Here is a 57,671-nt window from a genome sequence, read left to right on the forward strand (position 1 = left end):
TCCTTGAAAGTTTGGTGTTTGAGAAGAAAAAATTCATTCGTACAGTAAAAATCAAAAATCAACGTCGGAAAAAGAACTAAATTGTGTATCAGGTCTTGTCATACAGCTAAAAACTTTGACCTGGATATAAAGTATCTGCTTTTGACACCTTTAGCTACCTAATTTTTGCATATTCTACGAAAAACTTTATTTTTTTAAAGATTTTGTAAAATCTTGCAATAAAGCTTACAGATTGCAGATATTTCTGTTATTTTGCTAATGGAAACCTAAAGATGTTTGTTAGTTTAACAATTGAAGTCTGAAGCGAAAAAATGCAAATATAGAAAAAAGCATTCAGGGGCAAATTGCTAGGTTTAACAAAACCTTCTGAATCCACACTGATAGTGTATTTTGGTTTTAAGGCTGGGTAGTCTGAATACAGACGCAATCGCAACTGCAAATATCTGTAAGCAACTGGGGAACTATGAGAATTTTGGTGACGGGCGGTGCTGGGTTTATTGGCTCCCATCTCATCGACCGACTAATAGCAAGTGGAGACGAGGTCCTATGTTTAGATAACTTTTACACAGGACACAAACGAAATATACTCAAATGGTCGGAGCATCCTTTATTTGAAATGATCCGCCATGACATCACTGAACCAATTCGTTTGGAAGTTGATCAAATTTATCATCTGGCTTGTCCAGCTTCCCCAGTACATTACCAGTACAACCCTGTGAAAACAGTTAAAACTAACGTCATGGGGACGCTTAATATGTTAGGCTTGGCAAAACGTGTGAAGGCACGAGTTTTGCTGGCTTCAACGAGTGAAGTCTACGGTGATCCAGAAGTTCATCCTCAAAGCGAGGAATACTGGGGTAACGTTAACCCGATTGGAATTCGCTCATGCTATGACGAAGGCAAAAGAATTGCTGAGACTTTAACATTTGATTATTATAGACAAAATAAAGTCGATGTTCGAGTAGCCCGCATATTTAACACTTATGGGCCTCGAATGCTGGAAAACGATGGTCGAGTTGTGAGCAACTTTATCGTTCAAGCATTGCGGGGTATTCCTTTAACCGTTTACGGAGAGGGTTCGCAAACCCGTAGTTTTTGTTACGTATCAGATTTGGTGGACGGACTGATACGACTGATGAATAACGAATATATTGGTCCAGTCAATTTGGGAAATCCTGATGAATATACGATTTTAGAATTGGCGAAGACAGTGCAAGATTTGGTGAACCCCGACGCACAAATCAAGTTTGAACCATTACCTTCTGATGATCCACGTCGCCGTCGTCCTGACATTACAAGGGCAAAAACTTGGTTAAACTGGGAACCTACTGTTCCTTTGCAACAGGGGTTAAAACTGACTATAGAAGATTTCCGCGATCGCCTCAAGAATGCTGAGTCTTGAGTTTTCGACTCAGGTTTTCAAAGCGAAAAATGTCTTCTGAAAAAAATTAACCCCGAAAAGTGAGGAACTACATAAAATGCGTGTTTGCGTCATCGGTACTGGTTATGTGGGTTTAGTAACAGGTGCATGCTTAGCTCATATAGGTCATGATGTTGTTTGCATAGATAACAACGAAGAGAAAGTCAAGATCATGAAGTCTGGACAGTCGCCGATATTTGAGCCGGGACTGTCAGACATTATGCAGTCTGCTATTCATAGTGGTAAAATAGAGTTCTCAACAGACTTGGCTGCAGGAGTCGCTCACGGAGAAATTTTATTTATTGCAGTCGGAACCCCACCTTTACCAACAGGGGAGAGCGATACCCGTTATGTTGAAGCAGTCGCCCGTGGTATTGGTACACATTTAGACGGTGGGTATAAGGTGATTGTCAATAAATCTACAGTGCCCATTGGTTCGGGAGACTGGGTGCGGATGATTGTTTTAGATGGCATAGCCGAACGTCAAAAAACACTCATCACTGCTGGTGGAGCGCCAACTTATGATAAGTTACCTGAGATTACAGCTGAGTTTGATGTCGTCAGTAATCCAGAGTTTTTGCGGGAAGGGTCAGCGGTTTATGATACCTTTAACCCTGACCGTATCGTCTTAGGAGGTAACAGTCCAAGGGCGATCGCCATGATGCAAGAACTATATGCTCCGATTGTAGAGCGCAAGTTTGCAACTGATCCATCTCTACCCCCAGTGTCAGTGCTCGTCACAGACTTGAGTTCAGCGGAGATGATTAAGTACGCTGCTAATGCCTTCTTAGCAACGAAGATTAGTTTTATTAACGAAGTTGCAAATATTTGCGATCGCGTTGGTGCTGATGTGACCCAAGTGGCAAAAGGTATCGGTTTAGACTCCCGTATTGGTAACAAATTCTTAAATGCTGGCATTGGTTGGGGTGGTTCTTGCTTCCCCAAAGATGTTTCTGCACTGATTCACACTGCAGATGACTACGGTTATGACACACAGTTACTCAAAGCAGCTGTCAGTGTCAACGAACGCCAGCGGTTGCTTGCGATTGAAAAACTCCAGCAAGCCTTGAAAATTCTTAAAGGTAAAACTGTGGGATTGCTGGGTTTAACCTTCAAGCCCGATACAGATGACATGCGGGATGCTCCAGCGCTTAATATTATTGAGCAGTTGAACAGATTAGGAGCTAGAGTTAAGGCATACGACCCAATTGTTTCTCAAACTGGTATGCGTCATGGTCTTTCTGGTGTGTTGGTAGAAACCGATGCCGAAAGACTTGCTGATGGTTGTGACGCTTTAGTGCTTGTGACGGAATGGCAACAGTTCAAAAACTTGGACTACGCTAAGATGGCACAGTTGATGAGTCACCCTGTCATGATTGACGGTCGTAATTTCCTAGATCCTGAGATGATGGTTAGAGCAGGTTTCCAATATGTAGGTATTGGTCGCTAACTTTGAACGCGATGAATTCAAATTACTAAATTTGGCGTTGCTGATTTGAAGTATCAATCCAAGTGTAGAAACGTGACGCCAGTCGCCTCTGTCGGGAAACCCTCCTGCGCCGCGCTGGCGAACCATGGTACGTCAAGACAAGGGTTTGGAATCACACGACATCTTTTTCATACATGGATTCAGCAACGCCCTAAATTTACTACAAAACTCAGGGAGAAAGTGGCAGCCGTCGGCTGCTACTTTCTCCCTGTCGCAATGATTATCATTATCTTCAATGGAGCGAATTACCTTCTACGAGGAAGCAGAGTTACTTCAGAAACTCTTGGATTGCAATATCAGTAGATCACAAAGTTTTTTAGAACTCCTGCCATATGGGCATTTCAGTCAAACACCCCGATATCAGGAAAGCGCTTTTTAATCAGCATTTCAGCCAATGGCGCTAGCTGTCATATCGCGATCGCTCTTAAGAGAGAACTATTTGGCTCGTGATTCGCTCAGGCTGAAACCCTTATTTTTCCGTCAGTTTCCAAAAGTTTGTCATCTACTGACAATACTATTTTTCCAAAAACTTTAGAAAAGTTGTTGCTCTGGATGAATGATAAGATAGGCTGATGAAAAAGCCGCTTCATTTTTCATAGACAAGAATGGACAACCCTATTACGGAGCCTGATCCTGAAAAATTGGGCAGGCTTTTTTGGTTGATTGTGTCGCCCCCTGATTTATTCGTGGCAAGATTAACAAATTGTTGAAAGCAAAATCTTACTCCCTTCCGGTGCTTAAAAATACCTGTTTTTTTAACCGCAGAGGAAGCAGCGAAAAGTATGAGCGGAGGTTTCCTCCGAAGCGCGTAAGCTTCTCAAAGGAGCGAGGCTCATACCTTTTCAAGAGAGAGGACACAGAGAGAGGAAAAAATGACCATCGGCGTTTGGATATTAGGCGACCAACTTTGGATAGAACAAGCAGCACTGCAAAGTTGTCAAGATAAAGTGCCTGTGATCATGATTGAGTCGCTGCATCATGTCCAAGAACGCCCTTACCATCGACAAAAGCTGGTGTTGGTTTGGTCAGCAATGCGACATTTTGCTGAAGAATTACGAGAATTTGGTTATCCAGTTACCTACAAATTAGCTGAGGATTTTGAAACACCACTCCAAGAGTGGGTTAAGGAAAATCAAATTACTGAGTTGCGGGTGATGACGCCAAATGATAAACCATTCACCCAAATGATTGAAAAGTTTGCTTCTTTACACTGCAAAATTACTCTTATTCCTAACAATCATTTTTTATGGAGTGTAGAAGAGTTCACAACTTGGGCAAAACGTCGTAAACGTCTGATCATGGAAGATTTTTATCGAGAAGGACGGCGACGTTTTCAAATTTTGATGGAGGGTGATAAACCAGTCGGGGGACAGTGGAATTTTGATAAACAGAACCGTCAACCGCCAAAAGGTAAATTAAATACGCCATCAACCAAGTGGTTTGAACCGGATGAAATCACTCAAGATGTGATTGTACACGTCAAATCTCTTTCTTTTCCGCTTTACGGAGACGTAGAACCGTTTCGCTGGGGAGTGACTCGTTCTCAAGCACTCCAGATATTAGACTGGTTTATAAAAAATCGTCTACCTGAGTTTGGTCCTTACCAGGATGCTATGGTGACAGGGGAAGAGACAATGTGGCATTCTATGCTATCTCCGTACCTGAATATTGGGTTACTCCAACCTCTGGAAGTTATTCAAGCAGCAGAGAAAGCTTACCACCAAAACCAACTATCTTTAAACAGCATAGAAGGTTTCATTCGTCAAGTGATGGGTTGGCGGGAATATATGCATGGGATTTACCATTTTGTGAGTGCAGATTATCCAGAAAAGAATTGGTTTAATCACACCCAACCTTTACCTGAGTTTTTCTGGACGGGTGAGACGAAGATGAATTGTCTGCACCAGGTACTCACTCAGTTGCTACGTACTGGTTATGCTCATCATATCCAGCGGCTGATGGTTTTGAGTAATTTTGCTTTGATTGCAGGTCTTTCGCCTCAAGCGGTGGAAAATTGGTTTCATGCCATGTTTATTGATGCTTATGACTGGGTGATGCAGACAAATGTGATTGGTATGGGGTTATTTGCTGATGGTGGAATATTGGCATCGAAACCTTATGCAGCATCTGGTAATTATGTCAATAAGATGAGCGATTATTGCAAGGGATGTGTTTATAACCCTAAAGAACGTGTCGGGAAAAATGCTTGTCCTTTCAATTTCTTCTATTGGGATTTTCTTGATCGTCACCGCAGTCAACTTCAGTTTCAAGGAAGAATGAGTTTTATTTTGGGACATCTTGAACGAATGTCTCAAGAAGAATTAGAAATTATCCGTCAACAAGCGCGAGATTGGCATGTGCAACGGTTAGGATAAGCTCACGAGTGTTTGAGACTTGACGACGAGTGTTTAAGACTCGCGGACGAGTGTTTGAGACTCGTGGACGAGTGTTTAAGACTCGCGGACGAGTGTTTAAGACTCGCGGACGAGTGTTTAAGACTCGCGGACGAGTGTTTAAGACTCGACGACGAGTGTTTGAGACTCGTGAACGAGTGTTTGAGACTCGCGGACGAGTGTTTGAGACTCGCGGACGAGTGTTTGAGACTCATCCACTTGCAATACGGTTCGGATACGCCCGCAGGCGATCGCCTCGTCTAAAGAAGAGTACTCTGTGCGATCGCCTATAATTGTGCAATCTCATCTCTCGTCAGCAAGTACGAGATTAGCATGTGCAACAGAGGGATGTGGGGTGAAGGGTGTTTACTTGATGTCGTCGCAGAGAGTGCGATCGCTCTTGTCAACCCGTCAGCTTTTTCTCATTTGGCATTAGCGGGAGGCTGGCTCAGTCGCCAATATTGATGGAAAGTTGGTTTTCCCCAGGTGTTGCTGGCGACCACCATCATGCCGTTGGCGTTGGAATCACGTCGTTCTTGGCTGGCAAAAAGACCAAGGGCAGAGTTGGGGAATGACTTCGGTTGAATGGCATAAGTGTTGGGATCACCGCTGACTGGAACCAATACCCAGGACTGCAACTCACTTTGACTGTGCTGTTGCAAAGTTATAGACCCATTAGCCGCAGGTTGGATTGGCGCTTGGATATACAACTGATTTACCTCCAAGGTCCGGATGCGGTAAGTTCCATCGGTCTGCTTCTCCAGAACCCACAGGTGTCCTTGTCTCCATGCCGTAGTATTAGGAGGATCTTGGTTCCAGGTCCAGATCAAGTCGTTGAGATTGGGAGAGCCATTCGCCGGTAGTAAATAACTAGCCGTCATTTGGTGAATCAACATCCAGGTACCGGAAACATCATCTGGGCGTGGGATCATAATATCCTCCTCGGGATAAAGTGGGGGTAGTGGTGGAAAAGAGATTGGTACTGTAATTTGGACTGTCTTGCCGCCAACGACTTCTCCATCGGCAATGACATCGAGAGAGCCGCTAAAGACCTGAACCTGGCTGGTGCCTTCCACAGTGCCAATCCAGTCAACGTTGAAGGTAAGTTCATGATCTTGGTCTCTGCTGAGTGGACCGTGACCAGCGGGAGGTGCGATCGCTTGCACAAACTGTGCCGTGGCACCGCTGGCTACCAGACTGATGTTCCCGAACGCGGTGATCTGTGCTGCTAATTCCGTGGTGATCGTCTCGATAATGGTATCCACACTCACACCTTGGACCAGTTTGCAACCCGTCGCCTTGGCAATCCTTGTCCCTTGTCCTTTGGTGCCGCCAGAATCGCCGCAGAATTCCTGATACCCGTTATATTGAGGTGCCAATTTCGGCTCGTCGTCCAGCCCCTCTGGGGAGTTAGGGTTGATGTTCAAGCTGAGGGCCAGCACTTTGATCTTCTCTGCGACTAGCTTAGCGGTGACCGATGCCTCGGTGATGTCGTAGGATAGGCCGGAGATTTTCTGGCAGACTGCGTCGTGTCCGGCGGCGTCACCAAACCAGACGATGATCCGCTTGGCATCGGCACGCCAACCGATCTTGCCACCTGGTGGTTCGGCCACCTGATCGAGTCCATAGAACTGAGCTTCTGGAATGTCCTTACCGGGAGTGGTTGTCCAGGTATCGACTGCCGCTTTGACGGCGGCGATATTGGCACTCAGGCTACATTGGTGGGCGAAGGCGTAGGGATGTTGCTCAGCAACCGGGGCCGGAAAGTCTTTGTAGTCACCAACCCCGAACCAGACATCGGACCCTAGCGCTTGGATTTGGGTTAGGACATCCATGATGCCACTCTTGACGGCGGCGATCGCTGGAGCCATGCTACCTGTCGTGTCGGCGAGAAAATAGACATCCACTTTGGGGACTACCCCAGATTTCGGGATGCTGACTTTCACCAGTTCGGCTAACGTCTGGTCTTTTGACAGGCTCAGATCGTTCGTTGGCGGTGAAACCTGAATTGGAATACTCATTAACTTGAATAACTCTTTCTTTGGATAATTTCTTTTTTGGAAGTCCCTGACATGTTTGTTATGCTTTCTCAGGGTTTATTTCCCAGATATTTTGTGATGGCTGTGGCAAGTTCATATTTTGGACAGTTTGCCTTGCTGCCGAAGAAAGCCCAATAGCCCATTTGTCGAAATGACTGGTCAGATCGTGCCCGGTTATGTCAGACATCAAGATATAGAACTTATCTCGTTTTGCCTGATCGTCCTTGAGCTGAGCCACTTCGTTAGCTGACAGTTCACGATAGCGCTTGTTAAGTTCCTTGTAGATATCCCATCCTTCTGGAAAAGCGTGTTTTATCTGCATCAGAAACACCAGCTTTCCCCAATCACCAGCCTTGTTAAATTTATCGGTAATGTTGGGGTCATTCAGCAGATTGATCGCTTTGATGTAATCTTTGCGCTTTATCAGTTCGTCTGGCTCTCCCAGCTTTTCCTGCACGTAAAGCGAATATAGATTTACCGTGCTTTCACCTCCAAAAGTGGACGCCCATAAAGGCTGTTGGTAGTTATGGCCAAGCTCATGCCAAACTCCCCAACCCGTGCGGCCGCTTTTGCTAATAGCATTTACATCAGCTAATTTATAGCCGGGGGAGAACATTATAGGAATGCCAGCATGTGCGCTTCCTGCCGAGATTTGCTTATCCATAACAAGCCACTGTTTGCCCTGCGGGGTTCGATGGGGCAAAGCTGGATTTTCAGAAAAGCCAGCTAGCTCACTTACCCACCCTACAATATTGTCCCACATGCTTCCCAGTGATTCTTGGTTATCAAGATTTCTCACATCGCTTGATGGCACGACGACCACGACCTTCGTGGTCTCTATCACTGCCCAAGGTGCCGGGTTGTTCCGAATAGTTCTCCATTGCTCTGGAGTTGTTACCCCGTGGATATAATGTGGAGCTTCCACCGCATCTTGAATCTCAATATCAAGTACCTTGTCAGCGCTGTCGGTAGATTCTAGAAAAATCAGACCACCGTATTGATTACGCACCTGATTCTGACCAGGTTCTAAGGGTAAACGTAGGGTCACAATTGGTGGTCTCTTAAACTTGCCATCTTGTTTAACATTCTTTGAATCGGGAGCAAGTTCATCGGTATGGGTATTCATCCGGACTTTAACGCCCTTGAGATCTTGCCGTGTTGCATTTTTCACATTAACGATTAGCTCCTCAGCAGGACGAGCGTATAAACCCGTGATTTTCCAGTTTTTGGGCGGTTGGCTCATCCTGAACTGTTCACGGTCATTAAACACACGATCAAATTCAATCGTTTTGTTGACAATTTCAGCGCCTGGCTCAATATTTCCCGGAAAATCACTCACATCGGGCGGCGAGATAATCTTAGTTGGTGGTTGAAACGTACCCTGACGAAACTGAGCCTTTTCCAATTCCTGTGTAAATGTATCGCTAAGTGCAATCGGGTAGCGAATCGGTAACTTGTCTAGATTGGCTTCTAAGAATTCGCGATCCTCTTTCCCCCAGCTCCAATGCTGCTGCCTGTAGCCATTGTAACCGTAAATAAGAATGTTGGCACCCAAATAACCACCATCGAGAACTCGCTGGTTATTAGACTTGCTTCTAAACACTCCGTTGTCATATTGCCATAACTGACCTGATGTGTCTTTGCATGAAGTTAACGTGGTTTTAGTACCACTACTCAGTGAACCGCCATCAAGACACTTTTCTTGCTGAACATCTGCAAGACTTTTTAAGTGTCCCTGATCGTCCATTGACCAGAGTTGCTGGACGAGATCCCCTCTACCGAGATCCCCTCTACAAATTCCAGCAATAACGCTGTTGCCATTAGCCTCCATACATAATAGCGCACCTGAATCTGTCCGCCCCGAAATGAGCATATCTCCTTGCTCAGACACTACGGTTATTCCCTGAGCTACTTGAGCTGCAATAGCTCTACTGGGAAAAATGAATAAGCACAAAAGCAGGAAGACGAGCAAACTTTTCAACACTTTGGCAAACATAGATTGGTTTCTCTGTTCTGAATAAACTCAAACCTTCCGATAGTTTCAACTTGGAAGAGTACAGCAGGATTTCTACTGTTAGTAACTATTTATTTGATGGATACATCTACAACAGTAGAATTAAGACAAGATGCAATGCTTTGTCAAGTATAAAAAATACATTTTATACTGATAAGTTGTTACACATCTAATTTCTGTAGATCACAAACTTTTCCCCCAAGAGCGATCATTGGCAAATTGTGTAGTCTGTAATACTTTTCCTCGGTCAGCGTTTAAGCAAGTAGGTTGGTCATCTATGATATTTGCTTATATCAGGTGACAGTTTAGTTTCTGAGAACTAAGCCGAGGGAAGATAAATGCCTTCAACGACTTCATGTATTTTTTCAACAGCTTGACGCAAGAAAGCCAACATCTGTTTGAGACTAAACAGTTCACGATAAATTAATCGTCCATCTTTCCTCGGTTGACCAATTTTTAACCAGAGAGGATTAACCCAGATATTTACTAAAATAAAAGAGATGCCAACAAACAATAATCTCAAGGTTGGCTTTTTATTAGTTGTTCTGATTCGGCAGATATTTTTGAGCGGAGGCGGAGACGCTCCGCCTCCGGTCTATAACTACTTTCTATTCCAAATCTTTTTCGATAGTCTTGGTGGATAATAGCCCCCCACTTTTAAAACATCCTCTAAGATACACATTCCGTCGAGGTTGAAATAGGGATGAGTTCCAAGCCAAAAGCTTGAGCTTTTTTCTTAACGGGACTTAGACAAAAATTAAGCCCAAATGAAGCCCCCGCGATTACTGCTAAAATTCCGATCATTAGGATATCAATCAACAAGTGGGCACGGGTACGTTCTACTCGTAGGTCTTCAATCTCCCTAAACTAGCTTTGCAGTTGCTCGGTCAACGTCGTTGCTTCGGCAACACTCACAAATGTTCGACGGTTGACTTGGGGGACGAGAACCAAAGCCTTTATACATGGGTAATAGCCTGACATCACAGAGTTATTGCTCACTACCCTACCCCATTACAGTACCATTTTTCACACGCAAATTAAAATGCGCTTACCCTGCTCCCTACCCAAATTGCGTATAGTACTTATGTACGATGCGTAAGTCCTAAAAAATATTGATACCGCATATTGCTATTTTAATAACCTTGTTATAGACTGCATGTGACAGCAAACATAGCGCTTACAAGATTGCTATTTGCTGCTTATGCACTTTACTATCCTTAACCCAACAGTAGAAAAAATTCACAGAAAATTTCAAGTTACACGAAGTTGCGATCAATATTATTATTTAGTGGGAGTAAAATCAGTGTGCAGTCATGCCTCGTACTCGAATCGATATCATTCCTCATCTGGATTATGCAGAGTTAACGATAGCGCTACCGTCGTTGTCGAGATGTGAAAGAACGCAGTCGATGAGAGCGTGATTCGTCTATTGAGCCGCCCAGAAAAACCAATGAAAGTAGAGCAAGTAGCGGAAATTACGGATTTTAGCCCTGATTGAGTACGTAAAATTGCTCGCCGTGACAACGCTCTTGGAGCAGAGGGGATTGTAGACGGACATAGAAAAAGCCCAGGAGGCAAACACAAAGCCCTAACATCCGAACAACTTAAAGAGCTTTTTGAAAAGTTACAGTCACCCCCAGAAGATGGTGGATTATGGAGTGGATCAAAAGTTGGGGAATTGATTAAACAACAGTTTGGCATCCGTGTACATCGAGTCACAGCATGGGACTAACTGTGTAAATTAAATCAATTAAACAGTTGAGGTAGCGATTACTCTATTTATCAGTGAGGATGAATACTGCAATTGGATCTGGGTAAGGAGTAACCACCGCGATCGCGCCTTGAATTTCACCCTCATCTGTATTGCCATGTGATAGGGCAATCTAGCAGTTTTTACAGCAAAAGGCGATCGTGTCATATCATGTCCAGTTGAACAATTGTCTGCAGCGAATGAAGTGAAGCAATCCCCGAACCGCAAATGAAAAACAAAAACAGCAACAAACCAACACAAACAAAGTAGTTATGTTTACAAATAAGCCATTCATAAGTTTAATCAAGATGATTAGTGTAATAGCTATCATTTTCATTAATCTGTCAGCAAGTGCCTTATCTCTCAACCTCGACTCAGAGATTAGCAGCGACCCAATCAGTCTTCAAGCCAATCAGACGCTCCTAGCTCAGCAGGCTTTAACTCAAGACGAAAAACAGGTCAGTGTAAATTCCCTGTTAAACGACCTAACAACTCTGGATGCTTATAAAAACGGGTCTTCTGACAATTACAAGACACGTGTGTTATACCCTTTTGGGAGCGAGGCTTTTGGAGTGCTGGCCGATAGCGGCGGCAAGATTGTAGCGGCTGGAGCCAAGTATGGAAAAGGGAGGATTGTTGTATATGCCAGAAAAAGCTATAAATCAAGCGATTCGGATTTTGCCCTGCCTAAATCCGACGATGGCAATCAGCTTCAATTTTTGTCTAACTCCTTGAATTGGCTATCAAAGGACGTTTACGCTGGTGCAACTTCGACCAATAAAATGAATCTGTTGACCAATCATGAAAAGCAGGCTAGTGACGCCCACTCTTCTTGGAACTTAAGTATTATCAAGACAACCGATTTTACAACCCTAAGTAAGGAGCTAGCTAATCCGGTAACTTACCCTGTAACCTACGTTGTGGAAAATTGGAGCAGTGTCAATCCTACTCCCACATTAAAGGATACAGAGGTTAAGGCACTTCTGGAATATGTCAATGGTGGAGGCAGTTTGCTGATAAAGGAGCCGTACACCAGAGCTGAGTCCACCTGGAATAGCGATATTCCAAAAGGCATAAATAAAATCCTGACAACAGCAGGTATTGCCATGACAACCGAGTTTGTGGAGCCGAACAACAATACTTTTCCCGTTAATTCTCCTGTCGCTGGCAACTATACGCTTCCTCAGGTAACCCCACTGGCCAATCATATCCAAATCTTGCAAGATAGGGAATATAAACAAGCTGGTACAGATGCGGCAGTGGAAGAGGCAATGATTAAGGTCAGAATTTTACTTGATACTGATAATGCAGAAGTATTAAACATGCTCGACCAGTGGCGTGGTAACTCTCCTAAGTATCCCAATGTTCTAACTCTAGAACAAAAATCTTTCCAAAAGCTTGCCAGTCCCATTTCCTACCTTGCAGTGCTCAGAGACTCTCTTGTCAAGGATATGAAACTAAACTACTGGATGTTGCCGACCATAACTGGCCAAACTCCGGTTACTGCCAACGTTACCTTCAATATTCAGGACGAGCCTAATTACCTAAGAGACTATGGGCAGCCGGAGCATGTTACGTCCGCCCGACTTTATGCAAACCCCAACAGCACTCTTACAGTTACTGTACCTGATATTCCATCTGCCCGAGATGGTAAACTTGGACTAAGGATTAATAATCATTCTGATGTAAAAGAGAAAGAGAAAAATGCAACAGTTGTCAGACCATTTCAGCTTAGGGAAAACTATCCTCTCAACGTAGGTGTCAATAGAATTAATTTGCATTTAGGGGGTCTGGTGTATCTTACTTCTACCTCCCTCGATGATGAGAACATAACAGTTTCAATTGAAGGTGCTTACAACTCACCTTATTTTAAGCTCAGCGAAACAACTCCAACTGGATGGGACACAGTACAATCTAAATATGGAGGAGGCTTCTTAGAGATTGAGTCCAAATATATGATTTTTACTATGGATACTGGCGAAAAAGACATAGTAACCGGAAAAGAAGTTGAGGCTTATGCCAAGGCAGCTGATCGCAGTTTTAAAGCCCATCTGAATTATAGAGGACTTGATGATAGCATACCTGCCCATAAACCGCCAAATCTTAAGTACAGAGTTACTTTGGAGTACGATACAATATGCTCTGGCTCTGATGGGTATGCCTGCTCAGGCACTAGTAGTGGACCAACTCAAGTCACGAAATTACCATTTTACTATAGTAGTCTTAAGGAAAACACGGCTGCACAGCTCAGAAGTGGGAACTACTTTGTTTGGCACGAGTTGGGGCATGTATTTGGTTCTTCAGAACTAGCAAGAGCCGAAGGAAATGACGGAATGGCTCTCTCGGAACCTCTAGCGGATTACAACAGGGTTGCTGTTACTATTCTTAGCGGAAATATTACTAAATATCTTGGAGGAAGGGAATATACCGATATCACAAATGGCACTGTAACAAAGCTAGACCAATATGTAGGAGAGCTGCTAGAACAGTTGTTTAGTTACTATAACCAGGAGTCTCAAGGCGGTATAGATCAGCTGGCAGTTCTAAGAAATATTCATAGGCAATGGCGGGAATTTCCGAAGACCGGAGGGGGAGCGTGCGATCCAAAGCAGTTTGGCGGAGGCCTTGATAATGCTGACTTCTTTGTTTACGCTGTTTCCAAAGGTATGGGAGTGGATCTGAGACCATGGTTCAAAGAATATGGACATACTGCTTCAGCTGAGGCTAACACATGTATAGGCCAGCTCAATCTTACCAAGGTAGTTAATCCTGCTGATGTGAAAAAATACATACCTCCACAGTATAAGATAAGCACCGACGAACCATCTAACCGAACTGCCAATAGCGTAGAGCTTAACTACACCTCTGAGATTGGAGGGACGCTATACTGGAGTGTTGATGAGGTTGTTGATGAGAAAGAGGAGACCGTTTCAGACATAGTTAATGGCAATAATTTTTACTTTGATCCTGTACTGCATGGCAATATGCCAGTTGTAGCTAAAACACCGACCGGACCAATTAAGGTACCCGGATTAAAGCCAAATACTAAGTATTTAGTTCAAGCCACTGTCTATCAAAGCGGCATACCCAAACTATACCCTAGCTACACTAAGATAGTTAAGAAAGAATTTACTACGCTGCCTGATTCTAACACCGGATTGTCAACGGCGAGGTAGCCCCGGCATTTATGGATGGGTGCGACCCGTTGCCAGAAATAAGTAGACATCTGAGGAAAAAGTCAAACTCCTACTATCACTACCTCTGCAGTAAGTGCGATCGCGCTTACTGCAGAGGTAGCGAATTAGTACGTAATAATCAGCATTAGAGATGCTGACTCTTGAAATTTAGCCAAAAAATAGTATCTCTTTAAGAGAATTCAGTTTCCGCTTTTTCCCAGTAGACCTCTCCAAAAATGATTTTTAGTGCAAGCGCGGTAAAGGTTTCATAGCCATTTTTGGAGAGGTCTAGTAGACATATCCGAAAAATCCCAATACTTGTCTAGAACTGGCTTTGATACCAAGTTGCACTCAAAGAGCGAATCTGTCCGCAGCGAGTGGAACGTAGTGGAGCGAAGCAATCTCCCGTAACCAGCTATAGCATTTTCTAGTAAGCGTGAGGTACAGTAACAACAATGAGTAAACCAACTACGGATATCATTTAGAGAGACTTTACTAAAGGCTTCTTCAATAGCTTTAGCTAAGTCTGGATAATTTCTGGCACCAATAGAGTCGCTGCGGATAGATTACGCGTAGTAGTTCAGGGTTGATGAGATTGCTTCCTTCGACTTTGTTCCAGTCGCTGCGGACAGATTACGCTTTGACAATGCAACTTGGTATGAGTACGCCCAGAACTCAAGTTCACCGGCTCATAACCCAAGTCCGTTCACAGATGACAAAATTAAAATCCTAAAAACCCTCAAAACAAGGTATAGTCCCAAAAATCTAGCTCTGAACCACCGTACCAAGGACGCAAAGAAATAAGAGAGACAGCGTAAGTCCCATCTAAATTTTCCAAAAATTACATAAAAAGTTAAGATTTATAACGACTATAATACAGAAAATAATAAAGTGTTTCCAGACAAAGGCTAGAAAATCAATTCTTGTATACTAGAGATATTTTGCTAAAAATGTCTGAATTCACAAAAACAAAACAACAGCAGAAAATATTACAAAAACTCAAATTGTACACAGGAATATTATTTGCTGTTTTAGCGTGCATCATCTTGCTTTCTACCCCAAAAGCCATACCGCAGCAACCAGTAGTCTTGAATATGTTGATTACTGCCCCTGATGCTCAACCTTGGAAGCAAGGCATTATCAAAGATTTTGAAGCAAAAAATCCGGGGATTCGTATTAATCTTGTAGAAGGTCCAAATTCGACAAATTTGCTAGAAGACTTGTATACTTCAGCATTTATTTTGGGAGATTCTCCTTATGACTTGGTAAATATGGATGTTATTTGGACATCGAAATTTGCTGCGGCTGGATGGTTATTAGATTTGAGCGATCGCCTCACAAAAGAAGAATTAGCAGCATTCTCACCCAAAGATGTAGAAGCAGGACGTTACGAAGGTAAACTCTACAGAATTCCCGTGCGTAGTGATGTCGGAGTCCTCTACTATCGCGAAGATTTGCTCAAAGGCGCAGGTTTTCAAGCACCAGAAACATTCGCAGATTTGCTCAAAATTTCTAAGTCCTTAAAAGAGCAAGGAAAAGTGAATTGGGGTTACATTTGGCAAGGTCGTCAGTATGAAGGACTAGCTGCTATGTTTGTGGAAGTCTTGCAAGGTTTTGGTGGATTTTGGGTGAAGCCTGATACTTTAGAAGTGGGGCTAGATAAACCGGAAACATTGAAGGCGATCGCCTTTCTCAAAGACACGATTCAAGAAGGAATTTCTCCGCCTGGAGTCACAACATATATTGAAGAAGATACCAGACGGATATTTCAAAGTGGTCAAACAGCATTTTTACGAAGTTGGCCTTATGTTTGGCCCTTAGCGAATGCTGAAGATTCTCCTCTCAAAGGTAAAATAGCTATCATACCAATGGTCGCTACTCCTGGTAATAGTGGAGGAGCATGTTTAGGTGGTTGGGGTTTAGGAATCGCCAAATCCTCTAAACATCCTCAAGAAGCTTGGAAAGCAATTCAATTCTTTACCAATGAAGAAGTACAGCGCCAATTTATTTTAAAAGCGGGTTTTGTACCAAGCCGACGTTCACTGTTTACAGACTCACAAATTGTTAGTAAATACCCTCATTATCCTCAGTTACTGAAAATAGCTAATCAAGCCGTATTACGTCCGCCCATTGCTCAATATGCTCAAGCATCAGATATTTTGCAACGTTACCTCAGTGCAGCACTCACAAATCGCATGACTCCTGAAAGCGCGATGCAAGCTGCTGCGAATGAAACCAAGCTATTACTAAACAATTCAAAATCGCGTAGCGTCCTTAGTGTTAGCGCAGGCCCCCAAAGGGGCTAGCGAAGGATCTAATTCAAAATTCAAAATGAAACAAATGGTACTGGTAACTATATTGGGTGTTTTGTGTATGCAAATTTCTGATGTAAAGATATTGAAGACAAAGTTTCTACGACAAATGACTCATGACCAATCTATTGTCAATTATCAATTCAAAGACACAACTTTGAAATTAAATTATCAGTTATCAATTATCGATTTGATACAGCAGCAATTCCTGAGTCAGGAGTCAGGAGCGGAGCAAGGAAAGCTCCGCCTCCGGTCAGAAGTAAAAAGGGCTTAGAGTCTGCGTTTTAGACTTCAGTACTGTACTTCATTTACTTGCAATCTGCTGTAATTGATAATTGTTCATTGCTCATTGTTCATTGATAACTGTTCATTGTTCATTGATGTTGACTAATATGCAAACAATCAGAAGTCGAGAACAACGAACAGCGTGGATTTTCTTGCTACCCGCCTTGCTGTTGCTGTTGTTGGTTTTCGGGTATCCAATCCTTCGCGCTTTTTGGTTAAGTTTCTTTACTCAAAATTTGGGAACAAAGCTGCAACCTATCTTTTCTGGTGTTAGCAATTATGGGCGGATGGTGGGAGATGGTCGTTTTTGGCAGAGTTTCGGGACGACAACAATATTCACGACCGCAACAGTATTGCTAGAACTCCTGCTAGGATTAGGTATTGCCTTGGTATTGAACAAGAAGTTTTTTGGTAGAGGTGCAGTACGTACAATTGCCATTTTACCTTGGGCTTTACCTACCGCCCTCATTGGTCTTGCTTGGGCTTGGATTTTTAACGACCAGTTTGGAGTTGTTAATGATATTCTGCTACGGTTAGGTTTGATTCAAACTGGAATTAACTGGTTGGGAGACCCGACATTGGCAATGATAGCTGTGATAATTGCAGATGTGTGGAAAACGACTCCGTTTATTAGTATTTTACTATTGGCTGGTTTGCAGTCGATTTCACCAGATTTATACGAAGCTCATGCAATTGATGGTGCCACATCTTGGCAAAGCTTTTATCAAATTACTCTGCCTTTGTTGATACCACAAATTCTCATCGCCACATTGTTTCGATTTGCTCAGGCTTTTGGAATTTATGACTTGATTGCTGTCATGACTGGAGGTGGTCCTGGTGGTGCAACAGAAGTGGTATCGTTGTATATTTACTCTACCATCATGCGCTACTTAGATTTTGGCTATGGAGCAGCTTTGGTTGTGGTTACGTTTCTTCTACTCATTGTGGCGGTTGCTATTGCTAGTTTTTTACTCAACAAATCTCGTATCAACACCTTTTAAATCAGTACACAATGAACAGTACACAGTACACAGTGAAGGAGTCAGGAGTCAGGAGCGGAGGCGGAGCCGCTCCGCCTCCGGTCAGAATAAAAGAGTTAATTGATTCTTCTATTCTGAATTCTGGATTCAGCAATACTGAATACTTCTTCAAACTGATAACTGATAACTGGTAACTGTTAAGAAGACTAACTGTAAAATCTCTAATTTCAAAGTTTATGACTGTGACTCAGGAAGCATCGACGACAAATCCTAAACCAAAAACAAGAATGAAAAATTCTTGGAAAAATATTTTATTTTGGGTAACTGTTGCTTTAGTCGTCATTTTCTGTTTAGCACCAGCAATGTGGCAATTACTAACTTCATTCAAAGTCAATCAAGATATTGCCAAAATTCCTACCGTTTATTTTCCCTCTCGACTGACTTTCAATCACTACATTGAAATATTCGCCCGTCGTCCGTTTTGGCGCTACATCTTAAATAGTGCTTTTGTGTCGATTCTTTCGACATTTTTCTCTTTGGTATTGGGTGCGCCTGCTGCTTATGCTTTAGCACGGTTGCGTCCTTGGGGTGGCAGAGTTATCCTTGCAGGTATTCTCATTGTGACTTTATTCCCTGGAATTTTATTGTTCTTGGGACTGTTGGAAATTATCCAAAGCTTACATTTAGGGAACAACTATTTAGCCCTGATTATTCCATACACTGCTATCAATTTACCTTTGACAATTTTGGTGTTACGCAGCTTTTTTCAGCAATTACCAAAAGACTTAGAAGATTCTGCCAGGGTAGATGGTTACAATACTGCGCAAATGTTAGTGCAAATCTTAATACCCATGACACTTCCTGCTTTGGTAACAACGGGAATTCTCACATTTATTTTTGCCTGGAATGAGTTTATTTTTGCTCTGACGTTTATTACTCGTGAACAGATGAAAACAATTCCCGTTGCTGCAGCACAATTAGGCGGTGCAACAGTTTTTGAAATTCCCTATGGTCCGATTGCTGCAGCAACTGTTGTTGGAACATTACCGTTAGTTTTACTTGTTTTGTTTTTCCAGCGTAAGATTATTCAAGGTCTAACTGCTGGCGCTGTTAAAGGTTAATCAACTTATATGTTGCACCAGGGGTCAAAAACCGGGTTTCTTGAGAATGACGACAGTTAAAAACCTTAATATTTCGTGCATCAACCCGGTTTTTTAGGTCTTGTTGAGAATGATGCCAGATATCAGTCAACAGATAATCAATAAATAAAAACTATGGCGAAACTGGAACTAAAAAACTTAAACAAAACCTATACTCCCAAAGTCATTCCAGTTAAAGACATTAGTATAACTGTAGATGACAATGAATTTCTCACTTTACTTGGTCCGAGTGGTTGTGGTAAGTCTACGACATTGCGAATGATTGCAGGGTTAGAGGAACCAACTCACGGTCGGATATTTCTTGGGGATGAGGATATCACGTTTGAACGACCAGGCGATCGCAATATGGCGATGGTGTTTCAAAGCTATGCACTTTATCCCCATATGTCTGTGTACGAAAACCTCGCCTCTGGACTGAAGTTGAAAAAAACTCCCCGCACTGAAATTCACCAACGAATCACGGAAGTTTCAAGACTTCTGGGATTAGAAGAATTACTACAGCGTAAACCTGGTCAATTATCGGGGGGACAAAGACAACGAGTCGCTGTTGGTCGGGCGTTAGTGCGTCGCGCCCAAGTTTACTTGCTTGATGAACCACTTAGTAACCTAGATGCGCTTCTACGCGAACGAGTCCGCGCAGATATCAAGCAAATATTTGCTGCCCAAAAAGCCCCAGTGGTCTACGTAACTCACGACCAAACAGAAGCAATGACGCTTTCAACAAAAGTGGCTGTCCTTAATGATGGTCTTGTCCAGCAACTCGACCCACCAGAACGCATTTACAACCAGCCAGCTAATTTATTTGTCGCTGGATTTGTTGGTAGTCCACAAATGAATTTGCTCACGCTACCCTGTAAGGAACGTCATGCAATCTTAGGTGATGCAAAAATGGTTTTGCCGAATATTCCAACATTACCACCAGAAATCATATTGGGTATCCGTCCAGAACACGTTCGCATTGCACAACCAGATGATACGCAACTCATCAAAGGACAAGTTTTTCTGGTGGAAAACTTAGGTATGCACAACTTAGTCAGTGTGCGGGTTGCAACTTCTGAGACTGAACCGTTGACTGTGCGTGCGTTGTTAGCACCAGACCAAAAATGGAATAATGAAGAAATCACATTAGCTTTACCGCCCCAGAATATCCACTGGTTTGATATTCAATCAGGTAATACTCTTTGCTTACTCTAAACCTCGAAGTCCTGTGACCTTTAACCTCGTTTACTGAGTCACTTAGATAACACACATTTAGAAAGAACTGGTAAGTGTTTTTATGCGAAAGAAGCAGAACGTAAAACTGAACGAGGTGTTAGCCGAAGACGGTGCCGGAGACTTAATGATGCGCATGAATTTTACGAGAGCCTACAAAGTAGTACCGTTCCTAGGCGCACCTAAGCTACAGTACGTCGTCGTACAGCACACTCTTGACGACACGTTCATGATACTCTCGGATTGGCTCGACGAAGACGACGAGGATAAAGCGCTGCCGCTTCGACCGAAGCATTTGGAAGTAATGCGCCACATAGGGGCTTACCGACTATACGACCCGGCAACGAATAACTACTTGGTGTTGAATGATGTAGGAGAGGAACTTCTACGAAGAGGTACGACTTTCCGGGTGGTACGTTCACGTGACGGTAAAAACTTCGCTATAACTGACATAGTGCGGAGGTACGATGACTAACGACTTCCCGAAACATTACGTACTAGAACTACTGAACACACTGAAAGTGACGACGGTGGCTGGTACTGTTTCTGCCTTGGTGTGTTTCTCTTGTGTCCCGAAAGCGCTGACCGAGCGAGCGGGTATAGGTAAGTTGCAGACACTCCTCGCTGGTGTGTTGACTGCGCACGCGACGAAAGAACTTCTAACAGAGTGGCTGCGAAGTTTACCTGAGCAGATACGTATACTCATCGAAGACTGGGAGGAAAGATGCAACACTACTAGCCCCAGGTTCGAGCAGGCGAAGGAACTCTTTGCTTGCGCTAAGCAGCCCATGAATTCATTTGGAGCTTGTATCCTTTTGACTATGCATCATTCTGACTACTGAGTTCTGAGTTCTGGAGCACGTAGCGAGGCGCAGCCCGTTCTTTATTCGCTCATGTACTTCAACTTATTTGCTGTACGCACAATTTGCCCGGCTAGTACTGCAGCACCAAAACCATTATCGATATTCACGACACCGACACCAGCAGCACAAGAGTTGAGCATTGTCAACAGTGGTGCTAAACCCCCAAAACTAGCACCATAACCAACGCTAGTGGGAACAGCAACAACAGGACAATCTGCTAAACCTGCAACCACGCTGGGCAAAGCGCCTTCCATCCCTGCTACAACAATCAACACGGATGCTGATTCAATCACATGGCGGTTATTTAACAAACGGTGAATTCCTGCAACTCCCACATCCCAAAGGCGTTGCACATGAAAACCTGAAAGTTCTGCAGTCACAGCAGCTTCCTCAGCCACAGGTAAATCAGCAGTACCAGCAGAAAGAATCGCAATTGTACCAGGATACTGGGGTTCAATGGTAGGCGGTGCAATTGCACAAATTCGCGCCAAGTTGTAGTAACGCAAACCTTGAACTTTTGTTTCCAGCGTGGCAAAAACATCTAGTTCTATGCGAGTCGCCATCACCACTCTCGTACGCTGGCGCATGACTTCCATAATTTGAGCAATTTGGTCAGGAGTTTTGCCTGGTCCCCAAATCACTTCTGGAAATCCAGTTCTCAAAGCGCGATGGTGGTCAACTTTGGCAAAATCGCCTACAGGTTCATAAGCCAAGTGTCTCAGTTTTTCCAGTGCTGTATCTGGGGTCACATTCCCATTGGCGACACCTTCTAAGAGCGATCGCAAAGATTTATCATTAGTCATTTGTCCGTTGTTGCCTGTTATATAGAGACTGCTATACAGAACTTTACTAAACTTGTTCAAGGCTAGTCATTCAACTAAAGTTTCCTTTAGAGGGTCTGCTTCTTGCTTCTACGCCAGTCGCCTCAACGGGACGCCACATGCGGGACTGTCGGGAAACCCGCCCAACGCAGTGGCTTGGGAACCCCCCGATAGCGCAGCGTGCCCGTAGGGCATAGCTTTGATGCCTGCGGCAAGCCGCAAAGCGTCTACGGAGGAAACCTCCGCTCAAACTTCTCTCCGCACGGCGCTGGCTCACCAAGGGAGTCGGCTCCTGCTTGTGAGGCAGTGCGTTGCGGGGGTTCCCCCCGTTGTAGCACCTGCCGTCCCACAAGCGTAAATTCGGGTGTAGCCCACCCTATTCTTAAAATTAAATATTTTTTGAAGCTTTTAGCCACTCGTCATCCGTTATTTTCAGCAAATTTAACAAATCGTGGACTCAGGATTGACCTTTTCACAGGCTTGCTAGTAATGACCGCGACTGTGGTTTACAAACCAGAAAATGTAGCCTTGGTTTTCGGCATTAATTTGAGTATACCAGATACCGCAAACACAATACATCTAATCATCAAAAAACTTATTGAATTTTCCCAATTTTAACTAAGTTTGATAAGGTTTATCGCTATTTAGTACAACTATTTAGTCAACCTTTGGTTAATAGCGATCTGGGCGCAGCAGCGTTTGCGCAGCGGCCCCAAAGGGGCTAGCGATCGCCCGTATCTGCCTCCATGCAAACTCACTTTGCATTGCCCCAAGCTCCGCTAGAAAATGCACCAGTGGCATTATCCCAAGATACCATACTCGGCTGCAATCTTTAAATACGTTTGCCCTAAACTTAGTTTGACTACTGACTCTATTATTTCAATCACAAATTGAGTGAATTCAACGAAAATAAAATACTCACAATCAGGTAATAATGTTAGTAGAAAAACACCTGCATCTCATGAAATAATTCGCAATCCGTAATTATCGATTTCATTACGAATTACGAACCGTCATTTATTAACTTTTATTAAACAGTTCTGCGAGCAAACGAATACCAAACGAAGATTGCAATCAGTGCGCCAAGAACAGCCAAAGCTAAACCAGGGAGACTAAATGTAGGAGCTGCTAGGGCTAATTTTCCCGTCGTTAAGAAAACTCCTAAAGTTCCGCCTACAAAGGCTCCGACGATTCCCAACAAGATGGTAGCAAGAATTCCGCCGCCTTGATAACCAGGATAGATAGCTTTAGCAATTGCACCGGCTAAAAGCCCTAAAACTACCCATGCAATGATGTTCATTTGTTAAATACCTTCCATTTTCATTGCCTATATTACTAAGTTTAACACTGCCATAGTTTTAGTCATCTTTCACAAGAGATAATTTGAAAAACTTTAAGAAATACAACCCCGGAAAAGTCATATAGAACTAGCTTGATTTATGTCTGTCAAAAAAAGTTATCGATTAACACATAAAATCATGACTTAATCGATAATTAATCAGGTTAGATGATTCTAAATTTGTCGTCAAAAGTATTTAATTTTACCCAAACTCACATCTTGCACCTCTGGGTACAAACCCGTAAAAGGCAAATAAGGAGTACAAAAATGTGGTGGTAAATGAAGGAGAAAATTAAAGATAAAGTAGTTAGAAATAAATCAATAGTTAGCGTAATTTTACGTAAATTGCTGGAAAAAACCTCAAGGTGCTGGGTGATGGTTGTACCTCATCCGGTACTGCGATCGCCGCTGGTAGCGGTGCCCCCTGGGCAGTCGCCAATTTTAATTCTAAAGTCTGAATTTGCTTTGATAGCAGGAAATATGAGAGAAAGGGCGTGAAATATCGAATCAAAATGAAGCAAGAACAATGCTTGCCCACGCCCAAAAGTTAGTTTACATCTTGAAAGAGTTGATGCCCACACAGTACCAACAAGATAACCTTCAAGCGATGTTAGGGTTATTCTTAGAAGCGCAAGGACATCCGTTACCTGAACACAGTCAAGCAAAATCTCCGAGTGCATTAAGCCGATTTTTAAATACCAATCCTTGGTCAACCAGGCAGATGATTCGTGTTGTTCGGCATCAGATATTGCAAACAGTTTTAAAGATGTTATCGTCATCTCACAAAGGTCGTAGACCATTTTTACAAGTAATTATTGACCTGACTACTTTAGAAAAGCGTGGGAAATTCAAAGCTTTTAACGATTTAATTAGAGTTTATAACGGTAAGCGTGGTCTACATTTAGTGGTAGTTTATTTGGTCGTAGGAAGATGGCGCATTCCTTGGAATTTTCGTGTTTGGAGAGGTAAAGGAACTCCTTCGCCAGCACAGCTAGGGCTGAAACTAGTGAAAGGTTTACCGAAATTCTTAACTGAACGCTTTGAGACAATTATTTTAGCTGATACAGCTTTTAGTAGTGTGGAATTTCTTGAAGGTATACGAAAGCTTAAATATCATGCTGTTACAGGTTTAGCTATTAACCGTAAGTTAATTGATGGCAGAATTTTACGACATTTACATAAGCAGGGACAACAAGTGCGTTTAGTTAGTTTAAAATTTCCTGTCACCGTGTGTTGGTATTACTTAAAGCGTGACAACGGCAAACTAGAAAAACGCTTTGTCTTATCTACCCGTCCTATTAAAGCTTCTACTCTCAAGTGGTGGGGTAAGCGTCGTTGGCAAATAGAAGGTTGGTTTAAAACTGCAAAGCACCGCTTTGGCTTACATCGTTTTGGGCAGAGTTCTCTGCTTGGTATGTTACGCTTGCTGATTCTTTCTCTAACTGCCTATCTCATTGCTCATTGGACTTATCTCGAAATTCAGTTTCCATCCCCGCCTGATTGGGGTCAGGCTGCAAAAACTGCTTTAGAATCTATTTTCCCTGAAATTGTACTGTCTCTTCTTTTACTTAATATTGAACGCTTAGTTCCCCTTGTACGTAGTTGTGGTTTTGACATTGATGTTTACAGGTGCAAGATGTGAGCAAAGACAATATGAGTCAGTCGGCAAAAAAATCAATGTATGTCATTGAACAAGAACCCAGGAGCCTTCCCCCTGGCTACTTTAAAACTCCAGGTCAAAATCCAGGAGCAAAGCTGACGGCGCGCTCCGCTAAGGAGTCAGAATGAATTGGATGGGGATTCAAAGCCCAGATTCTGTATTCTCAGATCTTGCACCTGAGTTAAAAACCGGGTTTCTTGACAATGCCTGCTCTTAAAAACCTTAATTTCTGGTTCATAAACCCTAGGTTTGGGTCTTGTTGAGAATGCTGCAAGATATCAGTATTCTGACTCAGCCAAAACTGAATTCTTTGAGGATAAATACTGCGATTCGTTTCTAGGTAAATCTATAACCTAGACTAAGAACGTCAAGGGTCGCTGTACAAGGAGTACAGCACGAGAAAGAACTACTAGAATAAAAAATATACAAATTTTTACAACATCCTGATTCCATCTTTTGGTAGATGGTTAATACTTCGTAAGAAGGTTTTTTCAGAAAAAATCCGGAACAGATGACTAAGGTCTAGCTCTAGTACAAGTATATAAAACTAAAAATAGCTAAAACAAAAAATAGTAAGTAGGCTGGATATGCAACTGGCTCCCTTATTTCCGATTTTCTATCGCATCCTCAAACCAACGTTTCCTAACTGTCTTTGGTGTGGGGATGCAAACTCCAAAATGATCGCACTGACCTTTGATGATGGTCCACATCCTCAATACACAAAACAGCTGCTGAAAGTTTTAGACCGTTACAACGTCACAGCTAGTTTCTTCTGGTTGGGTACCTGTGTCAACCGTTCACCAGATATAGCAAAACAGGTGTGCGATCGCGGACATTGGATTGGCTTGCATGGCTATGAGCATCAAAATTTTCCCATGCTGTCGCCAACAGCACTTAAGGACAGCTTAGAAAACACCCAAGCTGCTATCTATCATGCTTGTCATTTGACACCAGACAAAGTACGCGATGTCCGTCCACCCAATGGTTTGTTTACACCTACAACATTAAAATTACTGAGCCAGTGGAATTATCGCCCTGTTATGTGGAGTGTTGTACCAGAGGATTGGGTAAGACCAGGAATTACCACAGTCGTGCAGAGAATTTTCCAGCAGGTTTGTAACGGTTCATTGATTGTTTTGCATGACGGTGCATGCGGCGGACAAGATGTCACCGCAACAACACAAGCCCTAATTCCTCAACTTATGGAACAAGGCTATCAATTTGTGACGGTAGACACTCTTTGGAAACAAACTAGGGGAGGAAATGGGGGAAGTTGAGAAAGTTGGGGGTAGTGGGAAGAGTAGAGACAAATAAAAAACGATGACTTTTGACTTTTGAGTAATGACTAACTTACCGCTTTTGAGCAGCTTCAGATTTGAAGTTGGGAGTTAGGGAAAGTTCGTCAGTTCCCAAAAGATGATGTATTTCGCTGAGTGAACTAGGTTTTGCAGCAGGCTCATCGGGTGAATCGCTTGTGTATTGAATTAAATCTTCTACTTGGCAATTCAGAGCTTTGCAAAACCTAATGATTCTCTCAATGTGGTCTGTCCCAGTCCTCCCGCTTTCCCAGTTCTGAATGGTACTTTCGGTCACGCCCACGAGGCGTGAAAGCTCAAGCTGGGTCAGTCCTGCCTTTTCACGTAGAAAAGCTATTCGTGGTTTTGCCTTTTGTTTCACAGCTAAGCGCGTATTTATTTAACCTTTAGCCGTAGATCCTAGCACCAAAAAAAACTTGTGCCCAAAAATTTTCCCCAAAAACTTTTGTCCAGGCTCTTGACGCACTCAAATTCTTTAGTTAAAACTTTTAAGTATAGAGTTCACCTGTATCTCTAGTCATTTTTCGGGGGGAAGAGTAAACCAGAGGGCAAATAAACGGATCGCGCATTTTTCAAAAATCTTTCAGAGAAATACGAAATGACGGGATTCGATGATGTAGTTCTTAATAGCAAAACAAACAGAGAAACAAACACCACTAGGAACTCCTCAAGGTAAAAATACATCTAAAAGCCTACGGATGGAGATAAGGGTTTTCACTCTGAGAAAAACGACAAAACACAAAAACAACACACATCTAACAAGGTCAAATAAATTTATGTTGAACAAATCTATTGCTTTTGGTTTACTGGCTGCAGGTTTGATGATTGCTCCAACCGCTGCATTTGCAGGTCAATCCCAAAGCGTTGACCAGTACACAGAGCAAAACGGTGCTGCTGTCAATGGTAGTTCTACAGTTCAAACTTCCACAACCAACAGCCGCCAAGTGCAAGACGCAAGAAACAGTCGTCCTGTTTACCACAACCGTCGCGGTTATGTTCGCCCTGGTAACAATGTTAAGCAAGGTCAAGATGCTGTACAAACCACCAAGCAAAGTGGTGCAGCAACCGATGGTTCTACCACTGACCAATACAGCAACACCAACAACCGTCAGAACCAACGTGCTCGCTAATCATTGATTTGACACAAAGGCGTTGCACACTTTAAAGGTCAAGGCGCAACGCCATTCCCAAAGAACAACACATAACTTTTAACTTTGACAATACACACACAACTAACGAGGTCTATGAAAATGTTGAACAAATCTATTGCTTTTGGTTTACTAGCTGCAGGTTTGATGATTGCTCCAACCGCTGCATTTGCAGGTCAATCCCAAAGCGTTGACCAGTACACAGAGCAAAACGGTGCTGCTGTCAATGGTAGTTCTACAGTTCAAACTTCCACAACCAACAGCCGCCAAGTGCAAGACGCAAGAAACAGTCGTCCTGTTTACCACAACCGTCGCGGTTATGTTCGCCCTGGTAACAATGTTAAGCAAGGTCAAGATGCTGTACAAACCACCAAGCAAAGTGGTGCAGCAACCGATGGTTCTACCACTGACCAATACAGCAACACCAACAACCGTCAGAACCAACGTGTTCGCTAATCATTGATTTGACACAAAAGCGTTGCACACTTGAACTTCAAAGCGCAACGCCATCTGGTGACAACAACACATAACTTTCACAACACACACACAACTAACAGGGTCAAAAAATTATGTTGAACAAATCTATTGCTTTTGGTTTACTGGCTGCAGGTTTGATGATTGCTCCTACCGCAGCATTAGCAGATCAATCACAAAGCGTTGACCAGTATACTGAGCAAAACGGTGCTGCTGTTAACGGTAGTAGCGTGACTCAAACTTCCACAACCAACAGCAACCAAGTGCAAAATCGCGGTAGAGACTCTCGTTCTGGTTACTATGGTGGTTCCCGCAGAACTCGCCAAGACCAAGATGCTCGTCAAACCACTGTTCAAAATGGTTCGGCTATCGATGGTTCTACCACTGACCAATACAGCGAGACCAACAACGACCAGCGTCAAAATGCTCGTGGTCGTGGCGTCTACCGTCGCTAATATACTGTTGTCATCAAAAGGCGTTGCACAGTCTTTAGTATGAGTTAATTCTTTCCCAACTTCGGCAACGCAACGCCACTGCTTCAAGAATCCATTCATATATTTGGGACATAGTTAAAAATGGTGAAGAAAACCTTTACCCTGGGTCTAATAGCCGCTGCTGTCATGGTAATGCCAACTGTAGCTTTCGCTGGCGAAGGAGTGACTAAGCAGGAAATTAATCAAAATGCTAGTGTTGGTGGTGAAAATAGCCGAGTGAATCAAAAGGCTGACCAATACAGCACTCAGAAAAAAGCTGGTTACCCCAATTCTGGAAGACAAAACACTAATCAGCGCATCGACCAAAATGGTGCTGCGATCGATAACAGTGTTGTTGACCAGTATGCTTCTCAAAGAAGCGAGCAGCTGCAACGAAATAGACAACAATACAAAGGACCTCGTTATTCGCGCTAAGCTTCAAGTATCAGTCTGTATTTAGTTTGCCGTCTTAAACTGTTGTGAGTGTTAGGTTACGCATCTGCCAAACTCGTGATAAGTTCCACTTCTGAGATGTATGAGGGTTACGGCTAATCAGCTATTGGATGTTGCTGGCTCTACGTGAGAAAGCAATACCAAATGACTCACCAGCTTACAGAAAATTGCGAGTGTCTGTTGACAGTGCAGTGGTGTGTTATAGGTGAGGAGTTGATACAAGTTCTACCGATTTCTTAGCTTGCTATATATAAAGTCGGTTGTTTTTTACGAAGAGAGGAATTAAGCCATGCCTGCCAGACAAATAACTTCATTACTAGTAGTAATCTCTACACTGATTGTATTACCTGCTGGAATTGCTACTGCAGATAACATTGATGTCGAAGGTAGTACCAGTAGGATAACAATTGATGAAGACGGTGGTATCACAATTAGAGACAGAAGTAGAGACAGAAGACCTACTTACAGAACCGTTTATCCTTCTCGTCAGATACCAAGTTCTAGAAGAAATATTCGAGAATATAGCGTTGATCAGCGTCTGAGGAGTTTGAGATATCCTCGCACAACACAAAGCTACTGTAACGGCAGACGTTCAGTCCAAAGAAGCACCGTACGCACTGGCTCTAATCGCGGCAATAGCACTTACAGTTCCACAACTACAACAACTTGTCAATAATTCTCAATAATTCTAAGGTTACACACATGAAATCCAAACTACTTTCTTTCAGCCTGTTTTCTCTGACAGCGCTATCTCCCTTCTTTATTCCTTCTTTAACTCCTTCTGCATCAGCTGGATGTGTTGGTGTTAGTGCTGGCGCACAAGTCGCAATTTCCAAAAATCCTTCACAGCAAGGTACGACAGTCAACCGTGAATTTGGTAAAGATTGTAACGGTAACAGTGCTGTTAGCACAGGAAGCCAAGTTTGTTTCAATGATTCGGGTAGCTGCAACCAACGTCGCAATGTGAATCAAAGAATAGACGGTAGTGGCTATAATCGCACAGGTGTAAAAACTCCAAACATTAACGTTGATGTGAACCCCAGCGTGAAGGTTCGACTACCACACAACTATCCTTCTGGTAGGTAACATACTCCTACAGGCTGCTCTCAAAACTCTCAATTTTCCGAAGTCCCTAGCAGGCGGGAACTTCGGTTTCATGCTAGGGACCACTTTTATTCAACAAAATTTTTGTTGAGTTTACAACATCGACTGAAATTTTTCTTTTCGCCTAACTTCTGTCGTAAGCGTTCAGCAGGGCGCATGTCATTCTACAAACAATTGAATAACTCCGAAGCGCATCTGCTGTTATTTAAATCTGGTTATGTCATCATGAGTAGATTAGTGATTTTTGCAGGCTGCTTAGTTTTACTGACTGTAAGCACAGCTTTTGCACAAAGTTTCGTCCATAGCAGTCAGAAAACTTCCTCTGTTGTTGTCCAGACAGACAGCAATAGCAACCACAACCAACAGAAAACTTCCTCTGTTGTTGTTCAGACAGACAGCAGTGACGATGAAGATAGCCAAAATTCTTCTGTCATTGTTCCAACAGACGATAATGACGATGAAAATGACGACGAAAGCAGCCAAGATTATTCCGTTGTTGTTCCAACAGACAAAAGTAGTGATATGAACAGATCCACAACATTTACTCGCCAGCACTCTAGTTCTGGTGATTCCTTTGGATATCAAAAAAGCTCACTTCAGCTAAGTGCAGCTAATCTCAGTCAACCGCATATCTTAAGCATCAATACATCAGGTGCTCAAATGACAGGTGACATTACAATCAATGGTAAAGTTGTCAAGCAAATCAGCAACGACAAAAACACCAAAATAGATTTGTCACGTTATTTGTCTGTTGGTGAACACAAGGTGGAAGTGTCAGCTCGCTACAATCCTCCATCATCCTCTGTGAGCGTAGAAATGAGCGGTCCTGGCACCAATATCACGCAACAAAATAGTGGTAACGGTACTTTAAACTACACTATGGATGTCAGCGTACGCTAACACAATGCGGTTCTTAAAGGAGAGTTTCAAGCCACCCAGGCAACTGGATAACGCGAGTACATATCCGTGTCTCCATAACAAGAGCTAAGCTAACGGCACACGGCGTTAGCTTAGCACGCCGCACGCATAGGCTTAGGGCTTAGGACATATCCGTAAGCATAAGGTTTCCCGCAGGGTATTTTGAATTGCTATGAGATAGACCTAGTTGTACGCAGTTGGCTTTCTAAATTTGCACGCATCCACAATTCTGCAACTGACCAAATCCAAAATTTATTTGGTACTTGAGCAAAATCGTCATAGTTATGGGTAACAATCGCATCTAGTTCTTCATAACCAGCACAGACTAGCTCTACAGCAGATTCAAAATCCTGAAGAGGTGAAGAACGTGCTTGTTGAAGAATAGTCTGATCTACAGTACAGATTTGGATTTTGTCTTGCAACCAATTAATCACTAGCTCAGCAATCTTTGTATTTCGCAAACGGCTTGTATATGTGTGGATTTTTTGCCAACCAATATCTGTTATGTACATTTGAATCCACGGATGTACTCTATCAAGTAATTCACTGACTTCTCCTACAGAACCGTTACGATTCATCAAAGCCTCTAATATTAAATCGGCATCAACTAATATCTTGAACACTTTAAAACCCCATTATTAATCTATTAATATATTGTGGAGAAATGAGAGATTCAACTCATTTAGTCAGGAACACACTTGATATACAAATATACAAACTGAAAAGATAGTATTTCTGATTTACGCACAATAATTAAGAAAGATAGACCATCTTTGGCGTGACTCTATTGTCTGCATGAGACAAGCAGCATTTGATGGAGTAGCTGACACTCTTAGGTACGTAAGACGCTAGATGAATTTTGTAGTTCCAAACTGGAGTCAAAGTTATTTAGTTAGATCCAAAATTTCAGCAGATATGATATCATATCATTTTGGATTTCTTTCATGTTTAAAAACTTAACAACTAGTCATAACGTAGAGCTATGACGCTCACAAGCAGACTGTTATGATATCATCAATATGTCATAAATGATTAAATAAACTAATCTTTTTTTAGAAAAAGCTTTAAATTTTATAAGAAAAATTTATATACTTATCTTTTACGTGGTTTTGAGTTGTATCGTTCTGAAGCAGTGGATCATTTACAAGGTCTTTACAGAAACTTGATGCCACTGTATCCTCTGGTTGTAAAGTTTAGTTCCTATACTTGTTCAGGTTAAACACGACTCAAATGAAAAAACTTTTCTCACAGATGGCTGTTGCTATTGTTGGTTTGGTTTTATGCCTCACAACACTACTGGGCTTGGCGACTAGCGCTGATGCTGGCGTCAGTGCTGGTCAGCAGGCAGTAGTGATTAGGGACATTTTCTATAAAGGGTTGGTAAAACAGACGGAATCAGATGAATATGTTGAAATTACCAATCAGGGGTCAGCAATTGTAGATGTGTCAGGCTGGCGACTACATGGTGAGAATACTCCTCAAAACTTCTATTTTCCCAAAGGGACGCTATTGAGGCCAGGAAAAAGTTTGCGAGTGTATACCAATGAAATACATCCAGAAACCGGAGGTTTGAGTTTTGGCGTCAAGCGAGCAATTTGGAACAATAAAGGGAATGTGGGGCTACTGTACGATGCAAAAGGAAATCTAGTGGATAGCTTCAGCTATGGTAACAAGAAAACTAAGGAAGTAACTGCCGTTTCAAAGGATCCACAAACACCACAGAGTAATAATAACCTTCCTTCCTTTGCTAGTAATCGTCGAGTGGAACAAACAACAGGGCAGTTCAAAAAATGACCTTTATAAGGAAGGCTGGCTGAAAACCCTTGAGGAACAGGCACGTAGTGCCGTATTCCGTACTTTAGGCAAAGGATGAAAGCTGCTTGAAGGCGTTTACGCCTCGGTCAAAGATATAATGAATATGTCAGTACAAGACATTAAAACCTACTCCCGGACTGGGAGAAAGTCTACGCCCTTGGAGATATCAGCACGCCCTTTGGGCAAACGTGTTGAGCCGCTTAACCTGTGCAAACAGGATATTAAGGCAGTAATGTCTTAAGAATCCCCGTCCCTTTTAGGGCGGGGAGCGTCAAAATAGCATCGCAGTAAATAGCCTGGAGTGAACGACCCCACCAGGGCATTGCCTGAGGGTGGGGACTTCCGCGCCACGTTAACTACCCACACCGAACAAAAATTACGGTGTGGGATTCCTGGCGGGGTTCGCAGCACCAAGTTGACGAGATTTCAGCAACATATAATATAACTGCCCTAAACTTACGGTTACGCCAGCGCGATCGCCCGCCACTTTACCAGAACCAAGAAAATAATCTACTCGCCCTGCAGTTTTGATTGCCCCTCCTGTATCTTGGTCAAGAACATACCGACTGACAATCCGATGCTCGATTTGTCCGCTAAGATGATTAACAAAGGGGAAGGGAGCGCGAATTAACGCTAAAGCACCAGGAGGCATAAGAGATTTATCTGTTGCTATTGAGCGTTCTGCTGTCAGTGGTACTTTGATAGAACCTTCTGCTGGAGCACCGTGGTTTTCTTGAAAAAACACAAAGCTAGGATCGCGAGGAATATAAACGTTTAACTCTTGTGGATACTTCTGGAAATAGTTGAGGATCTTCGGCATGGTTACACCCTCAAGCGGTAACTTGCCATCGTTTGCCAGTTCTCGTCCGATACTCTTGTAATTGTAAGCGATGTTACCAGCATAACCAATGGTTGTCTCGGTTCCATCAGAAAGCTGAAGTTTCGCTGAACCTTGAATTTGTGCTAAGTATGGTTCTAGGCGATCGCGAAACCAAAACAACTCTAACCCCCGTAACCGACTTTTTGAGGCTTGCAAACCATCAGCACCTTCTAGTTCCAAGCGTGTAGGATGAGGTTTTTGCCATGAGACAAGATCAGGTGGTAAGCGATAAACTGGATAGCGATACTCTTGCGTGGGAACGCGACTCGCAGCATAAACTGGTTCATAATATGCTGTAAACAACACCGAGCCTTTGTTGTCTTTCCCGACTGACTGGTAAAAAACAAATTCTTTTGCTATTGCTGCATTCAGTTCTGCAGCAGATTTAGATTTTAAAACTAACTCTCGGAATCTTTGCAAACTTTTGATAACGTGAGCGCGTGTCACACCCTCCACCGGATACTGTTGATACGCTACACTCGCATTCCTAGAAAACAGATATTGCAAACTCCGATCTACAGATGTCAACAAAGCTTTTTTGTCTGCTGGCTGATTGTTTTCGCCCCATAATTGGTTATCGAAACAAGAAATATCGCCCTCACAACAAGGAAACGGTGACTTTTCAATGGGTACCAGTGGCGGTGGCGCTGTTTGCTGTTGAACAGTATCCTGTTGTTGAGTTTGAGAGGATACTGGTAGCTCCCATCTGCTCACTCTACACTGCAACGGACTCAGTGCTAAATGCCCTAGAGGTTGCATAGATAATAACACAATTATAGGTACTATGGGTAAACTGATGGCGATCGCCATCGCCTGTAAGGGCGTGATGCTTTTCGCCATCGCGACAAATGTCTTTTTCATCGTTTTTTATAAAGTGTGTGCCTTACAGGCATATTTTGAATTTTGTGCCTCCCAAGCTAGGAGTCACACGCTCCTTTGTAGCGTGTGCCCGTAGAGTATATATTTGAGTTGCCAGGCTCATCACTCGTTCATGTTGTGATATGTAGCAACAGCAGAAGGCGATATACGATTCAAATAACGGAAGATCCAGTATTTAAATATAGTATCTAAAATAACTGGGAATGTCGCAATAAATAGGAAGATGAAATCGTGATTTGCTGGTAATCCCCAATGGCGTGAAATACCGTCTAGGATCACTTCCCAACCATGAGGAGAGTGGAAACCTACAAATATATCTGTAAACAAAATGATGATAAATGCTTTTGCACTATCACTGAGACCGTAGACAACATGGTCGAAAAACTCTTTGAGTACCGCTATCTCTTGCTTACTAATCAGCAAGAGCCAGGTAAACGCAATGACAGATAATATATCAGCAAAAACGTTTTTAATAGCATTAGAACTGTGACCACGAAACTCCTTAGCAATTTCACGAGCTCTTTTTTGGACTGCAGTTTCTATCTGTTCTATAGATAACGGCTCATTATTGATCAGCAAATTATTAAACTTTATTTTTTCTTCAAAAAAGTTCAATTCTTTTAAAGCTTCTTCTTCCATTTCATAATTGAGGAAAATAGAACTTTCTTGTGAAAATTTTGCAAAATAACGGTCAACCATTGGTCCAACAACCAGTGCTTTTGACAATTGATGAGTCAAAATAGGAACTATAATGAGTAGAAGGAGGAATCGGACAGATATTATTGTTCTTCTTTGTGTCGTACGGAAGTTTCTAACAACATTTTGTTCGGCGTTGGGGTCTAATTCAACTTGTAGACGAGTAAAAGTATTGAATATTGAACGAGGTAAAAGTCCTGTTGTATTTGTCTTACTTTGGTCTGCTTTATTGTCGAATTTTTGAGTCGAGAAGTTTTGTTGTTTTAATTCATTAGTTGGAGGTTGTACCTTGGTTAAGCTATTTTGGTCTCTGTCTATGGACTTTTGGGAATATAATTCGTCAGTTCTAGTGTATTTTGTTGTGATGTCATCAATGCTTTTGAGTTTTTCTAAAATTAAAGAAGGGTGTGGAAGCTCTATGCCTAATTCCTTTGCTGTTTTTTGATTAGATTCACTCAGAAAAAAACGGCTTGCCTTAAATTCTGTTAGCCGCATTCGGATAATTTTTAACTGTTTTTTAAGGTCTGACTCAAAATAATCTATGACACTATAGCTGTACTGATTGGATTGCAAGTCTATTTTATTACCATTGAAGTGTTCATCTTCTATTGCCTTAATATGTAATGCCGCGTTGTAAGCCTTATCTAGAGAACGTTCTGGTGTCCTTAAGTACCATTGATAAGATGCTAGTAAAAAAGGATATATTTTTTGGCGAAAAACAGAACTAATCATTGTTGGCAATAATCCAGCATTGTTTTGTGACTATTAAACATAAGTTAACGCACGAAGTATCTTAACAAATCTCCAAGGAGATAGTTTGTGAATTCTAATTCCCTTTGGATAACAGGACCAACCCGCAGCGGTAAGACAACTCGTTTGATCAAACAGTTTTGTCGTTGGGTATTGAGTGAAGCTAGCACTAAAGAATTTTATTATACGAAAAATCAAGGGCGAAAAAATAGCGAGAATATGCCAAGACGGCTATATATTCATCAAACAGAACCAGGGGTCTTAGTTTTGGCTGCCAATAACGAAAACCGTCAGTATTTAGCAGATAAAATTGTCACAGCAACACAGGGAAAATATCCAGCACGTTGCAAGACGCCCTTAGGCTTTATTCAGGATGAAGTGATTTTATTTTGGCCTTTGCTTATTGAATTATTGAAGTTAAAGGCACAATTTCCAGTACGGCTGCGTCCAGAAACTGAGCAGGAACTAGCAACTAAACTTTGGCGTTCCCAATTGGATAAAGGAACGTTACGTCGGGCGGGAGAGAATGAATACCGCTTGGTACGTCGCATCTTGGATTTACTACAATTAGGAGCTTATAGTGGTGTAACTGGTGAAACATTTGACGATGTTTTGCTAAGTGCCATGACTGAGGAAGAAAATGGTACAAACTTACAACCCGAACTCGTAGCATCTTTGCTACGAAATTGGCGAAACTGGTGTTTGGAGAGAGGATTTCTCTCGTATGGCATTATGACCGAAGTCTACGGTCAATACCTCTTACCAAATCCAATTTATCAGCAACAGCTTACCAAACGCTATCAAGCGGTGCTAGCTGATGACATACAAGATTACCCTGCTTTATCGCGTCACCTGTTTGAGTTGCTTCTTGATAGCGGTGCAGTGGGAGCATTTAGTTACAATTATGATAGTGTGGTGCGGTTGGGACTCGGAGCTGACCCCAACTACTTGGAAGGATTGAAGCTACGTTGTCAGCAAGAAACTTTGACTCAGCCTTTGTTTCAAGATTCTGTAGAGAGCTTAGTCACACCGATGCTGGAACTCATGACAGAGCAGATGATTCCTTTAAGCTTACCAGAGGCAGTGCAATCGATTCAAACGACCTCCCGCGCCCAATTGTTGCGGCAAACCGCAGAGGTGATTGTTAAAGCTGTTAAACAGGAGAATATACAGCCAAATGAAATAGCAGTCATTGCACCAGGTTTGGATGCGATCGCCCGTTACACCCTGACAGAAATCCTCACTAAGCAAAATATCCCAGTACAAGCCCTCAACGACCAACGTCCCTTAATTAGTTCGCCTCTGGTCAGAGGACTGCTGACGGTCCTTGCTTTAGTTTATCCCGGCTTAGGACGCTTAGTTGATCGAGATGCTGTGGCAGAAATGTTGGTTGTGTTAAGTAAAGGAGTTGTTGGTGCAGGGGAACAAAGCAATTCAAAATCGCGTAGCGTTGCAAGCATTGCGACGCAATCTCAAGATGGACTGCGTCCCGCTGCGCTAACAAAATTAGAAATCTCTTCCTCATTTTCCTATATTGACCCTGTTCGAGCTGGTTTGATAGCAGACTACTGCTTTGTACCCCATCCAGAGCAACCCAAATTACTACCCATCACAGCGTTTGACCGTTGGGATAGACTGGGTTACGTAGCTACCAGGGCTTACAGTAAAATATCAGAGTGGATAGAAACGCAAAGAACCCAGCAGGAAATGCGCTTAATTCCTAGTCCTATTTCTCTTTTAGACAGAACAATTCAGCGTTTTTTGTGGAATGGCACTCATCTCACCTATGATCAATTGGCAGCACTGCGGGAACTACTGGAAACAGCCCAGCACTACTGGGAAATTGATACCAGATTGCACAGAACTTTCTCTGCTTCCCTCTCAGTAACGGAGGGTACGGGAAGAGAGGCTACTCCACCTCACTCGACGATAGCAGAGTTTATACAACTGCTGCGGCGTGGCACGATTACCGCCAACCCGTACCCGATTCGTCCTATAGGACCTCAATCAAACTCTGTCACATTGGCTACTATCTTTCAATATCGTTCTAACAGAACATTTCATCGGTGGCAGTTCTGGCTGGATGCTGGTTCGCCTTTGTGGGCAAAAGGTGGTGCAGCAACTTTATTCGGTGCATCATTCTTCCTTCAAGAAAGGCTGGGTACACCTTGGACAGTCGAAGATGAAAAAATAGCACAAGAACAAAGACTGCGAAGAATTTTGGCAGATTTACTTGCTCGTGTGTCTGAAAAAGTCTATCTATGTCATAGCGATTTAGCTGTGAATGGGCAAGATCAACAAGGTCCGTTGTTACCTTTAGTACATGCTTCTGTAGCAGTTGTTTCTGAGCAGACTGGAGTTTAGACTAGTTCTCAGTTGAAGCTATCCAAATGAAAAAGGAAACCATGAATGTATTCCTCTGTCCATTCTTCGCCGTAGAAGCGCCTGAACATTCCCCGTGCGGGGTCTTTCTCGGCCCTATACTGTAGATAGCGCAATTGTGCCTGCTTAATAGCAGCTAAGGCTTGAGGATCCATCACGGCTTCTGCCTGTTCTACAAAATTCAGGTATGCTTTGAGGTAGTCTTTAAACGCTTCAAACACGTGGGTTTCTACAGCAGTCGTTTCCTTGGGACGAGTCCACAAAAATGCTTTTGAGAAGAAAGGACGGGCTTCTTCCGGAAAGTCTCCACCCCACGGTAAGTGTTGCTGATAGGCTTCAAAGATGGGCAGAATTGGTGCGGTGTACTTTGCCTGATAGTCAGGATCATCTCGGAACAACGGTTGCATATCCAAGGCAATCAGGTGTCCTCCTGGCAATGTTACCAAGTCAGCCCCAAAGAATGGCAGATCGTAGTTGCATTGAGGAAAAATGACGAAATTGAGAACCTGGAGGGATTGACCACCTTGTACATGTGCTGCCCGAATCTGTCGAAGTTTTGCTGTACAAAAGCCGTGACTCGTCGTCACAACTTCTTCCTGATTCTTGCCTTTACCCATTATCGCACTTTTGTATTCAAACCCTTCAGGGATGGGATAGGGCATGAGTTCTAATCGCGATTGCAAATAGGCGATCGCATAATCTAAAAACGGTTGATAAAGAGTCATCTGAAAATCAAGTGAACAGTAATCAACTCAACAGTAATCAGTTATTTTCTGGTCTTTTATGAAATAAATTGATCACTGATAACTGGTAACGTAACTGAATAAAGCTTTTACTACTTTTTGGCAGTTGCGGCTAATGGAACTGCATCTTCAAACAAAAACTCGTAGAGGAAGCGTTCTGCCCACTCATGACCGAAGTAACTACTAAATAAACCTGATGCTGGATCGCGATCAGCACTGTATTGATCGTAGTCTTTTTGTGCTTTTACAATTCGCGCAATGTCTTCTGGATCTTGTAGAGGTTCTGCCTCATCAAGCATTTGCCAGTACAAATTCAAGTAGTCCTTAAACGCTGCAAATAAACGGGTTGCAACAGTTTCAGCATCTGTCTTGGCGAACAGCAGGTACTTAGAGAAATACTGATTGGCATCATAAAACTTCATCTCCAAATTTTGTGCCAAATCTGGATATTCAGCGTGTAGCGATTTCAGTGGTTCAATGTACTTGCACTGATATGCTTCATCTTGGAACAGAGGCTGAAAGTCAAGCACAACCAAATTTTTGACTTTGCCAAAGGAGAGAAAGTCTACGCCTAGCAAGGGTAAATCGTAATGATAGCTAGGATAAATAACACTGTTGAGAATTTGGGCGCTTTCGCCCGCATCTATGTAAGTGTAGCGAATTTTGCGTAACTCTGGGCACTCATAGCACCAGCTTTGAATGGTTGCTGGGTTTCTGCCGCGATCGCTGACCTTCAACTCTAACCCAGGAGGAATTGCCCGATTTTGTAAATCGAATCTGTTAAACAGTTCATTTTCAAGATGTTTTACAAAGGGCTTGTACATTGAGATTAATCCATATTTGTAAGACTTCCTCGACAATAGAGGATTATGAGAGCCATTGTCACATTTATTAAGGAAGACGCAATAATTTGTGACGTTCTCCCAACACTGACCCTAACGGGTACGGTGTGGGCTTCTCAAGATCGCTCTTGATCAATTTCCTGCTTCATTGGTCGTTACTCCAGATGCCCTAAGTCCGAAAACATACAGCAACATCCACGCTCTGATACCTCCACAGGCAGATTATAGACTCCTGACGCCCCACGGAGTCTGTGTACAAGAAGCAAAAGCTTTGTACAACCTAACCAAATTAGTTTTACACACCAATGGCTTCATGCATTCATGCAATCCTTCTTGGTGCAACCCCATACCAATTGTCATGGTTCTGTACCGTTCCCAGAGTTTGCACTGTTCACCTACAAAGTAGTTCGTTTGTGTCAATCTGGTCAGTGGGAGCGCTGATCTTATAATTGTAGCATAATGAGGCTACGAATATGGCAAGGGACAAAATATTTCGAGTTCGACTAACTCAACAAGAATGGGACAAATTGGAGAATGCTGCTCAAAGAAAAGGGATTTCCTCAGCCGAATTGATAAGAGACTACATCAAGCGATTACCAAGTCCGGAGAGAGAGGACTCTAGTTCCTAAGAGGAACCGCTAGCCCCTAAGGGGGCGCTGCGCAAACGCTTCAGCCACACCACTCCCTTAATGACCTTTGGTCATTGCCGGTCGGGGGTGCCTTCCTCGCCCCCCACCGCCTCTCCCGGCGCGCTCACGGAGTACCGTTATAGCGCGGGACGAGGGCGCGATTTAGTTAAAAGATGAGCATAGAAAAGTGCCGTCACTTTCTTCTCACCCTAATGTCCTGATGCCCTTGCCAAATTCTGCTGAATCAGTTGCTCTAACATTGCTTCTGATACGCAACGGCGTTCTGAACAATAGGTCATCATATATACACCATTCATCGTCCGCACGGTGCTAACACGCACACGAAAGTTATCGGTAATGAACCAACACCGTTCTTGTCCTTGGTTGATATCATATTCTGTGTCAATTGTCAAAATACCATCTTTACCAAACCAGTACCGACTGACGACGGGCATTTTTTCCACGTAGCCGCGATCGCGAATGAGTTTTCCAGACAACAGACTTTCATCATCAGGTACATCAACGAGCACTGCCGCTTGCTCTGGGTTGGGTTCGCGATTATCCTGGTTTTCCTGCCACATAAAACTGCCTCCCCCCATTGCTCTAGTAGGATCAATTCCTTGTTGCTCACAAATCGTTTTCACTCTTACATCCTCTGGTTCAACGACTTGAACAATCAAATTTGACTCCCCAGACTGATCCGCCGCCAGGTCAAAATGGTGGACTGTTCGTTGGGTAAACCACGTACCTTGACTCTTACGAAAGAAGTCCATCATAGTCATGGGTGGAATCAGGCGCATTTCTAACCTCAACAGCGGCAAAAGTGTAAAGGAATATAACAAGAATTTATCTGATGTCCCACATTGTACACTGTTGAAGTATCAATCAATAGAATCAACAATAGTCTAAATTTTGAGTAGCACCAAATGGAGGTCAATGGAGTGGATAATTCTGTAACAACAACTCAGAGTCAGCGCATCAATCCTCCCATACTCCCCAACCTTCCACCAAATCTTTTGACAGCCCTCAAAGCCGGAGAGGCTCTCAATCATGAAGATTTGTATCACTGCGACCTCAGAGGACTCGATTTGCAACGAGCAAACCTACGCCAAGCAAATTTGATTGCAGCCAATCTCAGTGGGGCAATACTCTGTGAAGCAGATTTGCGTGGTGCGGATCTGCGTAAGGCTGACTTGCAGGGTGCTGATTTAACGAATGCTAATTTGCAAGGAGCTTTTTTGCACCGGGCATATCTTCAGAGAGCAAATTTGAGCGGAGCGAATTTGGAAGGAGCAAAGCTACAAGCGGCTCGATATGACCAACAGACGATTTGGGCAGAAGGATTTGCTTTCCGTACTTCTGGTGCAATTGGTCCTTGTGCCAATCTGAGTGGTGCTCATCTTAACACAGCCAATTTGAGAGATGCTGACTTACAGGGTGCAAATTTACTAGGAGCATACCTTTGTGGTGCAGACTTAACCGGAGCAAATTTACAGAATGCACGCCTCAGTGGTGCGGATTTACGATTAGCGTATTTGACCGGAGCTTACTTACGGAATGTGCGGCTGAATAATGTCGATTTACAAGGGGCAGATTTGCGAGGTGCTGATTTTACTGGTGTGGAAATCGAGTACCTTCAAAGTATTGCAGGGGCAGATTTTACTCTTGTTCAGGGACTGAGTGAAGCGATAAGAGCTATGTTACTAAGTCGTCCTGCTTCAGAATTAGACGCTTGGAATTCCTTTACTCGCAAAACAACACGTCAAAGTTTAGTTGAATGCATTCAATAAAAATATAGAACAACCAGTTAGTGACTTCTATGAATTCAACCACTTATGCTCTTATTGCAATCAGCTTAGGAGCAATTCCCGGTGCTCTAAGTCGCTATTACCTCACTCTATTTTTTGGGCGTTGGTTCGGGACAGCATTTCCTTATGGAACCTTCTTTATCAATATCACTGGAGCTTTTTTGATAGGCTTTTTTACCACCTTGACATCAAAACTCACAATTTTCCCTCAGCTAAATCTGCTAGTAGCAGTTGGCTTTTTGGGTTCATACACCACTTTTTCCACTTATGCCTTAGAGACATCCAATTTGTTACGAATTCCAGACTATAAAACTGCAATTTTTTATTGGTTTTGTAGTCCACTTTTAGGACTTCTTAGTATTGAATTAGGTATTTTTTTAGCAAAAATATTTTAGTTTTCAGACTCTAGGGTACAAATTTGTTGTAAATTAATCAAAGGCGATGGAGCTCGCCGTAACCGCCTTTTCATGTTACGTATTAATGCAAAGGCTGATGGCTCCTACTTTTCCGACTTGCTACGGAAGGGTAGGGCTGTATGCTTTGAACTTCCTGCTTGCAAGTCACGCTTGCCCATTGGTTATTCTCAAGCTGCGTGATGTTAGAAAGCTTTCTTTGGATTTTACTTGTGGGCTTTTTTGTTGGACAAATTGCCCGACAGCTAAAATCCCCTGCATTAGTAGGCATGATTTTAGTTGGAATTTTACTGGGTCCGCAAGTCGCTGACGTCATTAGCCCTAATGTACTTGCAGCATCTGATGCTTTGCGAAAGATAGCTGTGATGGTAATTTTGACGAAGGCAGGGTTAGGGTTAGACCGAGAAAAACTGGTACAACAGGGAACAGTCGCACTACGATTAGGTTTTCTACCTGCTGCATTTGAAGCTGTTGCGATCGCCCTCGCGGCTATGTGGATTTTAAAATTCGACTTTCCGACAGGGCTGTTGTTGGGTTGTATCATTGGGGCAGAGTCACCAGCTGTCATTGTTCCAGGAATGCTGCGACTAAAAAGCTTGGGCTGGGGAATTGCTAAAGGGATTCCCGATGCTATCCTCACAGGAAGCGCCCTATCAGATGTGTTACTACTGCTAGTGTTTAGCTTGTTGCTGAACTTCTTGGCACAAAAAGCAGCAGAGGTGACATTACCTTTTGGCTTAACCCTGAGTGCGTTTCAACTTCTTCCCTTTCAGATTATTTGCCAGATTGTTCTGGGAGTTATGCTGGGTTGGCTGACAGCACAAATTTTGGTTTTTCTACTGGCGAGGCAGAACTGGACTCAAAACGCGGTGCAAGACACGTTAGTTGCGGCGAGTTTTGCGTTGTTGCTTGTGGTTGTAGCAGAGAAGTTCCCCTATTTCTCTGGCTATCTAGCAGTTATGGCGATCGGATTTTTCTTGATTTCATTCGATGCTCCTTTAGCAAGGCGTTTGCGTCATGGCTTCGACAGTCTGTGGATTATAGCAGAAATTGTTTTGTTTGTGTTGCTAGGCGCAAGTATTCAATTGCAAGTGCTGGAAAAAACTCTGCTTTCAGGGTTGTTGATTCTGGCGATTGGCACGCTGATGGGACGCGCTTTAGGATGGTACTTGTCTACACTGGGGAGTAACTGGAACTGGGGGGAACGGCTATTTTTGCTACCAGGAAACTCTGCAAAAGCGACTGTTCAAGCTGCAATTGGAGCGATTCCCTTAGCACAGGGGATTCAGGGTGGAGAGACAATTTTGGCGATCGCTGCATTATCTATCCTGGTAACTGCACCCATAGGAGCCTGGGCAATTCCTACCTTTGCACCAAAACTGCTAGAACGGGGTGAAGTTGACCCAACCAAGGTGGCGATCGCCCGTCGCATTGTCCTGTTAGCCGCTGTTGATACCTCCCCCCTCGCTACTCAAGTGTTGACTAAAGCCGCCGATCTTGCGCGTCGTAGCGATAGCGAGGTTATTGTGTTGCACGTCATTCGCACAACCGATCCGCAGGGCTTAGAGCATCTGCGCTCAAAAGTTCAGCGACTCCTAGCAGACATCCGCCATAAATTTATCACCACCACAGGCTCAGTCCCGGAGGAAATTGTCCGTTTTGCTCAGGACTATCGAGTTGCTGAAATTGTCATGGGAAAACGAGGTCATCAACCTTGGAATCAGGTTCTGGTGGGTTCTGTCTCCCAAGCAGTACTGGAATCTAGCCCAATTCCCGTCATTTTAGTGGAAGATGACCGATTGCCAGTTCTACCCCACTAACAATTTACCTTTTTTGCTATGCTAAAAAACCCTGCGATTCGCACCCCTGTTGCTATCAGTCTTGGCGCAATTGCCGGAGCACTCTCGCGATATTACCTTGGTTTATGGTTCAATCAGCTTTTCGGTACTGAGTTCCCATACAGTACCCTCATCATTAATGTTAGTGGTTGTTTGATCATGGGTTTGTTTACCACACTAGCACTACGACAATTGATAACAATTCATCCTGATATTCGGCTGCTAGTCACTACAGGTTTTTTAGGATCTTATACCACGTTCTCAACTTATGAGTTAGATACAAGTAAGTTGCTGGAACAACGCAGTATAGAAATTGATTTACTCTACTGGTTCGGCAGTGCCTTATTAGGACTGTTTTGCCTCCAGTTAGGGATTACTGTGGCTGAATTTATCTGTATCAAAAAAGATCCATGACTCATCAAACTTTTTTAAAATTTCATAGAATCAGAACAAAATTATCTGAAACTAAAAGGTCTTGGAAAGGTGTGATCAAAATACGATACGCTGAATCAACAGATATTGAGTTTATCTTATGTCAGGAAGCCAGAAATGAGTTCAAAGACTTTATCATTCGTTGGAGTCGAGATGAACACAATCAAAATTTCAACAATTCTGATAAGCGTTACTTCATTATTGAAGATGAAGTAGACAAAGCAAGTGGATATGCAATTTTTTCAGGTTTAAAATCACTAAACAATAGTATTGAATTAACTCGAATTATTATTGCTCAACCAGGACTAGGATACGGCAAAAAAGCATTGCAAATCCTGATGAAGAAAGTTTTTGAAGAGTATAGTGCTCATCGTTTTTGGTTAGATGTTTTTGAACACAACCAACGTGCTAGACACGTTTATCAGTCAGTGGGTTTCCAAGAGGAAGGAATCTTGAGAGAGGCGGTGAAGCAAGAAGACAAGTATTCTTCGTTAGTCATTATGTCGATACTTGAAAATGAATATTTCAAAAGCCATCATCTACGAGAACAACTGAGGTGTTTGCAAGATGATTCTCAGTTAGAGTCAGCATATAAAGAAGTAGTAATCGCTCTTGAATCTGTTCAACTTAATCCCGAAACTATGTTTAAACTGCATAGTCTGGGGTTAATCAAAATTATTCGCAATGCTTGCGTTGCTAGTTGTGACTTATACCGTCAGTACTTCTCGGCACGATTGGGGTAAGATATGGTTGAGGAATATATTAACGAATATACCTTTTCTGGCGGTTTACGCGGAAATGCTAGCACATATGTAACAAGAGAAGCTGATAACGAATTATTTGACGCACTTCAAAAAGGAAAGTTTTGTTATGTGCTGAGTTCTAGGCAAAGCGGAAAATCAAGCTTGCGAGTCAGAACAATGAGCCGACTTTCAGAAGCAGGCGTAGAGTGTGCGTCTATTGATTTATCTGTCATCGATATTCAGAGTGCTACACAAGAAAAGTGGTACGCAGATTTGATTGTTAAGCTGATTGATAGCTTTGATCTGGATGTCAATTTCAAGGAGTGGTGGTCAGAAAACCAGTTAAACTCATCTTTGTTACGATTTGGGAATTTTTTAGAAAAGAAGCTACTTGCAGAAATTAAAGAAAACATCGTTATTTTTATTGATGAAATTGATAGTGTTCTCAGTCTTAAGTTTCCTACAGATGATTTTTTTGCCTTTATCCGTGCTTGTCACAATCTGCGTCCTGATAATCCCGAATATAATCGCCTCAGCTTTTGCTTGTTGGGAGTCGCATCACCCAGCAATTTAATTGAAGATAAACAACGCACACCGTTTAATATTGGTAAAGCTATCTCTTTGAGTGGGTTTCGATTGCATGAAGTTGAACCGTTAGAAAAAGGTTTGCAGGGGAAATTTAGTCAGCCTCAAGCAGTCATGAAGGAAATTTTATACTGGACGGGAGGACAACCGTTTCTGACGCAAAAGCTGTGTCAGTTTATGGTTGAGGAGTCTGTTCAAGACAATCCTCGTTCTGTTGAACAGGTAGTGAAATCTCGTATCATTGAAAATTGGGAATCTCAAGATGAACCAGAGCATTTACGAACAATTCGAGCAAGAATTTTGCGGGATGAACAACGGGCAGGGTATTTGCTGGAACTGTATCAACAAGTACGGCTAACTGAAGAAGAATCTCAGATAAGTGCAGATGATACTTTAGAGCAAAGTGAGTTACAACTTTCAGGATTAGTTGTTAGGCAACACAACAAGTTAAGAGTTTATAATCCCATTTATCAAGAGATTTTTGACGCCAACTGGATTGAAAACCAATTAAAAAATCTGCGTCCTTACTCTGAAAGTTTTAGGTTTTGGTTGGCTTCTGGGGGTAAAGATGAATCGCGCCTGTTGCGGGGAAAAGCATTACAGGATGCTTTGGAATGGTCAAAAGATAAAAGTCTGAACTATCAAGATACAGAGTTTTTAGCAGCTAGTCAAGCAAAGGAACGAAAAGAAGAAATAACTGCATTAGAAAAAGAAGCTGCATTGGAACGAGAGAGAAAAGATAGGGAAGCAGTAGAAAAAAGGAATTTGGTATTAAGTGAGGCAAATCAGCAGGCTAAAAAGCGAATTCACAATGGAACTTTTGTTTTAATTTTGACTGTATTGGGAGCAGTAATTTCAGTGACAATGGCTGTAAAGGAAGTTAAAGAAGCGCAAAAAAAACTTCAAGAAACATACACATATGTTGCCTATCCCAAACAGCTAATAGAATTGAAGGAAAAACTATCACGTTCAGGTAAGGATTTCAGCGAAGAACCTATTGAAATCAACATCGAAAAAGTCAAAGACTCTCAACTTGAACAGGTTTACCTCCATGCTTCTAAATCTTTAGCTTATCAATATCTTGATGATTGGAAATCAGCAGAAGAATCCATCAAACAAAGTATGAATTTTTTAAAGGGATGGGATTACAATAATGAGAAAAGAGAGAAGAGAGAATCAAACAGTGAATTCAAGCAGATAAATATATTCGCCAAGATAGTACAAGGCAATCTACTCAGAAAAACAAATCAGACTCAATCAGCAATAAAAGCTTACCAAGAAGTTTTTGACTTACTTGAATTAAAGAAAAGCCAACCTAACCCAATTAATTCAAAAACTAAGATTATCACTTTCAACACTATAAAATCAGTACACTTTGAATTAATTGATTTGCTCACTAAATATCGATTTCCTCAAAACAATGACTTGTTGAGTAAGGTTAGAGAATCTTTAAAAAACTATTATGACGCTGAACTTGATAATCTACTGAAAAATAATAAGTGGGAAGCAGCTGACAAGCTAACATATAAGCTCATGCTCTATATTGCTCAAAGAGAAGAAGAAACACATTTCGATTATGACAGCATTAATAGTTTTTCTTGTCCAGACCTGCAAACAATAGACCGTCTTTGGGTCACCAATTCACACAAACGTTTTGGCTTTAGTGTGCAAAAGAAAATATGGAAAATGACTGGGAACAGTTCTATTCAGTTTGCCAAGGCAGTTGGATGGTATAATGATGTGAAAACTTACTCTGTTCTTAATGAGCTTATAAGAAAGAACCCAGATCTTATCGGATCGTACCCTGTGTTTTTTGGTTCGGTTCGGGGATTTAATAGCACGGACTGGTTTGGGAATGTTGTGAAGGGAGCGGAAAGTGGTACCGGACCAGGGTTGTTAGGGAGTGTTTTTGCGGAAGAGGGTGTGTTGATTGGGGATAAGTTTGAGTTTTATAAGAAGGAGAATAGGGGCCAGCTAGGACCACTACTTTTCTCGCGTTGCGACTCTTTTCTTCTCGCGTTGCGACTTGAACTGTAACATATAAGCGTTTCCGAATTTTGTAAAGATTTATTACAACGCCCCTTTCCATGATAGAATCAGCATTCCACAAATCCAATACCTGGCACAGGCGGTTGATAGCAGTTCGCTCGAATAAATTTTTCTGCTACCTCTCGCACTTCCGTAGATTCTGTGACTCTTTGCTTGTCCCAAGGTAAACTCATCTGTCCCGGAGACTTCTTTGCTTTGTTCTAACTTTTTAATAGTGAAGGTAAAAAGCTACTGCCCCAGTAGTTTCGTTTTTCAGGTTTCGCCTGCGGTCGATATTTTTGGCAGAACCGTCGATATTTGGCAGCACATTCTGATAGTCAAGAACGTTACCGGGATACCTTATCCTACTCGCTCACAATTGTCGCATAACCTCACCCCGGTTTTGTCTTGCGCCAAAACCGCCCCTCTCCTTGGTAAGGAGAGGGGACGTGATAGCGCAGCGTGGCGTTAGCCATAGCGTAGCTTTACGGGGGTGAGGTCAAACCAACGTGGAATCAAGGCTTGAACGTTAAGTTGACACCAATGGGCTAGCCTTTGCCCCTACTGTATGCGTGCGTGTATTTTATGCAAGTGAGAATCGCTATATGTTCATTCCTACAAAAATAGCGAAGGAGCAGTGAAGCTCCAACAAATCAGAGGAAAAGCTTCACTACTCCTATACATTTGGTGGTTTTGCATCAGAATCCTTCTTTATTAACTATGAAGGATTAGAAGCGGTAACCAACCCCAGCTTGCAAACTGAGGGCGTCAGAATTACTACCCTCATAGGCGTCAATACCCCACTTAGCATCACCATAAATAACGGTGTTTTTCGCAACTTCTGATTCAGCACCAAGAGTCAATACAGGTGCATTCTTATTTCCCAACTGGCTTGCTTGTCCTTCATCAGTGAGGAAAGAGTAACCACCGCCGATGTAAACGTTAGTGTTTTTAGCGATAGGTGCATCGTATGTTAATATTGGCATGATAGCTGTTGAATCACCACCAAATAGAACAGAACCCCGAACTGAAACAGGCGCGTTAGGAACAGCAACTCGTCCTTGAACATTTCCACCTAATAAAGCCGCGTCATTTTGTCGTCCGCCATTGGTTACGCCAGCAGAAACACCAGCACCAATGTAGCTACCCTTCATACCGAGTGTTGCAGCTTCTTGAGTTGGAACGTCTTGAGCTGAAGCAATACCAGCGCTAAGAACAACAGAAGCAACAGCAATTGTAGAGGCTAATAACTTTGTAAATTTCATAGGTTTCTTTTACTAGAGTTCAATACAATCAATTCTTTCTAGTACTAGAATCTCTTTTTTTACAAAAATGAACCTCACACATTTAGGCTATCCAAGTGGGTGAAATTGTTTCACCCAACTAGATGAGCCTACGCTCACATATTTTAGGTATAATTAACAAGAACTCAGTCAAGCGAAAGACTGAGTAAGAATTTCAGTCCATTTCAATGGACTTGGGCTATGAGCCAAGAAATTAATTTCTTGGCGGACGAGAATTATGGTGCAAGATCTCAGATTAGCTACTTCGAGAGCATTGGTTCAAAAATCAAATATGTTCCCCCCAATCCTTCTACAATTGTGCGCGTATTAGCAACCATCATTTTTTGATAAGTGTCCCCTTCAGTTCCTGGCGCACCTAAGCTATTAGCAAACAGCTTCCTTTGCGACACTTTCGTTTTTGTATTTTTAGTAATTTCTTTAACAGAATTAGAGCTATTTGTTGTTTCAGCAAAAATCGTAAGAATCCTAGATTGTTTAATGTATCTAGCTAGTGCTTGTATTTGTGTTGCATTGGGTTTTTCTTTATCAACAAAACCTTCTAAAACAGGTGTATAAGAAAGACCGTAAGCTTTGGCATAGTAACCCATAACATCCTGGTTTATCACTAATTCGCGTTGTTTGGCAGGAAGACTAGCAATTCTTGACTGAATCCAAGCATCTAATTTTGTGAGTTCATTTTTAACTTTTTGCGCGTTGCTGCGATAAAGAGGTGCATTTTCTGGTATTGCTTGACTAAGGTTGTTGCTAATAACGTCTACCATCTTGATACCATTTTTAGCATTGTGCCAAATATAAGGATCTGGTAATGTATTGTCTTGTCCTCTAAACTCTAACGGTTGAGGAACAGCACGTTGAGCAACTGCAATTTTGGATGCACTATTTTGACTCGCCTTCATTAACTTGAGTAAACGAGGTTCTAAATTGTACCCACTGAAAAGAATTAATTTAGCTTGCTGGATGGCTTCTTGGTCTTCTGGTTTCGGTTGATATAAGTATGGGTTTGTATCAGGAGGAATTAAGCAAGTGAGATTAATTGTCTCCTCAGCAATTTGCTTGCTTAAGTCACATAATATACTTGTTGTTGCTACGACTTTAGGAAGATTAGCATTCAGTTCATCAGAGTTAAGAGTGGTTGTAGATGAAGTGTTTGCTAGAATACCTAAATTCTGACATCCAAATAACCCAATGGTAAGAGCGATGAGAGGAGTACGTAAAAATCGTAAAAATTGTAACTTGTCTGACATACAAAATTCTGTGAGCACAAACACAATAATAATGGCGTATCTTGCTTTTAGGGGTTATCTTCGCCGGCTATATTGTGCTGTTTTAGATAATTATAAAAAAATTTTCACCAAGTGAAACCCTCGCCATCTGAATCCTGACATATTTTAGTCTTTGAAAGACAACTTCCCAGAGCTTCTTTTGTCCAGAACAGATTGGAAACCTGAGGATAGTTTTACCGTCTTTTCTCTTGACTGGCAAAGAAAATCCTCAGAACTGTTTTGGCAAAGTTACTCCGGTAATCTTGCAAACATCTGTTCAACTAACTCCTTCGCCTTAGTATCCAAGTTTTGCCAGTCTACATCACCTTTTTCATCGATTAAACTCGTATCAATCTCAACTGTCTCATCTCCTAATATGTAATTATGAAAACAAACTTGATAACACAGTTCCCATAAATCGATGCTGATTTTTTGCTCTTGACGCTGTAAACACAAATGATATCCTGGATGGGGTGTTGGCAGTCGAGAGAGTGTTTTTCTGATTTCCAAACCCTGCTCCGGTGTTGTGGCTTCCAGATCTTGTAGCAGCTTGGTCACTATTGCTTTCGTTTCATCAGTAGTACCACTAGGCCAAATCAGAACATCTTGATAAGTTCCCGTCCAGGAAGATACATCAAGCAGCTTGCGAATATTATCGACAACGCGAATGAAAGCAGGTTGCATAAGGAGTTCTGCCTGCTGCCATGCTACTGAGTTAAGAATTTTAGGTGGCATTAGAATTCACAAAGGCTATTGAAAGAAAAATTAACAATGTGTATTTATAAAAAAACTGTGTTTTACATCTAAATCTTTTCTCAAGATAGCGGATTTCCTTGAAAAATATTTGGAGATATTTATTACCCTCTCTAAAATTGGGTGTTATCACTGGGGAGTGAATATGATAGGCAAACTACTGGATCATCGTTACCAAGTTATTAGAGTTCTCGCGACAGGAGGGTTTGGTGAAACTTACATCGCCCAAGATACAAAACGACCAGGCAAACCCATTTGCGTTGTCAAGCACCTTAAGCCTGCTAATTCTGAAGCTAAAATGTTTGACACTGCCAAGCGTTTGTTTCAGAGTGAAGCCGAAACCTTAGAAGAATTGGGCAGTCATGACCAAATTCCTCGGCTTTTGGCTTACTTTGACGATAATCAAGAATTTTACTTAGTACAAGAATTTGTTGAAGGGCATCCCCTAGGTGAGGAATTGCTTCCTAATCAGCGCTGGAATGAGAGTCAAGTCATTCAATTGCTGCTGGAAATCCTGGACATTCTGAAATTTGTCCACGGACAAGGAGTCATTCACCGCGATATCAAGCCAGATAACATTATCCGCCGCGCCTCGGATCAAAAACTCGTTCTTGTGGATTTTGGAGCTGTCAAACAATTGCGAGTGTCTGCTGGATACCCTTCGCGGTCACACATGTTTACGGTGGCGAATCATCCTTCTGCGACTGTAGCAATTGGGACTCCTGGTTATATGCCCACGGAACAAGGTCAAGGCAAACCTCGTCCCAACAGTGATATGTATGCTCTCGGAATCATCGCGATTCAAGCGCTCACAGGAGTTGCGCCAATAGATTTTCAAGAAGATCCTTACACAGGAGAAATTCTCTGGCAGCATTTAGTTCCTGTAAGCGATGCTCTAGCAGCCGTTTTAAGCAAGATGGTGCGTTATCATTTTAAAGACCGCTTCCAAAGCGCATCAGAAGCACTACAAGCATTACAGCCACTTTGCTCAAGCGATATATCTACATCTAGAGAATATATAAATACTGTCAGCTACCAACCAATAAAGTCTTCATCTGCTTTATCTCCACAGTCTCGACAAAAAACCATCGCCGTAGCCCCAGCAAATCATGTCGCCCAACCGATAGAAGCAGGCGCAGTTAAATCTCTCTCTAGAGGTTCTAGCAGACCAGATTTATTACAGCTGATCATTATAGGAGTTTTAGTTGGTGGCGCTGCTGCTGTTACCCCAACAGTGGTTAAGAACGTTCAAGGTTTTGCTTCTAATTTTACGATAAATGATAATGACGCAACCTCAGCACAAAACTGTTTAGCTGTTGTTAAGGAAAATTCTAATATCCGTTCTGAGCCACGCTCTATCAATGATAATTCTATTGTACAAACTCTGAGTAAAGATACTAAGTTTGAAGTGACAGGCAAGCGAACAAAACGCGGTTGGGTAGAGATTAAACTTGACCCTACACAAACAGCTTGGGCAAACTCAGAAATTGTCAAAAACAACGAACAATGGGTTTCTTGTCTACGAGATCAGGGTACAGCAATCAAAATCGTTGATGATAATGACGTTATTGCTGCTCACTCTGTATCCAAGCCAACATCAATACCTGAAACTCCTTCGCCAACTTCCTTGTCACAGGAGTCAGAACAATCGGAAATATCAAAAACTTTATCAGCCGATAAATCAACACCTGCAACCCCAAATAAAGGCGGTTCCAAGGTTGTGCAACAAGCAAAAAAGAAGTATGAATCAGGAGATTTACAGGGTGCGATCGCGCTGTTAAAAACTATCACAGCAAATCCCACTGCTGTCAAAGAAACAACAGAAATGATATCCCAATGGCAGCAAGATTGGTCTAAGGCGGAATCTTTGTTTAAAGACCTTGACACAGCCTTGGCTGACGGACAATGGGATAAAGTGCTAGCTTATAAAGACCATCCAGAAAAACTACCCAATATTGAGTACTGGCGAAACAAAGTAGAGCCATTATTTAAACAAGCTGCCGACAATTTAGCAAAACAACAGCTTCCTCAATTAGGCAATTCTGGAAACCAAAATAGATCCAAACTGGAACATCAAAATTCCACTGAGGATGATGAACTTGACACGACAGATGATTTCGATAATACCGACAGTTTGGAACTACAGGAAACTCTGGAAAGTGACTTGTAAAAAAAGCGATCAAGAAACCCTAATTTGTGGCTGATAGTTTTTGGTTAGTAGTTAGTCAAAACTAATCACTGACTACTAACATTTAACAATTAGCAATAAATCTATCTGTAAATTCATAATTTCAATACCGGGTGTCAGCTATTTTTTCGTTTCAGAAGAAATACTCTGTCGCTCTAAAACAGTATTAAAAAAGTAAACTCGGTCACAATATTGGCTTGGATTACTACAAATAGCCTCTATAGCAACGTTGCTGGCATTACTAACATCAAGTGTTAAAGAAGCTTGCTGTGTAGGAGAAACAGTACGTGTTTCTACTTGATTACCATCTAAATAAACTTTCACCTCAACACCTGGACTTTTTGTATCATTGTCGCGCATTCCAAAACCCAGATTAAGAGTTTGAAACCCAGGTCTAGAACTTTTTTCTGGCTTAATGTTACAAGTGATAGAGGCAGACCGGTTACCAGGTCCAAGGTAAAAGCTGCTAGTATAAACTGCTCTGCCTATAGACACATCAAGGTTTTGTGGATTCACATTGCCAAGTCCACTGTTAACACATTTAGCATTTAATAGGGAGACAGGACGCTGAGGTCGTTGTGCCTGAACTGTTTTTTCTCCAAAGGAGAATAAGGAAGATAACAGTAAAGTACTGGTGAGTACCGAACTGATAAGCTGAATTGTTTGCATTGTGATTTGATAAAGTGGTTTCAAGCTATAAACAAAAACAAAACAAAATTAATAATAGTTCAAAAAAGCATGGACATTCATGTGATGCTATGGCAGTCTTGATAAGATTTTATGCATAAACTATCACCTCAATACCCACAAGTTTGACTTTGTCATCTACAGCACTTTTCATTGACATAGACTACACACAACATAGTTAGAGCACAACAATGGCTGTGCCCCACGTGTATCCTGCTCAATTAAAAAGTGCTGTACATCAATGTCTATAAACAAAGTGAAGTTTTACAATTGTTGTTCATAGGTTGCATTCCCAAAATTTAGCGCTACATTTGCCTTCAAAAAGGAATGTTCTATGACAGCAAACATCACCTTGATAACTCCCAAAGATAAGAACGCTGCAATGAAAATTGTTTTCAAGGCTATATATTGCTAGTCACTCTTGCTTTCATCTGATCAGCACAAACTTACAAGCTAATCAATAGCTTATAGTGTTAATGGCTATAGTAGTTTAGAACTCAGCGTGTACTATTAACCACTGAGACTTTTAATATGTATCGTCGTATTCTGGTGTTTCAACTCGTCTTTCTGTACGAGATGGGAGAAACTCGGGGCGACGTATAGGAGCCAGTGGCGGAGTTGAACCATTATAGGGATGAATAACCTGTACAGTGCGGGTAGAACGTTCTTTTGGCGAGAACAAAGACAAGACACCAGCTACCACAACACCACCACCTACCGTGAGAGTCATCCCTCCTACCGCCCAAACAATCGGAGAAGACCACCAGCGATTTTGAGACTGCTGCTGCAACTGCGCTGCATTTTGGTTCTGCTGATTTAATTGGACTTGGTAGTTATAAACTTGTTGGAGTTGGGATTGGAGTTGTTGGGCTTGATTTTTGAGACCGTTGTTTTCGTTCTTGAGTCCCTCATTTTCCATCTTCAGTCGCTCCATCTGTACACGCATTTCTTCGTTGTTTGGATTGACTGGTGCGGGATTAGGATATGGTTGCCCAGGATAAGTCGCTGTTGGTGGCATAACTGTTGAAGGTGCTACAACAGTTGCTGGTAGTTGTGAGCCAACTGTGTAGTTTGGCAGGGGATTTCCTCCTGTACCCTTCAGTAACAGAAGAGCTGCTAGCCCGGCGACGGCGACTCCGCCGATAAATGCCATGCTCTCACTCATCGCCTTTTCCTCTAAGCTGCAACGAAACGTCAATTCTTGCTATTCGATACTCTCTCACACTCATCATAAAATTTAAGCCCTACTTGTTACCCTACTTATAGATCATACTCAAACCACCAATCGCGGCACAGAATCGTTTTTTACCTCCAGACCGGCAAATATCTGCTTTATATATTCAAAACGATATCGGTTAAATTGTCTACCAAACAAGGTGAGAAAACTTCTTCATTAAACTTTTTTAATCTATATTTAATCTATCTGCCTTCACTGATTAGGTTTCACTGCTTAAGCATATATTAAATTGTGGTCATCGCAGCTTTGAGACTGTAACAAAATTCGGATAGATCAGCCGGATTAGTCTTTTGCTAGTACATAACCAAGTCTGAACTCTGTTCAGGCTGCTGTTATTGGTCATTAGTCTTTTATCATTTGTCGTGAAAGTTCACAACAAAGGACAAAAGACCAACGATAAATTTACACCTGCGATTGTTCTTGTTGCTCTATTTCGGCCTGAATTTTTGCGAGTTCTTCGGGAGTGAGTTCTTCCAAGCGCTTCTGCAAATAAGCTTCTTCGTACTGTTCCCGTTGTTTGTGGTAGGTCATTTTTTTTCCCACCGCACGGAAAGTATAGGTTAGCAACCAGGCAATTAACCCAACAAATAAGAAGACTTGGCTCCAAACACCAGCTTCCAAGCTATCTATGCCTAATAGTCGCAGTGAGGCATATGCCAAGCCGCCTGCAACAAAAACACCAAAGCCAATTCCGATAGCATCAATGCGTCGCATGAGAGTTATGACCTACCAATTTCGCTAAACTTCAATTTGTCGTCGTCGGGGTCGTAAGTTTACAAACGGCGACAGGAGCAATAAACCTGGAAAGAAGAAGAATACCAAAAAGTACATAAAGGCACGTTCCAGAGAGCTAGCCACATACCACCGTAGGTTTAAGTAAAACACAATAGCTGCTGGTATGACCAAAAGATAAGCTCCAGCCAAAATCAAATACAGTAGCGCTACAACCATAATTTCTTGGTTCTCAGTAGAAAAGACCTGTTGGTGCATCTGTTTTCCATGATAGGCTGAATGCCTGGCCTGTTGGAAGCATTGTTCTTCTCGTAAACTCGTAGAAATAAAGATAAAAAAATTTGCTCTTTTTTTTTATGTTTTCTGCTTTATTTTCCAAATGTGATGCTATAATAAACAATCAGTGCTGTCAAAGACATCACTGAAATCCTTGAGAAAGCATCTGTAAAGATGCAAAATTAAAACGTCAGGCGCAAAAGGAAAACCTAAAAGCCTAGTTTTGCTCAAGAATCTCTGTTTTTCCAGATTATAGAGTGCAAAATTGGACAAAAAATGCATTTGATGCTGGAATAGATCAGGAGGTTGTTTGATACCTCCACAAAACAAGTGACTCCCAAACTTATCAGGGGGGTGTGGCGGAATGGTAGACGCTGCGGACTTAGATAACTGAGCCTTGATGGAGAAATCCACCAAGTGACTGCTCTCAAACTCAGGGAAACCTAAATCTGGCAACAGACATGGCAATCCTGAGCCAAGCCGATTAAAGTGCTGAGTGTGAAGTCAACTCAAAACTCACAACTAGTATCGGAAGGTGCAGAGACCCGACGGGAGCTACCCTAACGTAAAGGCGAGGGTAAAGGGAGAGTCCAATTCTCAAAGCCAAGTTTAGGTTACTTAACCTAATGGGCAGCAGTGAAAGCTGCGGGAGAATGAAAATCCGTTGACCTTAAATAAGTCGTGAGGGTTCAAGTCCCTCCACCCCCACTTCAAAAATTCAAAATTCAAAAAGGATTTTAGGAAAACAGTTGTACAGTGGACGAACAAGCCCAACTCCCTCCACCTGTGGGCAAACCTTCCAGCATTCCTAAAGAATACGACTGGCAAAGCTTACGTGTGACATCTCCCACACCATAGTCCTTGATTTGGTGTGGGAGATGTCACAAGATGGCGATGCTTTAGAAATTGAATATCGCCACACTTTAGAAAATCTGGGCAAAGACAAAGGACTTTTGGGCGATCGCTTCGC

Annotated in this window: 49 protein-coding genes and 1 riboswitch (1 of these 50 only partly in view); of the genes, 29 read left to right on the forward strand and 20 right to left on the reverse strand. The window is 42.4% G+C overall.

Translation table 11 applies throughout. From position 1 onward, the window contains the following. Positions 1 to 463 precede the first annotated feature (463 nt). The 4 genes from DP117_RS09405 (at position 464) to DP117_RS09420 (ending at position 5,595) form a co-directional block, all read left to right on the forward strand. Complete coding sequence (locus tag DP117_RS09405) at positions 464 to 1,402, forward strand: UDP-glucuronic acid decarboxylase family protein (RefSeq protein WP_169218053.1); 939 nt, start codon at positions 464 to 466, stop codon at positions 1,400 to 1,402. 76 nt (positions 1,403 to 1,478) lie between these two features. Next, positions 1,479 to 2,870, forward strand: a complete 1,392-nt coding sequence (locus DP117_RS09410; RefSeq protein WP_169218054.1) for a UDP-glucose/GDP-mannose dehydrogenase family protein — start codon at positions 1,479 to 1,481, stop codon at positions 2,868 to 2,870. Between the two features lie 911 nt (positions 2,871 to 3,781). Next, the gene (locus DP117_RS09415) at positions 3,782 to 5,284 is read left to right on the forward strand and encodes a cryptochrome/photolyase family protein (protein WP_169218055.1); all 1,503 of its coding nucleotides are present in this window, start codon (positions 3,782 to 3,784) and stop codon (positions 5,282 to 5,284) included. Between the two features lie 29 nt (positions 5,285 to 5,313). Next, positions 5,314 to 5,595, forward strand: coding sequence for a hypothetical protein (locus DP117_RS09420; RefSeq protein WP_169218056.1), 282 nt, complete (start codon positions 5,314 to 5,316; stop codon positions 5,593 to 5,595). A 129-nt stretch (positions 5,596 to 5,724) separates the two neighbouring features. On the opposite strand, the gene DP117_RS09425 is transcribed toward DP117_RS09420, so the two are convergent. From DP117_RS09425 to DP117_RS36080, 3 genes are all read right to left on the reverse strand, one after another. After that, entirely contained in the window at positions 5,725 to 7,323 is a 1,599-nt protein-coding gene (locus DP117_RS09425; protein ID WP_169218057.1) for a hypothetical protein, read from the reverse strand. Positions 7,324 to 7,381: 58 nt separating this feature from the next. Further along, on the reverse strand, positions 7,382 to 9,337 hold the full coding sequence (locus DP117_RS09430; RefSeq protein ID WP_169218058.1) for a M60 family metallopeptidase: 1,956 nt from the start codon (positions 9,335 to 9,337) through the stop codon (positions 7,382 to 7,384). A 337-nt stretch (positions 9,338 to 9,674) separates the two neighbouring features. Next, the gene (locus DP117_RS36080) at positions 9,675 to 9,878 is read right to left on the reverse strand and encodes a hypothetical protein (RefSeq protein WP_248277597.1); all 204 of its coding nucleotides are present in this window, start codon (positions 9,876 to 9,878) and stop codon (positions 9,675 to 9,677) included. Between the two features lie 1,499 nt (positions 9,879 to 11,377). Here DP117_RS36080 and DP117_RS09440 point away from each other — a divergent pair. The 6 genes from DP117_RS09440 (at position 11,378) to DP117_RS35340 (ending at position 20,705) form a co-directional block, all read left to right on the forward strand. Then, positions 11,378 to 14,281 (forward strand): M60 family peptidase N-terminal accessory domain-containing protein, encoded by a 2,904-nt coding sequence (locus DP117_RS09440; RefSeq protein ID WP_169218059.1) that lies wholly within the window; start codon positions 11,378 to 11,380, stop codon positions 14,279 to 14,281. Positions 14,282 to 15,231: 950 nt separating this feature from the next. Next, the gene (locus tag DP117_RS09445) at positions 15,232 to 16,587 is read left to right on the forward strand and encodes an ABC transporter substrate-binding protein (protein ID WP_169218060.1); all 1,356 of its coding nucleotides are present in this window, start codon (positions 15,232 to 15,234) and stop codon (positions 16,585 to 16,587) included. A gap of 389 nt (positions 16,588 to 16,976) precedes the next feature. Beyond that, positions 16,977 to 17,879, forward strand: a complete 903-nt coding sequence (locus tag DP117_RS09450; protein WP_169218101.1) for a sugar ABC transporter permease — start codon at positions 16,977 to 16,979, stop codon at positions 17,877 to 17,879. 215 nt (positions 17,880 to 18,094) lie between these two features. Then, positions 18,095 to 18,979 carry a carbohydrate ABC transporter permease gene (locus tag DP117_RS09455; RefSeq protein WP_169218061.1) on the forward strand — a complete coding sequence of 295 codons (885 nt, stop codon included), beginning with the start codon at positions 18,095 to 18,097 and terminating at the stop codon, positions 18,977 to 18,979. Between the two features lie 153 nt (positions 18,980 to 19,132). Then, positions 19,133 to 20,212, forward strand: coding sequence for an ABC transporter ATP-binding protein (locus DP117_RS09460; RefSeq protein ID WP_169218062.1), 1,080 nt, complete (start codon positions 19,133 to 19,135; stop codon positions 20,210 to 20,212). 247 nt (positions 20,213 to 20,459) lie between these two features. Then, positions 20,460 to 20,705, forward strand: coding sequence for a hypothetical protein (locus tag DP117_RS35340; protein WP_211175999.1), 246 nt, complete (start codon positions 20,460 to 20,462; stop codon positions 20,703 to 20,705). A 408-nt stretch (positions 20,706 to 21,113) separates the two neighbouring features. Here DP117_RS35340 and larB read toward each other — a convergent pair whose 3' ends face one another. Continuing rightward, complete coding sequence (gene larB, locus DP117_RS09470; RefSeq protein ID WP_169218064.1) at positions 21,114 to 21,896, reverse strand: nickel pincer cofactor biosynthesis protein LarB; 783 nt, start codon at positions 21,894 to 21,896, stop codon at positions 21,114 to 21,116. A gap of 1,048 nt (positions 21,897 to 22,944) precedes the next feature. Further along, a complete protein-coding gene (locus DP117_RS09475) occupies positions 22,945 to 23,214 on the reverse strand; it encodes a GlsB/YeaQ/YmgE family stress response membrane protein (protein ID WP_169218065.1) in 270 nt (89 codons plus the stop codon). A 565-nt stretch (positions 23,215 to 23,779) separates the two neighbouring features. Between DP117_RS09475 and DP117_RS09480 the strand changes: the two genes are divergently transcribed. Further along, positions 23,780 to 24,895: a transposase gene (locus tag DP117_RS09480; RefSeq protein WP_211176000.1), complete on the forward strand. Its 1,116-nt coding sequence runs from the start codon at positions 23,780 to 23,782 to the stop codon at positions 24,893 to 24,895. Between the two features lie 605 nt (positions 24,896 to 25,500). Continuing rightward, on the forward strand, positions 25,501 to 26,190 hold the full coding sequence (locus DP117_RS09485; protein ID WP_169218066.1) for a polysaccharide deacetylase family protein: 690 nt from the start codon (positions 25,501 to 25,503) through the stop codon (positions 26,188 to 26,190). A 73-nt stretch (positions 26,191 to 26,263) separates the two neighbouring features. Here DP117_RS09485 and DP117_RS09490 read toward each other — a convergent pair whose 3' ends face one another. Further along, positions 26,264 to 26,590 carry a helix-turn-helix transcriptional regulator gene (locus tag DP117_RS09490; protein WP_169218067.1) on the reverse strand — a complete coding sequence of 109 codons (327 nt, stop codon included), beginning with the start codon at positions 26,588 to 26,590 and terminating at the stop codon, positions 26,264 to 26,266. A 415-nt stretch (positions 26,591 to 27,005) separates the two neighbouring features. Between DP117_RS09490 and DP117_RS09495 the strand changes: the two genes are divergently transcribed. From DP117_RS09495 to DP117_RS09525, 7 genes are all read left to right on the forward strand, one after another. Then, the gene (locus tag DP117_RS09495) at positions 27,006 to 27,359 is read left to right on the forward strand and encodes a hypothetical protein (protein ID WP_169218009.1); all 354 of its coding nucleotides are present in this window, start codon (positions 27,006 to 27,008) and stop codon (positions 27,357 to 27,359) included. A gap of 120 nt (positions 27,360 to 27,479) precedes the next feature. Further along, on the forward strand, positions 27,480 to 27,833 hold the full coding sequence (locus tag DP117_RS09500; RefSeq protein ID WP_169218010.1) for a hypothetical protein: 354 nt from the start codon (positions 27,480 to 27,482) through the stop codon (positions 27,831 to 27,833). Between the two features lie 113 nt (positions 27,834 to 27,946). Next, entirely contained in the window at positions 27,947 to 28,306 is a 360-nt protein-coding gene (locus DP117_RS36090) for a hypothetical protein (RefSeq protein ID WP_248277598.1), read from the forward strand. A gap of 120 nt (positions 28,307 to 28,426) precedes the next feature. Next, positions 28,427 to 28,759 (forward strand): filamentous hemagglutinin, encoded by a 333-nt coding sequence (locus DP117_RS09510; RefSeq protein ID WP_169218068.1) that lies wholly within the window; start codon positions 28,427 to 28,429, stop codon positions 28,757 to 28,759. Between the two features lie 307 nt (positions 28,760 to 29,066). Beyond that, entirely contained in the window at positions 29,067 to 29,453 is a 387-nt protein-coding gene (locus tag DP117_RS09515) for a hypothetical protein (protein ID WP_169218069.1), read from the forward strand. A 26-nt stretch (positions 29,454 to 29,479) separates the two neighbouring features. Beyond that, positions 29,480 to 29,863, forward strand: coding sequence for a hypothetical protein (locus tag DP117_RS09520; protein ID WP_169218070.1), 384 nt, complete (start codon positions 29,480 to 29,482; stop codon positions 29,861 to 29,863). A 174-nt stretch (positions 29,864 to 30,037) separates the two neighbouring features. After that, entirely contained in the window at positions 30,038 to 30,781 is a 744-nt protein-coding gene (locus DP117_RS09525) for a hypothetical protein (RefSeq protein WP_248277599.1), read from the forward strand. Between the two features lie 188 nt (positions 30,782 to 30,969). Here the strand turns inward: DP117_RS09525 and DP117_RS09530 are convergent, their stop codons facing one another. After that, positions 30,970 to 31,422, reverse strand: a complete 453-nt coding sequence (locus tag DP117_RS09530; RefSeq protein WP_169218071.1) for a PIN domain-containing protein — start codon at positions 31,420 to 31,422, stop codon at positions 30,970 to 30,972. A 607-nt stretch (positions 31,423 to 32,029) separates the two neighbouring features. Between DP117_RS09530 and DP117_RS09535 the strand changes: the two genes are divergently transcribed. Then, positions 32,030 to 32,593 carry a lamin tail domain-containing protein gene (locus DP117_RS09535; RefSeq protein WP_211176001.1) on the forward strand — a complete coding sequence of 188 codons (564 nt, stop codon included), beginning with the start codon at positions 32,030 to 32,032 and terminating at the stop codon, positions 32,591 to 32,593. A 397-nt stretch (positions 32,594 to 32,990) separates the two neighbouring features. Here the strand turns inward: DP117_RS09535 and DP117_RS09540 are convergent, their stop codons facing one another. Both DP117_RS09540 and DP117_RS09545 read right to left on the reverse strand, forming a co-directional pair. Next, positions 32,991 to 34,253, reverse strand: a complete 1,263-nt coding sequence (locus DP117_RS09540) for an MltA domain-containing protein (RefSeq protein ID WP_169218105.1) — start codon at positions 34,251 to 34,253, stop codon at positions 32,991 to 32,993. Between the two features lie 222 nt (positions 34,254 to 34,475). Further along, on the reverse strand, positions 34,476 to 35,810 hold the full coding sequence (locus tag DP117_RS09545; protein ID WP_211176002.1) for a proton extrusion protein PcxA: 1,335 nt from the start codon (positions 35,808 to 35,810) through the stop codon (positions 34,476 to 34,478). A 78-nt stretch (positions 35,811 to 35,888) separates the two neighbouring features. Between DP117_RS09545 and DP117_RS09550 the strand changes: the two genes are divergently transcribed. Further along, positions 35,889 to 38,183, forward strand: a complete 2,295-nt coding sequence (locus DP117_RS09550; RefSeq protein ID WP_169218073.1) for a recombinase family protein — start codon at positions 35,889 to 35,891, stop codon at positions 38,181 to 38,183. A gap of 8 nt (positions 38,184 to 38,191) precedes the next feature. Here the strand turns inward: DP117_RS09550 and DP117_RS09555 are convergent, their stop codons facing one another. The 3 genes from DP117_RS09555 to DP117_RS09565 form a co-directional block, all read right to left on the reverse strand. Continuing rightward, entirely contained in the window at positions 38,192 to 38,926 is a 735-nt protein-coding gene (locus DP117_RS09555) for a phycoerythrobilin:ferredoxin oxidoreductase (RefSeq protein ID WP_169218074.1), read from the reverse strand. Positions 38,927 to 39,036: 110 nt separating this feature from the next. Continuing rightward, positions 39,037 to 39,768: a 15,16-dihydrobiliverdin:ferredoxin oxidoreductase gene (locus DP117_RS09560; RefSeq protein ID WP_169218075.1), complete on the reverse strand. Its 732-nt coding sequence runs from the start codon at positions 39,766 to 39,768 to the stop codon at positions 39,037 to 39,039. Positions 39,769 to 40,624: 856 nt separating this feature from the next. Continuing rightward, the gene (locus DP117_RS09565) at positions 40,625 to 41,215 is read right to left on the reverse strand and encodes a phycobiliprotein lyase (protein WP_169218076.1); all 591 of its coding nucleotides are present in this window, start codon (positions 41,213 to 41,215) and stop codon (positions 40,625 to 40,627) included. 126 nt (positions 41,216 to 41,341) lie between these two features. On the opposite strand from DP117_RS09565, the gene DP117_RS09570 reads away from it, so the two are divergent. From DP117_RS09570 to DP117_RS09595, 6 genes are all read left to right on the forward strand, one after another. After that, on the forward strand, positions 41,342 to 42,205 hold the full coding sequence (locus DP117_RS09570; RefSeq protein WP_169218077.1) for a pentapeptide repeat-containing protein: 864 nt from the start codon (positions 41,342 to 41,344) through the stop codon (positions 42,203 to 42,205). 29 nt (positions 42,206 to 42,234) lie between these two features. Then, complete coding sequence (crcB, locus tag DP117_RS09575; RefSeq protein WP_169218078.1) at positions 42,235 to 42,618, forward strand: fluoride efflux transporter CrcB; 384 nt, start codon at positions 42,235 to 42,237, stop codon at positions 42,616 to 42,618. A gap of 33 nt (positions 42,619 to 42,651) precedes the next feature. Further along, a riboswitch (Fluoride riboswitch) is annotated at positions 42,652 to 42,732 on the forward strand. A gap of 86 nt (positions 42,733 to 42,818) precedes the next feature. Beyond that, positions 42,819 to 44,456, forward strand: coding sequence for a cation:proton antiporter (locus tag DP117_RS09580; protein WP_169218079.1), 1,638 nt, complete (start codon positions 42,819 to 42,821; stop codon positions 44,454 to 44,456). Between the two features lie 18 nt (positions 44,457 to 44,474). Then, complete coding sequence (gene crcB / locus DP117_RS09585; protein ID WP_169218080.1) at positions 44,475 to 44,888, forward strand: fluoride efflux transporter CrcB; 414 nt, start codon at positions 44,475 to 44,477, stop codon at positions 44,886 to 44,888. A 71-nt stretch (positions 44,889 to 44,959) separates the two neighbouring features. Further along, a complete protein-coding gene (locus DP117_RS09590) occupies positions 44,960 to 45,649 on the forward strand; it encodes a GNAT family N-acetyltransferase (protein WP_339381129.1) in 690 nt (229 codons plus the stop codon). Between the two features lie 3 nt (positions 45,650 to 45,652). Then, on the forward strand, positions 45,653 to 48,271 hold the full coding sequence (locus DP117_RS09595; protein WP_169218082.1) for an AAA-like domain-containing protein: 2,619 nt from the start codon (positions 45,653 to 45,655) through the stop codon (positions 48,269 to 48,271). Positions 48,272 to 48,330: 59 nt separating this feature from the next. On the opposite strand, the gene DP117_RS36920 is transcribed toward DP117_RS09595, so the two are convergent. The 4 genes from DP117_RS36920 to DP117_RS09615 all read right to left on the reverse strand — a co-directional run bounded on the left by DP117_RS36920 (position 48,331) and on the right by DP117_RS09615 (position 51,563). Then, positions 48,331 to 48,456, reverse strand: a complete 126-nt coding sequence (locus DP117_RS36920) for a hypothetical protein (RefSeq protein ID WP_282440267.1) — start codon at positions 48,454 to 48,456, stop codon at positions 48,331 to 48,333. A gap of 534 nt (positions 48,457 to 48,990) precedes the next feature. After that, on the reverse strand, positions 48,991 to 49,527 hold the full coding sequence (locus tag DP117_RS09605) for an outer membrane beta-barrel protein (RefSeq protein WP_169218083.1): 537 nt from the start codon (positions 49,525 to 49,527) through the stop codon (positions 48,991 to 48,993). Positions 49,528 to 49,805: 278 nt separating this feature from the next. Next, on the reverse strand, positions 49,806 to 50,810 hold the full coding sequence (locus DP117_RS09610) for a zinc ABC transporter substrate-binding protein (protein ID WP_169218084.1): 1,005 nt from the start codon (positions 50,808 to 50,810) through the stop codon (positions 49,806 to 49,808). A 267-nt stretch (positions 50,811 to 51,077) separates the two neighbouring features. Continuing rightward, on the reverse strand, positions 51,078 to 51,563 hold the full coding sequence (locus tag DP117_RS09615; RefSeq protein ID WP_169218085.1) for a hypothetical protein: 486 nt from the start codon (positions 51,561 to 51,563) through the stop codon (positions 51,078 to 51,080). Positions 51,564 to 51,726: 163 nt separating this feature from the next. Here DP117_RS09615 and DP117_RS09620 point away from each other — a divergent pair, with 163 nt between their 5' ends. Then, positions 51,727 to 53,751, forward strand: a complete 2,025-nt coding sequence (locus DP117_RS09620; protein ID WP_169218086.1) for a serine/threonine protein kinase — start codon at positions 51,727 to 51,729, stop codon at positions 53,749 to 53,751. 138 nt (positions 53,752 to 53,889) lie between these two features. Here DP117_RS09620 and DP117_RS09625 read toward each other — a convergent pair whose 3' ends face one another. The 4 genes from DP117_RS09625 to ndhL form a co-directional block, all read right to left on the reverse strand. Continuing rightward, positions 53,890 to 54,438, reverse strand: coding sequence for a hypothetical protein (locus DP117_RS09625; RefSeq protein WP_169218087.1), 549 nt, complete (start codon positions 54,436 to 54,438; stop codon positions 53,890 to 53,892). A 544-nt stretch (positions 54,439 to 54,982) separates the two neighbouring features. Continuing rightward, on the reverse strand, positions 54,983 to 55,621 hold the full coding sequence (locus DP117_RS09630; RefSeq protein ID WP_169218088.1) for a heterocyst differentiation related protein: 639 nt from the start codon (positions 55,619 to 55,621) through the stop codon (positions 54,983 to 54,985). A 474-nt stretch (positions 55,622 to 56,095) separates the two neighbouring features. Continuing rightward, positions 56,096 to 56,407 (reverse strand): DUF3007 family protein, encoded by a 312-nt coding sequence (locus DP117_RS09635; RefSeq protein ID WP_169218089.1) that lies wholly within the window; start codon positions 56,405 to 56,407, stop codon positions 56,096 to 56,098. Between the two features lie 24 nt (positions 56,408 to 56,431). Next, entirely contained in the window at positions 56,432 to 56,683 is a 252-nt protein-coding gene (gene ndhL / locus DP117_RS09640; protein WP_169218090.1) for an NAD(P)H-quinone oxidoreductase subunit L, read from the reverse strand. A gap of 896 nt (positions 56,684 to 57,579) precedes the next feature. On the opposite strand from ndhL, the gene DP117_RS36925 reads away from it, so the two are divergent. After that, positions 57,580 to 57,671: the 5' portion of a hypothetical protein gene (locus DP117_RS36925; RefSeq protein ID WP_282440268.1), read on the forward strand. It continues 31 nt past the right edge of the window; the window shows 92 of its 123 coding nt (coding positions 1-92); its start codon is at positions 57,580 to 57,582; its stop codon lies off the right edge, out of view.

This window comes from Brasilonema sp. UFV-L1 (genome assembly GCF_012912105.1).
Lineage (GTDB): Bacteria > Cyanobacteriota > Cyanobacteriia > Cyanobacteriales > Nostocaceae > Brasilonema.

Excerpts from the sequence above, each read along its gene's own strand:
- DP117_RS09405 (WP_169218053.1), top strand. The coding sequence starts at position 464 with ATGAGAATTTTGGTGACGGGCGGTGCTGGGTTTATTGGCTCCCATCTC.
- DP117_RS09410 (WP_169218054.1), top strand. The coding sequence starts at position 1,479 with ATGCGTGTTTGCGTCATCGGTACTGGTTATGTGGGTTTAGTAACAGGT.
- DP117_RS09415 (WP_169218055.1), top strand. The coding sequence starts at position 3,782 with ATGACCATCGGCGTTTGGATATTAGGCGACCAACTTTGGATAGAACAA.
- DP117_RS09425 (WP_169218057.1), bottom strand. The coding sequence starts at position 7,323 with ATGAGTATTCCAATTCAGGTTTCACCGCCAACGAACGATCTGAGCCTG.
- DP117_RS09430 (WP_169218058.1), bottom strand. The coding sequence starts at position 9,337 with ATGTTTGCCAAAGTGTTGAAAAGTTTGCTCGTCTTCCTGCTTTTGTGC.
- DP117_RS09440 (WP_169218059.1), top strand. The coding sequence starts at position 11,378 with ATGTTTACAAATAAGCCATTCATAAGTTTAATCAAGATGATTAGTGTA.
- DP117_RS09445 (WP_169218060.1), top strand. The coding sequence starts at position 15,232 with ATGTCTGAATTCACAAAAACAAAACAACAGCAGAAAATATTACAAAAA.
- DP117_RS09455 (WP_169218061.1), top strand. The coding sequence starts at position 18,095 with ATGACTGTGACTCAGGAAGCATCGACGACAAATCCTAAACCAAAAACA.
- DP117_RS09460 (WP_169218062.1), top strand. The coding sequence starts at position 19,133 with ATGGCGAAACTGGAACTAAAAAACTTAAACAAAACCTATACTCCCAAA.
- DP117_RS35340 (WP_211175999.1), top strand. The coding sequence starts at position 20,460 with ATGATACTCTCGGATTGGCTCGACGAAGACGACGAGGATAAAGCGCTG.
- larB (WP_169218064.1), bottom strand. The coding sequence starts at position 21,896 with ATGACTAATGATAAATCTTTGCGATCGCTCTTAGAAGGTGTCGCCAAT.
- DP117_RS09475 (WP_169218065.1), bottom strand. The coding sequence starts at position 23,214 with ATGAACATCATTGCATGGGTAGTTTTAGGGCTTTTAGCCGGTGCAATT.
- DP117_RS09480 (WP_211176000.1), top strand. The coding sequence starts at position 23,780 with ATGCTTGCCCACGCCCAAAAGTTAGTTTACATCTTGAAAGAGTTGATG.
- DP117_RS09485 (WP_169218066.1), top strand. The coding sequence starts at position 25,501 with ATGCAACTGGCTCCCTTATTTCCGATTTTCTATCGCATCCTCAAACCA.
- DP117_RS09495 (WP_169218009.1), top strand. The coding sequence starts at position 27,006 with ATGTTGAACAAATCTATTGCTTTTGGTTTACTGGCTGCAGGTTTGATG.
- DP117_RS09500 (WP_169218010.1), top strand. The coding sequence starts at position 27,480 with ATGTTGAACAAATCTATTGCTTTTGGTTTACTAGCTGCAGGTTTGATG.
- DP117_RS36090 (WP_248277598.1), top strand. The coding sequence starts at position 27,947 with ATGTTGAACAAATCTATTGCTTTTGGTTTACTGGCTGCAGGTTTGATG.
- DP117_RS09510 (WP_169218068.1), top strand. The coding sequence starts at position 28,427 with ATGGTGAAGAAAACCTTTACCCTGGGTCTAATAGCCGCTGCTGTCATG.
- DP117_RS09515 (WP_169218069.1), top strand. The coding sequence starts at position 29,067 with ATGCCTGCCAGACAAATAACTTCATTACTAGTAGTAATCTCTACACTG.
- DP117_RS09520 (WP_169218070.1), top strand. The coding sequence starts at position 29,480 with ATGAAATCCAAACTACTTTCTTTCAGCCTGTTTTCTCTGACAGCGCTA.
- DP117_RS09525 (WP_248277599.1), top strand. The coding sequence starts at position 30,038 with ATGTCATTCTACAAACAATTGAATAACTCCGAAGCGCATCTGCTGTTA.
- DP117_RS09535 (WP_211176001.1), top strand. The coding sequence starts at position 32,030 with ATGAAAAAACTTTTCTCACAGATGGCTGTTGCTATTGTTGGTTTGGTT.
- DP117_RS09540 (WP_169218105.1), bottom strand. The coding sequence starts at position 34,253 with ATGCAACCTCTAGGGCATTTAGCACTGAGTCCGTTGCAGTGTAGAGTG.
- DP117_RS09555 (WP_169218074.1), bottom strand. The coding sequence starts at position 38,926 with ATGACTCTTTATCAACCGTTTTTAGATTATGCGATCGCCTATTTGCAA.
- DP117_RS09560 (WP_169218075.1), bottom strand. The coding sequence starts at position 39,768 with ATGTACAAGCCCTTTGTAAAACATCTTGAAAATGAACTGTTTAACAGA.
- DP117_RS09565 (WP_169218076.1), bottom strand. The coding sequence starts at position 41,215 with ATGCGCCTGATTCCACCCATGACTATGATGGACTTCTTTCGTAAGAGT.
- DP117_RS09570 (WP_169218077.1), top strand. The coding sequence starts at position 41,342 with ATGGAGGTCAATGGAGTGGATAATTCTGTAACAACAACTCAGAGTCAG.
- crcB (WP_169218078.1), top strand. The coding sequence starts at position 42,235 with ATGAATTCAACCACTTATGCTCTTATTGCAATCAGCTTAGGAGCAATT.
- DP117_RS09580 (WP_169218079.1), top strand. The coding sequence starts at position 42,819 with ATGTTAGAAAGCTTTCTTTGGATTTTACTTGTGGGCTTTTTTGTTGGA.
- crcB (WP_169218080.1), top strand. The coding sequence starts at position 44,475 with ATGCTAAAAAACCCTGCGATTCGCACCCCTGTTGCTATCAGTCTTGGC.
- DP117_RS09595 (WP_169218082.1), top strand. The coding sequence starts at position 45,653 with ATGGTTGAGGAATATATTAACGAATATACCTTTTCTGGCGGTTTACGC.
- DP117_RS36920 (WP_282440267.1), bottom strand. The coding sequence starts at position 48,456 with ATGAGTTTACCTTGGGACAAGCAAAGAGTCACAGAATCTACGGAAGTG.
- DP117_RS09605 (WP_169218083.1), bottom strand. The coding sequence starts at position 49,527 with ATGAAATTTACAAAGTTATTAGCCTCTACAATTGCTGTTGCTTCTGTT.
- DP117_RS09610 (WP_169218084.1), bottom strand. The coding sequence starts at position 50,810 with ATGTCAGACAAGTTACAATTTTTACGATTTTTACGTACTCCTCTCATC.
- DP117_RS09615 (WP_169218085.1), bottom strand. The coding sequence starts at position 51,563 with ATGCCACCTAAAATTCTTAACTCAGTAGCATGGCAGCAGGCAGAACTC.
- DP117_RS09620 (WP_169218086.1), top strand. The coding sequence starts at position 51,727 with ATGATAGGCAAACTACTGGATCATCGTTACCAAGTTATTAGAGTTCTC.
- DP117_RS09625 (WP_169218087.1), bottom strand. The coding sequence starts at position 54,438 with ATGCAAACAATTCAGCTTATCAGTTCGGTACTCACCAGTACTTTACTG.
- DP117_RS09630 (WP_169218088.1), bottom strand. The coding sequence starts at position 55,621 with ATGAGTGAGAGCATGGCATTTATCGGCGGAGTCGCCGTCGCCGGGCTA.
- DP117_RS09635 (WP_169218089.1), bottom strand. The coding sequence starts at position 56,407 with ATGCGACGCATTGATGCTATCGGAATTGGCTTTGGTGTTTTTGTTGCA.
- ndhL (WP_169218090.1), bottom strand. The coding sequence starts at position 56,683 with ATGCACCAACAGGTCTTTTCTACTGAGAACCAAGAAATTATGGTTGTA.